The organism is Stenotrophomonas maltophilia (genome assembly GCF_002799245.1).
GTDB classification, from domain to species: domain Bacteria; phylum Pseudomonadota; class Gammaproteobacteria; order Xanthomonadales; family Xanthomonadaceae; genus Stenotrophomonas; species Stenotrophomonas maltophilia_S.
Genome location: NZ_NEQV01000005.1, coordinates 1 through 57,671, shown reverse-complemented (window position 1 = coordinate 57,671; position 57,671 = coordinate 1). Strand labels below are relative to the sequence as shown.

The window sequence follows — 57,671 nt, the reverse complement described above, 5'->3', positions numbered from 1 at the left end:
TCGACCTGGAATCCGGCGGCCTGCAGTGCGGCGGCCGCATCGGCCTCGATGCGCTCGCGCGCATGCCCGGCGACGTAGCCTTCGCGCATGCCCAGCAGGGTGCGATGGATGGTGGTCGCGACCGGGCGCTGTTCGGCGCTCAGGTACTGGTTGCGCGAGCTCTTGGCCAGGCCATCCTCGTCACGCACGATGTCCGCACCGACGATCTGGATCGGGAACGACAGCTCGGCCACCATCTGCCGGATGACCGCCAACTGCTGGTAATCCTTGCGACCGAATACCGCCACGTCCGGCTGCACCTGCAGGAACAGGCGCGCCACCACCGTACAGACACCATCGAAGTGCCCCGGACGGCTGGCGCCCTCCAGCACTTCACTGACACCCGGCGCGTGCATGCGCGTGGTCTTGTCCACGCCCAGTGGGTACATCGCTTCGACGCTGGGCAGCCACACCGCATCGCAACCGGCCTGCTCCAGCCCGGCCACGTCGGCCTCGGGCGTGCGCGGGTAGCGGCTGAAATCCTCGTTGGGACCGAACTGGGTCGGGTTGACGAAGATGCTTGCCACCACCTTGTCGGCGTACTGGCGGGCCAGGGTCACCAGCGAATGGTGGCCACCGTGCAGGTTGCCCATGGTTGGCACCAGCGCCACGCGCAGGCCCTCGCGCTTCCACTGGGCGATCTGCTCGCGCAGCGCGCCGAGCTCGTTGAAGGTCTGGATCATTGGGCGTAAGCGTGCTGTTCGTCGGGGAAGCTGCCGTCGCGCACGGCGTCGGCATAGGCGCGGGTGGCACCGGCCACCGAACCGCCTTCAGCAAGGAAATCCTTGACGAACTTGGGACGGCGATGGCCACTGTCCAGGCCAAGGAAATCGTGCAGCACCAGCACCTGGCCGTCGCACTGCGGGCCAGCCCCGATGCCGATGGTCGGCACCTGCACTGCGGCGGTGACGTCGGCGGCGACCGGGCTCGGCATGCACTCCAGCACCAGCAGGCTGGCGCCCGCCGCAGCCACGGCCTTGGCATCCTCCACCAGCTGGCGTGCAGCATCGCCGCGGCCCTGGATCTTGAAGCCGCCCAGGCGCAGCACCGATTGCGGGGTCAGGCCCAGGTGCGAGCAGACCGGAATCTCGCGCTCCACCAGGTAGCGGATGATGTCGACCTTGAAGCCGGCACCTTCGATCTTGACCATCTCGGCACCGGCCTGCAGCAGCTGCAGCGATGCATCCAGCGCGCGCTCCGGGGTGGCATCGGCGCCGAACGGCAGGTCGGCCACCAACAGCGCGCGCTGCAGCACGCGGGCCACCGCGCGGGTGTGGTAGACCATGTCGGCCACGGTCACCGGCAGGGTCGAATCATGGCCCTGCACGACCATGCCCAGCGAATCGCCGATCAGGATCAGATCAACGCCATTGGCGTCGAAAGTGCGGGCGAAGCCAGCGTCGTAGGCGGTCAACATGACCAGCTTCTGGCCATTGCGCTTGGCCTCGGCCAGGGCGGGAACGGTCCAGGGCTTGCTGTCTGCGTGGGTGCTCATGTGCTGATAACCGGGGGAGATAACCCGGGCATTATCACCCTATCGGCGCAATCCCGCAGGCATCCACCCGCACCACTGCATCCCGTACGCTGCCATGACCGGGAATGGCCAGATCCGGCGCGATTTCGGCCAGCGGCACCAACACGAAGGCGCGCTCGTGCAGGTAAGGATGCGGCACCTGCAGGCCCGGCTGATCAAGTACCTGCGCGCCATACAGCAGCAGGTCCAGGTCCAGCGCGCGCGGCCCCCAGTGCACAGCTGGATCGCGCACGCGGCCAAAGCCCTGCTCCAGCGCCAGCATCGCCTGCAGCAGCTCATCGGCCGGCAACGTGGTTTCGACCGCAGCCACCGCGTTGACGAACGGCGGCTGGTCTTCATTGCCCCAGGCCGGCGTTGCATAAAGCCGCGAGGCCTGGCGCAGGCGGGTCCCGGGCAAGCCGTCCAGCGCGGCAATCGCCGCGCCGACGGTGGCGGCCGCGTCGCCAAGGTTGGCGCCGAGGCCGATCCAGGCAAGGGTCATCGCTTACTCGCCCGCCGCACCAGCCGCAGCACCGGGACGGCGACGGCGACGCTTGCGCGGTGCCCCGCTCTCGTCATCGCCGTCTTCACTGTGCATCGCATCCAGCGACGACTCCAGCTCACGACCGGATTGCGCCTGCGCTTCACGCCAGAACTCGACGTCGGCTGCGTGCTCGGACGAAGCCACCTGACGCAGGCTGAGGAAATCGAACGCGGCGCGGAAGCGCGGATGGGTCAGGGTGCGGAACACGCGCTTGCGCTGGCGCGAGCTGAAACGTGCCTGCAGCAGCCAGATTTCCTGCATCGGCAACGAGAAGCGGCGCGGCAGCGCGATGGTGCTGAGCTGCTGCACGGTAACGCGGTCGGCGGCACGGCGCTGTGCCTCTTCCGGTGCCACGCCCTGCTTGAGCAGGGTCGCCTGTGCGCGGCAGAACGCCGGCCACAGCAGCAGCGCGAACAGGAACGCGGGCGAGACCGGTTCGTCGTTGGCCACGCGTGCATCGGTATTGGCCAGGCCCTCGACCAGCATGCGGCGCAGCGCGCCGGTGCGGTTGGACTTCAGTGCCTTGGCGCTCTCCGGGAACAGCACGTCGAGCAGGCCGTAACGCTCAAGGCCTTCGAAGCTGGCCACGCCGTGCCCGGACAGGAACAGCTTGAGCACTTCCTCGAACAGGCGCGCGGGAGCGGCTTCATTAAGCAGGCCGGCCAGGTGCGGGATCGGCGCGGCGGTGCCCTCTTCGATCTGGAAGCCGAGCTTGGCCGCCAGGCGCACCGCACGCAGCATGCGCACCGGGTCTTCCCGGTAACGCTGCTCGGGATCGCCGATGAGCTTCATCAGGCGCGCCTGCACGTCTTCGAAGCCGCCGGTGTAGTCGCGCACCGAGAAGTCCTCGATGGCGTAGTACAGGGCGTTGCAGGTGAAGTCGCGGCGGACGGCGTCGTCTTCGATGGTGCCGTACACGTTGTCGCGCACGAGCATGCCGTTTTCCATCTCGCGGTCGCCGCTGCCGTCATCGCTGTTGGCACGGAAGGTGGCGACTTCGATGATTTCGCGGCCGAACACCACATGGGCGAGGCGGAACCGGCGACCGATCAGGCGGCAGTTGCGGAACAACTGCTTGACCTGTTCGGGCGTGGCGTCGGTGGCCACGTCGAAATCCTTGGGTTGGCCATTGACCAGCAGATCGCGCACCGCGCCGCCGACAAGGTAGGCGCCGAAGCCGGCATCGCGCAGGCGATAAAGCACGCGCAGGGCGTTCGGGCTGATGTCCTTGCGGGAGATCGTGTGCTGGTCGCGCGGGATGACGCGCAGGCTGAACGGTGATGTAGCAGGGGAAATGATGTTGGCGCTTCCGGTTGAAGTTTCGGGATTGCCCAATGGCATCGAGGTGCATATACTAGCGCTCCTGCCTCGGCAGCGACACAGTTACGCTCCCTTCGTCTAGTGGTTAGGACGTGGCCCTCTCAAGGCTAAAACAGGGGTTCGAGTCCCCTAGGGAGCGCCAGTCGCCGCAGCAGGAACCGAAAAAGCCCGCCCCGTGCGGGCTTTTCTGTTTTCCGGGGTTTGCAATGGCATCGATCGGCTTGGTCGCAGTAGCACCTGCCTGCAATCGGCTTGAGCCGGTGGGGTCACCCAGGGCAGGACACGCCGTGAACCCCGCTCCACGGTCCGGCCCAGCCGCTGGCGGCTGTGCGTTCGGGCGCTTGCGAAGCAGTGCTTCGCGAGCAAAGCGCCCTCACCCATGGGGCTCGATGGCGCCATCCTTGGCGCCATCGGTCCTGGAGAGGGCGGCCTGGCCCCTCACACTCTGCACAAGCAGGCGCCGACGGGATGCAACCGAAGCCAGTCGCCGTCAGCCTTCCATCTGCTCCAGCTCCTTGCCCTTGGTCTCGCGTACGTAGCGGACCACGAAGACGATCGAGAGGATCGCCGCGACCGCGTAGATCCCATAGGCGCCGGCCAGGCCGATGCCCGCCAGCAGCATCGGGAAGGTCACGGTGATCGCGAAGTTCGAGGTCCATTGCGCGGCGCCGGCCACCGCCAGCGCCGGGCCGCGGATCTGGTTGGGGAACATTTCGCCCAGCATCACCCACATCACCGGGCCCCAGGACATGTTGAAGAACACCACGTAGACGTTGGCCGCCACCAGTGCCAGCTTGCCCATGCCATCGGACAGCTGCAGGCGCCCATCGACCAGGCTGCCGCTGGCGAACGTCACCACCATCAGCACCAGCGCCACCGACATGCCGACCGAGCCGATCCACAGCAGCGGCTTGCGCCCGATGCGGTCGATCAGCAGGACCGTCAGCAGGCAGGCACCGATGCTCAGGGCGCCGGACAACACATTGATCAGCAGCGCGTCGCTTTCCGAGAAGCCCACCGCCTGCCACAGCACCGCGCCGTAGTAGAACACCACGTTGATGCCGACCAGCTGCTGGAACATGGCCAGACCGATGCCCACCCAGAGGATCGGGCGCAGCTTGCCGGTGACCTTGTCGCGCAGGTCGCCGAAACGCGGCTTGTGCTGGTCCTGGGCCAGGCTGGCCTCGATCTCGGCGTGCTTGGCCGTGGCTGCGGCCTCACCGTACAGCCGCGCCAGCACCGCCCTCGCCTGCCCCTGGCGCCCCTTCAACACCAGGAACCGCGGGCTTTCCGGGATCACCAGCAACAGCAGGAGGAACAGCCCCGATGGCAGCACCTGCATCCAGAACATCCAGCGCCAGGCCTCATGGCCCAGCCACAGGGGCTCGGTCGAGGCGCCGGCAGCACGGGCCAGCAGGTAGTTGCTGAGGAAGGCCGCAAACAATCCGCAGATGATCGCCATCTGCTGCACCGTGGCCAGCCGGCCGCGATAGCGCGCCGAGGCGACTTCGGCGATGTAGGCCGGCGACATCACGCTGGCCGCCCCCACCGCAAAGCCGCCCAGCACGCGGGCCGCGATGAACAACCAGGAAGCGTGGGCCGCGCCGGCGCCCAGCGCCGAGACCAGGAACATCAGCGCGGACACGATCAGGACACCGCGGCGTCCCAGCCGGTCGCCCAGCCAGCCGGCCAGGAACGCACCGATCGCGCAGCCCAGCAGCATCGAGGCGACTTCGAAACCGAGCGCCGCCTCACTGGAGTTGAAAGCCTGGCGAAGGCCATCGACCGTGCCATTGATGACACCACTGTCGAAGCCGAACAGGAACCCACCGAGGGTGGCCACGCAGCTGATCAGAACGATGAACGCCGTGTTTTCACCGCTGTGGGAAGCGGTGCCGGGCTGGGCTTGGGACATGGACGATCCTGCTGTGAAGGGAGTCCGGCCATTGGGACCGGTTGCCCCGCAGCGTCGCACAGGCCTTGCCGTGCCGCCAATGACCGCCACGGCCGCGCCTGCCAGGCGCCCGTTTTCCGTCCTGCGCCGACACCGGGGGCCAACCTGTTCTAGAATTGGCGGGTTCAGGAATCGATTCGCCCCCAGCCCATGCCCTTTGTCGTCACCGAAAACTGCATCAAGTGCAAACACACCGATTGCGTGGAAGTGTGCCCCGTGGATTGCTTCCACGAAGGCCCGAACTTCCTGGTGATCGACCCGGATGAGTGCATCGACTGCACCCTCTGCGAGCCGGAGTGCCCGGTCAATGCGATCTTCCCGGAGGACGATGTCCCCGCCGGCCAGGAAGGCTTCGTCGCCCTCAACGCCGAGCTGGCGAAGGAATGGCCGGTGCTGACCGTGCGCAAGGACCCGCCCGCAGATGCCGGCGAATGGGACGGCAAGCCGGACAAGCTGAAGCTGCTGGAGCGCTGAGAAGCGCCAGGTGCGGCAACGGGAAAGGGCGCCAACGGCGCCCTTTTCCATTTCCGGTAGCACAGAAGCGCCGACCAAGGTCGGCCTCTACCAAGCCACCTCATCCGGTAGGTGCCAACCTTGGTTGGCACAGAAGCGCCGACCAGGGCCGGCCTCTACCCGGTGGGCGCGGACCCGTGTCCGCGCCCACCGGGCCGGCCCTTACTGGGCCAGCTTCGCCTTCAGCGCGGCAATCAGCTTCACCGGCGCTTCGGCGGTGGCCGGCAGGCCGCGCGGGTCGACCGCAGAGATGTAGGCGCCGGCATCGACGGCCACCACGCGAACCAGGAAGTTGCTGCCTTCGTAGGCCACGTCGTACGAGCCCAGCAGCTGCGCGCGGCTGGCGATGGTCACGCCTTCGACGCCTTCCAGTGCGGTGCCGACCTTGGCGAAGGCTTCATCCTTGCCACCTGCAATGGTGAAACCGGTATTGCCCACCGCCGGAGCCGCGGCAACCGGCGCTGCCGGCTTGGTGGCCGACGCCAGCGTCGGCACCTTGTTGTCGGTGGTGGCATTGGGCAGGTTCAGGTCCGGCGGCACTTCCAGCGGACGCATTTCCGGGGCCAGGGCGTAGTCGCCCTTGACGCCACGCTTGAAGCAGCCGGTGGTACCGGCGGCAACGGCCACGGCAAGCAGGGCGTAGGACAGCACGCGGACGGTGGAAACGGATTGACGCATGTGAATCTCCTGGGTCAGACCAAGACGGAAGGTCAGTGGCTGGAAAGGGCTTCGAGGGCGGCGATGTCGCCGGCGAGATGGTCGGCAGCCGGATGATGCGCTGCCGACAGCGGCAGCAGCGGCAGGCGCAGGTCGTGACCGATGCCGATGCGGCGCAGCAGCGCCTTGACCGGGATCGGGTTCGGTTCGACACCACAGAAATCATGGAACGGATGCAGGCGCGCATCCCACGACGCGGTGGCTTCGTGATCGTGCGCGGCGGCCAGCTCGCACATCCGGCGGTAGGCGCCCGGAAGCACATTGGAGCCCACCGAGATCAGGCCGTCGATACCGGCCTGGATCGAACGCGCCGCCGTGCCGTCGTCGCCGCTGAGCACGGCAAACTGCGGGCTGCGCAGTGCGAGCAGCGCCTGCACCCGGCCGGTGTCACCCACCGCCTCCTTGATGCCGACGATGTTGGGGTGGCTGGCCAGCGCGGCCACGGTCTCCGGCTGCATATCGCAACCGGTACGGCCTGGCACGTTGTACAACACGACCGGCAGCCCGCCCTGGTCGGCCACCGCGCGGTAGTGCGCGATCAGGCCGGCCTGGGTCGGCCGCACGTAAGGCGGGGTGACCACCAGCGCATGGCTGGCGCCGAGCGCGGCGGCACGGCGGGTCTGTTCGATGGTCTTGGCGGTGCCCGAAAGGCCGGTACCGGCCATGACCGGGATGCGGCCGCCGATGCGCTCGACCGCACTGGCCAGCAGCAGGTCGTACTCGGCATCGGTGAGGGTTGCTGCTTCACCGGTCGAACCGGCTACGACAACGCCATGGACGCCACCTTCCAGTTGCAGATGCAGCAGGCGCTGCCAACCGTCGGGATCGAGGGCGCCGTCGGCCCGGAACGGGGTCGCCAGCGCGGTGATGAGGCCGGAAAGGGACAAGGACGTGCTGCTCTTGGCTGGGAAGGGAAAACGCCCGCCACGAAAGGCCGGGGGCGACTTGAATGTTACTTGCGGCGCGAAAGCACGGGCAAGTATGCTGGACACCGGTGGATCCCCGCCTCTGGCGGGCATTCAGACTAACGCATGCATTACCCGGAATCGCCTTGACCGACACCACCCCGCGCCCCGCGCCGAGCGAAAACCACCTCCTGATCAACGCCTATACGACGCATCCGGAGTCCCCCCTGCTGTCCGTCACCCGCCGCATCGCCGACAGCGGCTGCAATCTGGTGGACGCGCGCCTGGCCACGGTCGGCCGCGATGTCTCGGTCACCGCCCTGGCCACCGGCTCCTGGGACTCGGTGGCCAAGCTGGAGGCGATGCTGACCCGGCTGGAGCGCGAGGAAGGCCTGAAACTGGTCTGGTACCGCACCGCCGCCAAGCAGGCGCAGTCCAACCTGCTGCCGTACATCGTCGAAGTGATCGCCGCCGACAAGCCGGGCATCCTGTTCCAGCTGGCCGATTTCTTCGACCGCCAGGGCATCACCATCGAGAACCTGCAGAGCACGCGTTACCGCGCCATGCAGACCGGTGCGGAAATGTTCAGTGCACAGGTCACCATCGGCGTGCCGGCCAACATGCACATCGCCGCGCTGCGCGACGATTTCCTTGAATTCTGCGACCACCTGAACCTGGACGCGATCATGGACCCGATGAAGTTCTGATTTTTCGCGCGCCTCTCACAGGCGCGTGGCGTTTCATGCAATTGTCTTGGAAAGAACCCAGGCTCGACAGAAGGACCTCATGAACAACGGCGATACCCTGGACAGCACCACCCTCTCCCTGCCACTGGCCCTGTCCGGCGGCAACCAGGCCACCCTCGGCGACTACGCCGGCAACTGGCTGGTGCTGTACTTCTACCCCAAGGACAGCACCCCGGGCTGCACCACCGAAGGCATCGACTTCAACGCGCTGCTGCCGAAGTTCAAGAAGGCAGGTGCGGTCGTGCTGGGCGTCTCGCGCGATTCGGTGAAGTCGCACGACAACTTCTGTGCCAAGCAGGGCTTCAGCTTCCCGCTGGTCAGCGATGGCGACGAAGCGCTGTGCACCGCCTTCGACGTGATCAAGATGAAGAACATGTACGGCAAGCAGGTACGTGGCATCGAACGCAGCACCTTCCTGATTTCCCCCGACAGCCGCATCGTGCAGTCCTGGCGCAAGGTCAAGGTTGCCGGCCATGCCGATGCCGTTCTCGCCGAACTGAAGGCCTCCCAGTCCAAGTGAGTCCCACTGCTTACTGTGCCTGCCATCACCCTGCCCTGCAGCAGGCCGTGGTGGTTTTTCCCTGTCCGTAACCAGGAATCGACGATGACCCGAGGCAAGCGCATCTACGTGCTGGATACCAACGTGCTGATGCACGATCCCACCGCGCTGTTCAAATTCGAGGAGCACGACGTCTACCTGCCCATGCAGGTGATCGAGGAGCTGGACAACGGCAAGAAGGGCACCTCCGAAGCGAGCCGCAACGCCCGCCAGGTGAGCCGCTTCCTCAACGAGCTGGTGCAGGAATCCGGCCTGGACAACCTGGCCGACGGCATTCCGCTGCAGCGACCCAATGGCCTGCAGCTGCGCGGCAAGCAGAGCGCCGGCAAGCTGCGCTTCCAGACCAGCCATTTCGACGCAGGCAAGAGCTTCGGCAAGGTCATTCCGGACAATGCCATCCTCGGCGCGATCCTGGCCCTGAAGGAAGAAACCCCCGACCTGCCGGTGGTGTTCGTTTCCAAGGACATCAACCTGCGGATCAAGGCTGCCATCGCCGGCATCGTGTCCGAGGACTACGAGAACGACCGCGCGCTGGACGATTTCAGCCTGCTCTACACCGGCGCCACCGAGCTGCCGGAAGACTTCTGGAAGCGCCACGGCGACGACCTGCGCAGCTGGAGCGACAAGGGCCGCACGCATTACGAAATCCAGGCGCTGGACGGCGAGGAGTGGTACCCGAACCAGTACGTGTACCTCCCGGGCGAGGATGAAGTCGAGCTGCGCGTCAGCCGCGTGGTCGGCGACGGCAAGGTGGTGCTGTCGCTGGTCGATGATTTCCGCCACGGCAGCCACGCCGTGTGGGGCATCAGCGCACGCAACCGCGAGCAGAACTTCGCCCTCAACGCACTGATGGACCCGGAGATCGACTTCGTCACGCTGCTGGGCACCGCCGGCACCGGCAAGACCCTGCTGGCGCTGGCCGCCGGCCTGGCGCAGACGATGGACCAGCAGCGCTACCGCGAGATCATCATGACCCGCGCCACGGTCAGCGTCGGCGAAGACATCGGTTTCCTGCCGGGCACCGAGGAAGAGAAGATGACGCCGTGGATGGGCGCATTGACCGACAACCTGGAAGTGCTCACGCACAACCAGGAAGGCGGCACCTGGGGCCGCCAGGCCACCAACGACCTGCTGGCCAGCCGTATCAAGATCCGCTCGATGAACTTCATGCGCGGCCGCACCTTCCTGTCGCGCTACCTGATCCTGGATGAGGCGCAGAACCTCACCCCGAAGCAGATGAAAACGCTGATCACCCGCGCCGGCCCCGGCACCAAGATCGTCTGCCTGGGCAACGTCGAACAGATCGACACGCCGTACCTGACCGAGACCACCTCGGGCCTGACCTACGCGGTGGACCGCTTCAAGAACTGGCCGCATAGTGCACACATCACCCTGCGCCGTGGCGAGCGTTCGCGCCTGGCCGATTACGCTTCGGAGGTGTTGTGAACCGCTGCACCCGTCTGTTGCTGCCCACGGCTGCGATCACCCTCGCAGCCGTGCTCGGTGCCTGTACCACCACACGCGGCCCGGCAAGCGTGCCGACCGCCGAGCGCACCGGCCAGTCCTGGGTGGTCACCCGCCCGATCATCGCCGCGCAGGTGCTCGACACCTGCTCGCGACCCAGCCCCGGCCGCGAGGCCGGGCGGGTCAGTGGTTACTGGGCGCCCAGCCGGCAGCAGGTCGACCAGCTGGAAGCGAAACTGCCTTCGCTGGAGGCCCAGGTGCCCAAGGTGCTGGACTTTGACCGCCAGTACGTCGGCATCGAAAGCGCGGGCCAGCGGCTGATCTACATCAACGCCTTCCACCTGCCCGACGGCAGCGGCGTCAATCCGGCCCGCGAAGCGATCCGCGTCTGCGATGGCGGCTCACAGTTCTGGGGCGCGGTGTTCGACCCGGCCAGCAACACCTTCAGCGAGCTGCAGTTCAACGGCGGCCTCGGCGGGCCCTGAGGGCCCCGCCGATGGGGATACGCCTGCCCACCTGGGTCTGGATCGGCGCGGTCGCACTCTCATGCGTGTCCGGCATGGTCAATGTGGTCGGTTTCCTCGGTTTCGAGCACCAGGCGGTCAGCCACATGACCGGCAGTACCAGCCAGCTTGGCATGGCACTGGCCCAGGGTGACTGGCGCGCGGTCGGCCACCTGTGGGGGCTGCTGATCGCGTTCTCGCTGGGCGCGATGCTCAGCGGCCTGCTGATCCAGGACAGCACCCTGCAGCTGGGCCGGCGCTACGGCGTGGCGCTGGCACTGGAATCGGCACTGCTGCTGGTGGCCATTCCGCTGTTCGAACAACACCAGATCTGGGGCGCACTGGCCGCTGCCATGGCCTGCGGCCTGCAGAATGCAATGGCCACCACCTTCAGCGGCGCGGTGGTGCGCACCACCCATCTCAGCGGCATGTTCACCGACCTCGGCATCGGCCTGGGCCACCTGCTGCGCGGACTGCCGCTGCAGGTGCGGCGACTGACCCTCAGCGGCCTGATCATCAGCGGCTTCCTCGCCGGCGGTGTCATCGGCGCCTGGCTGTTCATGCACTGGCAATACGATGCCCTGCTCGCCCCCGCCCTGCTGACCGGCCTGACCGGGATGGGTTATGTGCTGTACCAGCAATGGGCACGCTGGCGGCATTGAGGGCCGCGCTCCGGGGGTCAGATCCCTTTTCCGCAGGACAGGAAAAGGGATCTGACCCCATCTTCCGCGGCAACGCTACCGCCTTTACGGTGACCACGGCACAATCGCCGGATGAGCCCGACCACTCCCGTATCCGCCCTGACCATCGCCGGCTCCGACTCTGGCGGTGGCGCAGGCATCCAGGCCGACCTGAAAGCCTTCGCCGCGCACCGCGTGCATGGCCTCTCCGCGATTGCGGCACTGACCGCGCAGAACACCCGTGGCGTCATCGCCGTGCATGTACCGCCGATCGATTTCCTGCGCGCACAACTGGATGCCTGCTTCGACGACTTCGACATCCATGCGGTGAAGCTCGGCATGCTGGCCAACGCCGAGGTGATCAATGCCGTCGCCGATGCACTGGAGCGCCATCGCACGCCCCACGTGGTGCTGGATCCGGTGATGGTTGCCACCAGTGGTGCGCGCCTGCTGGAAGACAGCGCCCTGCAGGCAATGCGTGAACGGTTGATCCCGCTGGCCACGCTGATCACCCCGAACACGCCGGAAGCGGAGCTGCTGGTCGGGCGGAAGATCGGCAACGGCGATGACGCCGAACGGGCGGCCTCCGCCCTGCTCGACCTGGGTGCCGGTGCAGTGCTGCTGAAAGGTGGCCACCTGCAGGAAGGCAACCGCGTGATCGACCGTTACTTCGACGGCGTCAGCAGCGAGGAATTCATCCACGCCCGCCTGCCACTGGATGCACACGGCACCGGCTGCACGCTGGCCTCGGCCATCGCCGCGCAGCTGTGCAACGGCCTGAGCCTGGCCAACGCCTGCGAAGCCGGCATCGACTACGTTGCGCGCGGCCTGCAGCAGGGGTATGCCCCCGGCCGCAGCGAAGTACGGGTACTCGACCACTTCGGCGCAGCACCGCACGCATGAACCTGACGCCGACCCTCCTTGCGGTGCAGTGCGCCGACAGCCATCGCTACGAAGTGATTGCCTGCGTGCCTGCACAGCCCATCGCGCGCCTGCTGTGGTTGCCGGCGCTGGGCGTGGCCGCGCGCCACTATCTGCCGCTGGCGCAGGCGCTGGCCGCGAAGGGCGTAGCGGTCTACCTGCATGAGTGGCGCGGCAACGGCAGCAGCTCACTGCGCCCGTCGCGCACGCAGGACTGGGGCTATCGCGAGGTACTCGAGCAGGATCTGCCGGCCAGCCAAGCGGCCCTGTCTGCTGCAGACGAGGAAGCTGGCACCCTGCCCTGGATCATCGGCGGCCACAGCCTGGGCGGGCAGCTGGCCTGCGTGCATGCCGGCCGCAACCCCCAGCACTTCCACCGCTTGTGGCTGGCGGCCAGCGGCTCACCGTTCTGGCGCGGCTTCCCGCCACCGCGGGGCTGGCTGCTGCCACTGGTCTACCGTTTCCTGCCGTGGATCGCGCAGCGCCAGGGCGTGCTGCATGGCCGGCGCCTCGGCTTCGGTGGCACCGAAGCACGCGGACTGATTGCCGACTGGGCGCGCGTCGGCCTGAACAACCACTACGCTGCCGTCGGCATGGATGAAGACCTCGACGCGCAGATGGCGCGCGTGCACGGCAGCGCACAGGCCGTGCTGATGGAGCACGACTGGTTGGCACCGACCGGATCGATGCAGGCGTTGCTGGCGAAGCTGCCGAATGTGGACGCGCAGCTGCGCGTGCTGTCCGCGCAGGAACTGGGCACGCGTGCCGATCATTTCGCCTGGCTGAAGGCCCCTGACGCCGTGGCTGACAGCTTTTTCATTCAGTTGGATGAAAATTTTCACAAAACTGTTGACGGTGCGCGCCGACATCCGCATAATTCCGCTCCTGTCGCAGGGCGCCCGTAGCTCAGTTGGATAGAGTACCTGGCTACGAACCAGGCGGTCGGGAGTTCGAATCTCTCCGGGCGCACCACTCGACAGGTTTCCAGCATCCGCCGCTGGAAATGCAGTAAAATTTGATTGTGTACCGCGCGCCCGTAGCTCAGTTGGATAGAGTACCTGGCTACGAACCAGGCGGTCGGGAGTTCGAATCTCTCCGGGCGCACCATACACAGTCAACACAACAAGTTTATGTAATTGGCGCCCGTAGCTCAGTTGGATAGAGTACCTGGCTACGAACCAGGCGGTCGGGAGTTCGAATCTCTCCGGGCGCACCATTACACCGAAACAGCAGGCCTCGGCCTGCTGTTTTTTTATGCGTGTTTTCCGGCACGGCTGCGCCCTGCACCCCTGGTAGTGCCGGCCGCTGGCCGGCAACGGAAACGGCAACGGCAAAAGCCGGCATTCCGTAGGTTGGCGGGGCGGTGTCGGATTTCCGCGATCGGGTAGATCCACGCCATGCGTGGATGGATTTCCATCGGAATCGAATATTTCGACAATTGATCGAAGAGCATCCACGCATGGCGTGGATCCAACGTGTCGACCAAGGTCGACACCTACCAATGGCCGCAGGCTTGCAGCGTCTCCCGCAACCGGGCCCACCCCGCCATCCCTCAGCAAACCAGCTTCTGCTGTTGCTGTTGCTGTTGCTGTTGATCCAGCCCCTAGCGGGTGCAGGGCGCAGCCCTGCCGTACACCTACCCCCTGGCCATGGCCTGCCACCACTGCGACAGCAGCTCCGGCCTGCGCAGGCGCTCGCGCCACCAGCGCAATGCCGCCCCATCCTCACCGGTGCGCCAGGCCAGCCAGAAGGTTTCCTCCGGCTTGTGCTCCTCCACTTCGCGGATCACCAGCTGGCCGCGCGCCACCGCAGCGCGCGCACACGGCTCGGGCAGGAAACCGAAGCCCACGCCTTCGCACTGCAGCTTCAGTTTGCTGGCCATGTCGGGCACCGTCAGCATCTCCTGTCCCATCAACAGGCCCACCGTGCGCGGCAGCAACCTGCGCGCCGAATCGGAAACGGCGATCGCGCAATGCTCGACCAGCTGCTCGCGGCCCAGTACGCCCGGCACGCCGGCCAGCGGATGACCGGGTGCGACCGCGAACACGAACTCCACCGTGCCCAGCGGCTCGACCACATAGCCACCGCCACTGGGCCCCTCGCCCGGCGCACCGACCAGCAGGTCGGCACGGCGGTCCAGCAGGGCCTCCCAGGTCCCGGACAGGGCCTCTCCGATCAGCCGCAGCCGGGTCGGCGCCTCCGCCTCACGAAACGCGGCAATGTCCGGCCCGAGCAGCCAGGTCGGGAACACCGAGTCCACCGCCAGGGTCAGCTCGGTCTCCCAGCCCGACGCCACCCGGCGCACCCGCAGCTCCAGCTCGCGGGCCGCGCGCAACAGATGCCGCCCCTCGTCCAGCAGGGCGCGCCCGGCCTCGGTCGGCTCGGCGCGCGGGCCGACCCGGTCGAACAGCTGAACGCCCAGGTCCTCCTCCAGCTTGGCCACGGTGTAGGAGATGGTCGAGGGCACCTTGTGCAGGGCCTTGCCGGCGCCGGCAAACGAGCCGCGGCGGTCGATGGCATCCAGGATCTGCAGGGCATCGAGGCTGAGCTTGAGCATTCGAATTTTTCGATGATGGCTGTCAAAACTATCCGTTTTTCAAACCCCGGGCGCAAGCGGATACTTCTCTCCAACGGGGAAACACAGCGGCCACTGGCCCACCCCGCCCCATCGAAACCATCGAACAAGGAGATTCCATCATGCTGCAGATCCGCAAGAGCGCTACCCGTGGCCTGGCCGAGCATGGCTGGCTGTCCTCGCGCCATACCTTCTCCTTCGCCAACTACTACGACCCCCGCTACGTCAGCTTCGGCCCGCTGCGGGTGATCAACGAAGACAAGGTGATCGGCGGCCAGGGCTTCGGCACGCACGGCCACAGCAACATGGAAATCATCTCCTACGTGCTGGGTGGTGCGCTGGAGCACAAGGACTCGATGGGCACCGGCTCGGTGCTGCGCTACGGCGACGTGCAACGCATGAGCGCCGGCAGCGGCGTCACCCACAGCGAGTTCAACCATTCGGCCGACGAGACCGTGCATTTCCTGCAGATCTGGATCTTCCCGGACGCGGAGAACATCACCCCGTCGTACGAGGAGACCCACTTCGCGCCGGAGACCAAGCGCGGCCAGCTGCGCCTGATCGCCTCGCCCGACGGTGCCGACGGTTCGCTGCGCATCCACCAGGATGCCCGCATCTTCGCCACCATCCTCGATGGCGGCCAGAAGCTGCACCATGCGCTCGGCAACGGTCGTGGCGCCTATGTGCAGGTGGCCCGTGGGCAGCTGCAGGTCAATGGCATCACCCTGGAAGCCGGTGATGCGCTGCAGGTCAGCGACGAAGCCCAGCTGACCCTGGAAAACGGCAACGATGCCGAAGTGCTGGTATTCGATCTGCCGCTGTAACGACAACGCCCGCGATGCCATCAAGCCTCGCGGGCGCCTTTGTAGAGCCGAGCCCACGCTCGGCTGCGGTTTGACAGCCAGCCGAGCATAGGCTCGGCTCTACAACACCTGCATCAGAACCTGTAGTTCAAGGTCAGCCGCACATTGCGCGGCTCGCCCCAGGTGTAGGTGCTGTACCAGCTGAAGATCGTGTAGTAGCGCTTGTCGAGCAGGTTGTTGACGTTGAGCGTGGCCGACAGGCGATCATTGAATTCATAGCGCGCCATCGCATCCAGCAGCCAGTACGGCTGGGTGCGGTGGATCACCTTGGCCTGCGTGGCCGGATGGGTGATCTCGCCGAAGGTGGAATCCTGCCAGCGCGCGCCACCACCCAGCGCCAGGCCCTGCCACGCGCCACGCAGGCGGTAGCGGGTGTGCAGGCTGAACTGGTTTTCCGGCTCCAGCGTCGTCACCTTGGTACCAGCCTGGCGGGCGATCTTGTGGGAGAACCCACCCTGCACCTGCCAGCCCTCAGCCAACTGGCCGGACATTTCAAGCTCGTAGCCCTTGGTGCGCACGCCCATCAAGGCGCGATAGGCATCCTGGCCATCGGGCGTCTTGCCGCCGGTGGGCTGGGCAAAGTTGTCCTGATCAAGCTGGAACAGCGCCGCACTGGCATTGAGGCGTCCATCGAAGAACTCAGCCTTCAGGCCTACCTCGTAGCTGCGGCCTTCCAGCGGATCCAGTGCCTTGCCCTGCTCGTCACGCTGTCCCTGCGGCTTGAAGATGGTGCTGTAGCTGGCGTACACCGAATAATGCTCACCGAGGTCGTAGACCACACCGGCATACGGCACATAGACGCCGGTCTCGCGCGTGTCCGGCGAGCGGTAGCTGGCCAGCCGGCTGCCGACGATCAGCTTCAACGGATCGGCCACGTCGAAACGGCCGACCACGTACAGGCCGTTCTCACGGGTCACTTCGTTGTTGTCGTAGCTGCGCTGCCACTGCGGCTCGGCAATGTCACCCCGCCAAGCGCGGTAATCCGGCACCTCGGTCGGGTAGCCGGGCTGCGGCGAATAGCCGGTGTTGGTCCAGCGCTTGCGCGAGGCGCTGCCGCCCACCACCAGCTCATGCTCTCGACCGAACAGGCCGAAATGACCGCTCAGGTAAAAGTCGGCCGCGTTGCTCACGGTCTTGCCAACGTACTTGCCCAGCCACAGCGACACGCCTTCGCCGGTGACCGGATCGGGATTGCCGCCGGCGGCACCCGCCAGTGCGGCGTCATAGCCGTTGACCTGGTGGTTGAGCTGCAGCTTGGCCACCCAATCGTTGGCAAAGGTGTGCTCCAGCGTGGCAAAGCCGGTGCGCACATACTGGCGCCACCCACTCCAACGGGTGCCGTTGTTGAACGAACGCGGCATGTCATTGAAGTTGCCGGCGCTGTCCAGCAGCGGAATGCCGCCCCACGTCGAGCCCTTCGGGTCGCTGTCCATCGCGTCGCCACCGATCGACAGCAGCGTGCGCTCTCCCAGATCGGCTTCCAGCACGGCATAGCCAACCTTGCTGGTGCGCTGGTAGTGGTCGAGGTTGGAGTGCTTGTCTTCCCAGGCGCCCACCGCGCGACCACGCACGCGGCCATCGGCGGTGAGCGGGCCACCGACATCGAGCTCGGCGCGGTAGTCGTCCCAGCGGCCGACACCCAGCGAGGCACTGCCTGCGAAATCCTTGCCGGGTTTCTTGCGCACCAGGTTGATGGTCGCGCCCGGATCACCCATGCCGGTCAGCAGGCCGGTGGCACCCTTGAGCACTTCGATGCGGTCGTAGATCGCCGTATCGCTGAGCGTGTTGCCCGCCGAGTAGGCCGAGTCACGCGACATCGGGATACCGTCGTACTGGAAGTTCTGCACGGCAAAGCCACGCGCGTAGTACTCGGTGCGCTCACTGTCGTAGGTGACGATGCTGATACCCGGGGTCACCCGCATGACGTCGTCGATGCCGTGCAGTCCGAAGTCGTCCATCTGTGCGCGGGTAATGACACTGATGGTCTGTGGCGTTTGCCTCGGCGTCAGCACCAGGCGGGTGGCGGTGGCGATGGTGCCGGGTGTGTACGCGCCGCTGCCCTCGGTGACGGTACCAAGCAGGTTGGCGGTGACCTGTACCGTCTGCAGGGTCTGCGATGCCGGTGTCCGGGGATCCGTGCCCGGATCCGTGGTGGACTGCGCGGCAGCGATACCACTGCTGGCCAGCATGGCGATCAGCAGGCCCTGGGCGAGCGCCTGCGACAGCACGCGGCGAGGTGGCAATAAGGACGGAACACGGACAACGGGCACAGGCAGCACGGCGGGACCTCCACGAAGGTGGGATCCTCTGGCGGCGGCTGGAGGCAGGATGGGGACACGGCCGGACGGCCGCAGGCGCAGGAGTGTACTCCCCTGCGCCCCGGCTGTCGTGCAACGCGCCGTCGTGCAGCGTGCTGCGTCGGGCTCAGCCGCCGATGGCGGCGCAGGCCTCCAGGATCAGCGTGGTCACTTCCTTCGGCTTCGAAGCCAATGAAGCGTGGCTGGCGTCCAGCTCCAGCAAGCGCTTCGGCTGCATCCGTGCGGCCATGGCCTTCTGGTTCTCCGGCGCGATCATGCGGTCATGGCGGGACAGCTGGTACCAGCTCGGCCTGTGCTTCCACGCCGGGTCACTCACGGCATCTCCGAAGGTGCTGGCCAACGGTGCCTTCTGGGTCACCGCCATCACCCGGCCTTCGTCCTCGCTCAGGTCCTGGCAGAAACTCTCATGGAACTTGTCCGCACGCAGCCACAGGTAGCCGTCGCTGTCCGGTGCCAGGTTCGGCGCCGCCTCCGGCAGGTGCTGCTGGGTGATGCCTCCGGGGCTTTCACCGGCATCAGGTGCGAAGGCTGCGATGTAGACCAGGCCCTTCACGTTGTCTTCGTTGCCCGCCTGGCTGATCACTGCGCCACCGTAGGAATGGCCGACCAGCAGCACCGGTCCATCGATCTGGCGGATCATTTTCTGGGTGCGTCCTGCGTCGTCAGCCAGCGAGGTGAGTGGCAGTTCCACCGCCTGCACGCGGTCGTGGCCATTGCGATGCAGCTCCAGGATCACCTTGGCCCAATGTGCGGCCCCGCCCCAGAATCCATGGACGAGGAGGATGGTCGGTGTCGTGCTCATGTACAGGTCTCCGGCAGCGACCGGCAGGATGCCGACCGTGCAGCCACTGTCCGTGTGCGGCGTTAATCGCTGGTGACGCACTCGGGTCACTGCAATCGTATGCGCCGTCCGATGACCTGCATGGCACTTGCCGATCAGGCCTGAAAACGTTTTCATGGCGATTCCCTGGAGCTTCGCACCGCGCATGACGCCTTCTTCTCCCCATGCCCAGCAACACGCCACCCGTGCTGCCTTCTTCATCCCCGGATTCGCCACCGCCGCATGGGCACCGATGGTGCCCTACGCAAAGGCCAATGCAGGGCTTTCCGATGCCAGCCTCGGTGCAGTGCTGTTGTGCCTTGGCCTGGGCTCGCTGCTGGCGATGCCGCTGGCGGGCGCGCTGACCGGTCGGCTGGGCTGCCGCCGGGTGATGGTCATCACCTGCGCGCTGATGCTGTGCGCCCTGCCCTTGCTGGTGCTGGCGCCCTCACCGGTGGCGCTGGGCGCGGCGCTGTTCGTGTTCGGCGCCGGTGTCGGTGCGCTGGACTGTGCGATGAACATGCAGGCGGTGGCAGTCGAGCGCGATGCCGGACGACCGATGATGTCGGGCTTCCACGCCTTCTACAGCATCGGTGGATTCGCCGGTGCAGGCTGCATGACCGGGCTGCTGATCCTCGGTACGCCGCTGTGGCTGGCTGCGCTGGTTTCGGTTGCCGCTCTGCTGCTGGTGGCAGCGCTGTCGGCACCGCACTGGCGGGCACAGCGCATCCTGCACGAGGGTCCCCTGCTGGCACTGCCGCATGGCCTGGTGCTGTTCATCGGCGTGCTGGCGTTCGTGGTGTTCCTTGCCGAGGGCTCGATGCTGGACTGGAGCGCGGTGTTCCTGGCCGAAGTGCGGCAGGTGCCGCGCGATCAGGCCGGCGCCGGCTTTGCGGTGTTCACCCTGGCGATGACCGCGATGCGCCTGTTCGGTGACGGCATCGTCGGGCGCCTGGGCCGTACCCGCACGATCGTCATCGGCGGCATTACCGCAGCGGCCGGTTTCAGCCTGGCCACGCTGGTGCCGTCTTTCGCGGTGGCACTGGCTGGCTACGTGCTGGTCGGGCTGGGCTGCGCCAACATCGTGCCGGCCCTGTTCTCGATGGCGGGCCAGCAGCGGGTGATGCCGGAGAGCATCGCCATCACCGCGGTCACCACGCTGGGCTATGCCGGCATCCTCGCCGGGCCCGCAGCGATCGGCGCACTGGCGCACGCCACCAGCCTCGGTTCTGCCTTCCTGTGCGTGGCCGCACTGCTGCTCGGCGTGGCCGCCTCCGCCCGCTCACTGGCACGCCGCCTGCCCTGACAGAAAAAGGGGACGGAGGGGATTAAGTCGTTTTCAGCACACTCGGGCCGGATGCGACTTAATCCCCTCCGTCCCCTTTTCTCAGGTGTGGGCCAGCCATTCGGCCTGGGCGGGCAGCTGCGGTGCGGGGCACGCGCTGTGCGGGTGGTGCTCGTCGCGTGCCATCCAGTCGTCGACCACGCCGGCCAGCAGGTCCAGCCGCAGCGGCAGGGTGATGTGGTCTTCACCGCGCATTTCGATGTAGTGCGCGCGCGGATTGGCCTGCGCGAGCTCGCGACCCTGGCTGACCGGAATGTGCTGGTCGCCCTGCCCGTGCAGCAGCAGCACGCAGGCGCGGGTGTCGGCCAGCGCACGCGCAACGTCGACGCGGTCTAGATCGACGTCGATGCGGCGGCTGGCCGCAGCGATCACCTGGTTGATGTCCTGGCCGCCGTAGCGCCAGCGCGCGTACGACGCCACCGCCTGCGCCTTCAAGCCTTCCGGCTGCAGCCCCATCAGGTGCGGGATCATCGTGCGGATCGCCACACCAGCATTGGCGAACGACTCCATCGCCACCACGCCGGCCACCTGGTCGCCGAGCTTGTCGGCGGTGAACACCGCCGTGGCCGCACCATAGGACACACCAAACAGGTACAGCGGCCCGGTCACTTCGCCGCGCGCGCGCAGCTCGCCGATCACATCGACCACGTCATCCGATTCATAGGTGCCATAACCGGACGGGCCGGCGCCGGACTGGCCATGGTTGCGCAGGTCGAGAGTGACCACGCGGTAGCCGGATTCGGCCAGCTGCAGCGACCATGGCAGCATCGAATCACCGTTCATCATCCACCCATGCAGCAGCACCACGGTGCCGCGCGGTGCCTGCGCGCGGAATGGCTGCGGCACGGCCAGGCTCAGCCCGGTATCCAGAGGCAGGCCGTTCTCGTGGCGCTGCGGCAGATAGCGGTAGCGCGCACCGTAGTCGCCCGGGTCGAACACGCGCCAGAAGATCGGCACGCCATCGCGGCCCGCTGCGAAGCCATGGCGGTTGGGCAACTCCGCAATGGCCGCGGCGATGCGCGGACGATCGAGCAGGGTCGATACGCCACCTGGCGCGATCAGCCGATCGGCGAGCGAGGTGGACGAGGCGTTGATCGAGGAAGAGCATGCAGCCAGCCACAGGCCGGCGCACGCCAGCAACAACAGCAGCAGGCGCTTCATGGGCAATCAGGGGAAAGGTGCGACAGCGTGGCAGGTTAGCGATGCGGCGGCGGGCCATCTATCGCGCAGGGATGACGGCTTGATGACAGCGCAGGAACGATTCAGCTTCGTGTGCAAGCTGTACGCGTTCAGTCATTGATCGGGATCAATGAACGCGTGCGCGCGATTGCCCAGAGTGCGCCCATGCGCACCTCGATCAAGCTCGCCCTCGCTCTGGCCGCCACGGTGGCTGCGGCCTACGGCATCGCCCGCAGCACGCCCTACTGGTTCGCACCGCGGCAGGTGGCGCAGGTCGACATTCACGATCCGGCACTGATCGCGCAGGGGCAGTACCTGTCGCGCGCCGCCGATTGCGCGGCCTGCCACACCGCGCCCGCCGGCAAGCCGTTCGCCGGTGGCCTCGGCATGCAGACGCCGATGGGCACGATCTACTCGACCAACATCACGCCCGATCCGGACACCGGCATCGGTGCCTACGATTACGCCTACTTCGAGCGTGCGGTACGCCGGGGCATCCGCCACGATGGCCAGCCGTTGTATCCGGCAATGCCGTACGCCTCGTACGTGATCGCCCCCGATGCCGAGATCAAGGCGCTGTACGCCTACTTCATGGGCTCGGTGCAGCCGGTGAAGCAGGACAACGCAGACAGCACGATTCCGTGGCCGGCCAACATGCGCTGGCCTCTGGCGTGGTGGCAACTGCTGTTCGCACGCCCGCGCAGCTTCAGCCCGGATCCATCGCTGGATGCCGGCCAGCAGCGGGGTGCCGAACTGGTTGAAGGCCTGGCCCATTGCGGCGCCTGCCACACGCCGCGCGGCCTGGCGTTCCAGGAAAAGGCGATGGCCGATGATGACAGCCGCCAGTTCCTGTCCGGTTCGGTGCTGGAAGGCTGGTACGCGAAGAACCTGCGCGACGAATCGACCGGCCTGGCCAGCTGGAGCGAAAGTGAGATCGTCGATTTCCTGCGCACTGGCCGCACCGATCGCTCTGCAGCCTTCGGCGGCATGGCCGACGTGGTCGAGCACAGCACGCAGTACCTTTCCGACGCCGACCTGCTGGCGATGGCACGCTACCTGAAGCAGCTGCCGGCGCGTGAGGGCCGCAGCGCGCAGTGGTCGCCCGGTACCGACACCACCACCGCCGCATTGCGCAGCGGCAACTACCGTGTTGCCGGTTCGCTGGCCTATGCCGAACACTGCCAGGCCTGCCACCGTGCCGATGGCCGCGGCATGCCCCGCGTCTATCCTGCGCTGGCCGGCAACTCGATCGTGTTCGCCGACGATCCCAGCTCGCTGGTGCAGGTGACCCTGATCGGTGGCCGCACGCCACATACCCCGCACGACCGCATGGCCTTCACCATGCCGGGCTTCGAGCAGCTGCCGAATGCTCAGCTGGCACAGATCCTGACCTTCATCCGCAGCAGCTGGGGCAACCAGGCCAGCGCGGTGAGCGACGTCGACGTGGCGCGCATGCGCCGGGTGGTGCGCGACAAGCCGGTGCACTACGTTCCGCAGGAGGCCGCACGATGAAGCGTTCGCGCACGCGTTCCCGCCTGCTGATCGGCAGCGCGATCACCCTCGCGGTGCTGGCTGGTGCCGGTACCCTCGCCTACCGTCATCTGTATCCGGACCTGGATGCTGCCGTAGCCGGCACGATCGATATTCTCGATGCACAGGGCAAGGTGGTCGGCCACTACCACGCGCCCAGTGCTGAAGAGATCGCCGGCCTGGGCAATGCCGAATCGGTGATGCTCGGCCGGCGCATCCTCAACGAGACCGCGCGGCTGCTGCCGGACAACGTCGGCAACGATCTGAACTGCAACTCGTGCCACATGGCCGAGGGCAAGCGCCCCTTCGGAAACCACTACTTCAACACCGGTGGCGGCGCCTATCCGCGCTACATGCCGCGTCCGGGCAAGGTGATCGGGCTGACCGAGCGCATCAATGGCTGCCTGCAGCGTTCGATGAACGGCAAGCCGCTGCCGAAGGACGCGCCGCAGATGCGCGCGATGCTCGACTACATGGCGTGGCTGAGCAGCCCGGTGCCGAGCGGTGCAAAAGTCGCCGCTGCCAGTGAGGGACCGATCGACAACACACTGACCGCAGACCCGATCCGTGGCCAGGCGCTGTACGCCGTGCAGTGCGCTGCCTGCCACGGCGACAACGGCGAAGGCCGGCGTGACGCGAGTGGTGACATCGCGTTCCCGCCGCTGTGGGGCGACCACAGCTTCAACATCGGCGCCGGCATGGCGCGCCTGTACAAGGCGGCCGGCTTCATCAAGCACAACATGCCACCGGCAGTGACCCGTGAACCGCCACTGGGCCAGCAGGTGATGCCCGACCAGGATGCGGTGGATATCGCCAGCTACTTCATCAACCAGCCGCGGCCAGACTTCGCCAACAAGGGCAAGGACTGGCCGCGCGACCCGAAACCCAAGGACGCGCGGTACTGAAGCAGGCAGCGGGTGCCGCCCGTCGCATAACACGATTCCTGCATCGTCACGTCATGCCCATGTCATTGGCGCTGCCGACACTCCGGGGCTTCCCTCCTCTGAAGGTCCGGTCTCGATGCGAACGTTTGCGCGCTTTCCCCGTGTCTCGCTGCTTGCCCTGCTGATCGCCCCTGCACTGGACGCCCTGGCCGAAGCACCGCAGGGCGACGCGGCCGAAACGCGCAGCAGCGATGCGCGTACCCTCGACCAGGTGCAGGTGATCGGCCAGGCCACCAGCTACGCCAAGACCTCGGTACGCGCGGAAACGCTGAACCGGCAGACCGTGATGAGCAGCGTCAACGACGCGCTCAACGAGGTACCTGGCGTGGTGGTCAGCGAAGCCGATGCCACCGGTTCATCGGTGTGGGGTACGCAGATCAGCATGCGTGGCTTCGTCACCAACCGCGACACCCAGCAGATCGGCACCACCATCGACGGCCTGCCCAACGGCGGCTCGGGTTACGGCGGCGGCTCGCTGGCCAACCGCTACATCGACACCCTCGACCTGGAAACGGTGGAAGTCAGCCAGGGCACCGCAGACATCTCCTCGCGCTCGAATGAAGCGCTGGGTGGCACGCTCAACTTCCTCACCAGCGATCCGCTGCAGGACAGCCGCCTGCGCTTCGTGGTCGGCGCCGGTGACAACGAGGCGCGCAAGTACTACGTGCGCTACGACACCGGCCTGCTCGGCGGCCACACCCGCGCCTGGGTCAGCGCCTCGTCGGCGCGCGTGCATGACTGGATCGATGGCAGCGGCAAGACCAGCAACGACCACATTGCCGGCAAGTTCATCACCGAACTGGACCGCTGGACGCTGACCGGCTACCTGTCCTACAACGATGCCGACGAGCCCGAGTACACCAGCGTTTCACCGAAGGGCTTCGCCACCAATCCGGACCGCGACAACCTGGTCGGCACCCTCACCGGCATTCCCTACCTGGACCAGAACTACCGTTCCGGCTCGCGTGCACTGCGCGAGAACACCTTCGGCTACCTGCGTGCGGCCTTCGACGGCGGCAACGGCTTCAAGGCCTCGGTGGCGGCCTATGGGCACCGCATGGAAGGCCGCGGCGACTGGTTGCCGCCCTACCTGGCACAGGTCAGCGACGATGGCGCTGGCCGTCCCGAGTCGGAATACATCGGCGGCAAGACCATCTATGGCGGCAGCAACCGCGGCCAGATCTACTTCGTCAATCCCGATGGCAGTGCCGCGCAGCGCCTGGCCAGCTGCACCCCGCGGCTGGGCTTCACCGCCGAGTACGATCCGAACTGCTACGCCGGCAACGTGCTGGGCGCGCAGTCGTATCGCCACACCCACTACGACAACGACCGCATGGGCGTGACCGCCGATGTCGAGTGGCGCCAGACCTTCGGCGCGGTCGACAACACGATCCGCGGCGGCCTGTGGGTGGAGAAGCTGGACCGCTCGGCGCGCCGCGACTGGCACCGCCTGCTCAACGTCGGCCAGGACATCGCCTTCGACCACCAGCCGTACTGGGTACAGTTCGAGGACAAGTACAAGGTCGACGAACAGATGTACTACGTCGAGGACGTGGCCCGCTTCGGGCCGTTCAGTGCACGCCTGGGCGTGAAGCAGTTCTTCGTCGACCAGTCGCGTCGCCGCGTGATCGGCGCCAGCGAGCATGTGACGTCCGATTCCAAGTCCGACCCGCTGATCTCCACCGGCTTCACCTGGGCACCGGGCGTGGAAGGCATGGAGCTGTTCGCTGGCTTCTCGCAGAACTTCGCCGCCATTCCCTCCGGCGTGCTCGGCGAGACCGATCCGCAGCGCTTCCGCAACGTCGAGCCGGAGACCGCCGACAACATCGAGGTGGGCATGCGCATCAGCCGCTGGCCGCTGACCGCCTCGGTGACCCTGTACAACATCAAGTTCGACAACCGCATCGTCTACCTACCGGCCGGTTTCGTCAGCGGCATCGACTATCTCGGCGAGACCGACGGCGTCTACGAGAACTTCGGTGGTGTGGAAAGCAACGGCCTGGAGGCGGCGTTCGGCTACGGTTGGGACAACGGCTGGCGGGTCAACGCCGCCTATACCTACAACCGCTCCAAGTACCTCGGCAGCGGCGATGCCGCGCGCGATACCCAACTGGGCATCGTCGATGGCGCCAAGGTGATCGGCCAGCCCGAACAGACCCTGGTGCTGTCGGCGGACTGGCAGGGCGAGAACTGGAACTTCGGCTTGTCCGGCCGTTACCTGGGCACGCGCTATCTCGACGCCGCCAACGTCAACAAGCTGCCGTCGGCCACCGTGTTCAACGCCAACATCGGCTTCGACCTGCAGGGCCTGTCGCCGCGCCTGAAGGGCATGGGCGCCAACCTGGTGGTGAGCAACCTCACCGACAAGCGGTATCTTGCAGGTGTTGACGGCCGCGACAACGCCTTCATCGGCGCCCCGCGCACCGTCGGCATCTCCTTCCGTGTGGACCTGTGAGTGAGCCCGTGACCGATATCGGCCGACGCCGGTTGTTGCAGGCCGGCGTTGCCGCCGGCCTTTCCCCGCTGCTGCCCAGCATCGCCCGGGCCGCAGCGATCGCCCCTGCCGCGCAGACGCGCAGCCTCGAAGACCTGCAGCACATCGTGGTGTTCATGCAGGAGAACCGCTCGTTCGACCACTACTTCGGCACGCTGCCGGGAGTACGTGGTTTCGGCGATCGCTTCGTGGCCCCCGCGCCGGCACTGCAGGCCGGCGGCCGCACCCGCAGCCTGTGGCTGCAGCCCGACGCCAGCGGTACGCGGGCGATAGCACCGTTCCCGCTGGATACCGCCGCGCACTTCGGCTACATGCGGGTGGAAGGCACGCCGCACACCTGGCCCGATGCCCACCGGGCGTGGGACCACGGGCGCATGGGGCAATGGCCGAAGGCCAAGCAGAACCACTCGATGGGTTACTACCAGCGCAGTGATCTGCCGTTCCAGTTCGCCCTGGCCGACGCCTTCACGCTCTGCGACGCCTACCACTGCGCGATGCAGGCCGGGACCAACCCGAACCGGGTGTTCCTGTGGACCGGCCACAACGATGGGCACGCGCGTGCCGGTGGCCCGGTGATCGCCAATTCGCACGACAATTTCCCCGAACAGGGCGGGCACCCGGCGTCGTATCGCTGGACCAGCTATGTCGAGCGCCTGCAGAAGGCGGGCGTGTCCTGGCAGATCTACCAGGACATGGCCGACAACTTCACCGACAACCCGCTGGCCGGCTTCGAGGCTTTCCGCCAGGCCCACCGTGCGGCGCCGGGGCATGACCCGCAACTGCGCGCGCGCGGGGTCAGCACGCGTGGCCTGGCGCAACTGCGCCAGGACGCGATCGACGGACGCCTGCCGCAGGTCAGCTTCATCATCGCCGACGCGGCCGGCAGTGAGCATCCCGGCCCCTCCAGCCCGGCCCAGGGCGCGGCCTATACCGCGCGCGTGCTGGATGCGCTGACCGCCGATCCGCAGGTGTGGAGCCGCACCGCCCTGCTGCTGATGTTCGACGAGAACGACGGGTTCTTCGACCACATGCCGCCACCTGCGCCGCCGTCCCCGCTGGACGGCGGCTGGGCGGGAGTGTCTTCGGTCAGCACCGAAGGCGAGTACCACCGTCACCCGGCGCCGGGTGACGAGAAGTACGACCTCGCCGAACTGCGCGGCCGTCCGTATGGGCTGGGTCCGCGCGTACCGCTGTACGTGATATCACCGTGGAGCCGGGGTGGCTGGGTCGATTCCCAGGTGTACGACCACACCTCGGTCATTCGGCTGATCGAACGCCGCTTCGGCGTGGCCGCACCGGACATCTCGCCGTGGCGCCGTGCGGTCTGCGGTGACCTCAGCAACGCCTTCGACTTCGCCCAGAGCGATACCCGTCCGTTCGTCCGCAGCCTGCCCGACGTCAGCGCGGTGGCGGCACGCGCTGCCGCCCTGCCCGGGCGTACCGTGCCCGCATTGCCGGAGGGGTTGAAACCCGCAAAGCAGGAAAGCGGCGTGCGCCCGGCGCGTGCCCTGCCCTATCGGCCGCAGGCATCGATCGCGGCGATCGACGCCTCGGGGCTGGACCTGACACTGTCCTGCGAAGGCGCGGCGGCGGTGCTGCATGTCTACGACCGGCTGCGGCTGGACGCGGTGCCGCGCCGCTACACGCTGCTGCCGGGTACACCGCTGCGCGAGCGCTGGCCGCTGGACGCCCAGGGCCGCTATGACCTGTGGCTGCTTGGCCCGAACGGCTTCCACCGCCACTTCCAGGGCAGTGCCAGGGCACCTGCCATTCAGACCGTGGTCGAGCGCGTGGATGGCCAGATGCGGTTGCACCTGCGCAACCTGGGCGATGGCGCGCAGCAGGTGCGCGTGCAGGCAGGCGCCTATACCGGGCACATGCCCGAGCAGACACTGGCGCTGCCGGCGCATGCCGAGACCACGGTGGCGTGGGACGCCGCACCTACAGCAGGCTGGTACGACCTGCAGCTCAGCGCCGGCGAAAGCGTGCTGCGCCTGGCCGGCCGCGCCGAGGATGGCCGCCCCGGCACCAGCGACCCGGCAATGGGCAGCGAGCCATTGCGGTTCGAGCACGACTGAAGACCCGCCTGCAGAGCCGAGCACGGCTCGGCTCTGCACAAGCGCAACAATGCTGGATTGGCGCAGACCCAAGCCGCGCCCGTCTACCCGCGATCCAGGCACGCACCTACGCTTGTCTCCTCGGTGGCCACCCAGGCCACCTCCCGCGTCACGGCCCCGCCGTTGCGACCCCGCTCCAGTGCTGTGCGCCCTGCCGGTGTTGTCGCCCAGGCAGAGGTCCGACCGGCGCCCTCTGGAGACAGCCATGAACCAAGCCCCCATCCCCTTCGATACCGACCCGCTGGAAACGCGGGAGTGGCGTGAATCGCTGGAGGCGGTGATGCAGGCCGGTGGCCGGCCACGCGCGCACTATCTGATCGATCAGCTGAGCGAGCTCGACGCACAACAGCACGGCGACCTGCATACCCGTGCCTGGACCGCCTACATCAACACCATTCCGCCGGAGCGCCAGCCGGCCTACCCCGGTGACCTGGCCATCGAGCATCGCCTGAACGCGATGATCCGCTGGAACGCGATGGTGATGGTGCTGCGCGCCGGCAAGCACTCCAATGTCGGTGGCCACATCGCCACCTACCAGTCGGCGGCGGTGCTCTACGACGTGGGCTTCGACCACTTCTTCCGTGGCCGCACCGACACCTTCGACGGCGACATGATCTACATCCAGGGCCATTCCGCGCCGGGCATCTATGGTCGCGCGTACGTGGAAGGGCGGATCGATCCGGCACGGATGGACAACTTCCGCCGCGAAGCAGGTCGCGAGGGCCTGTCCTCGTATCCACACCCGCGGCTGATGCCGGAGTTCTGGCAGTTCCCCACCGTGTCGATGGGCCTGGGCCCGCTCACCGCCGCCTATCAGGCGCGCTACATGCGCTACCTGGAGTACCGCGGCCTGAAGCAGCACCAGGGGCGCAAGGTCTGGGCATTCCTCGGCGACGGCGAGATGGACCAGCCCGAATCGCTGGCGGCCATCTCGCTGGCCGGCCGCGAGCGGCTGGACAACATCGTGTTCGTGGTCAACTGCAACCTGCAGCGCCTGGACGGTCCGGTACGCGGCAACGCCAAGGTCATCCAGGAACTGGAAGGCAGCTTCCGCGCAGCCGGCTGGAACGTGATCAAGCTGATCTGGGGCAGTGGCTGGGACGACCTGCTCGCACGCGACCACAGCGGCCTGCTGCGCCAGCGCATGATGGAATGCGTGGACGGCGACTACCAGACCTTCAAGTCGCAGAGCGGCGCTTACGTGCGCGAGCATTTCTTCGGGCGCTACCCCGAGCTGCTGGAGCTGGTCGCGCACATGAGCGACGACGATATCTGGGCGCTGGCACGCGGCGGCCATGATCCCCTGAAGGTCTTCGCCGCCTACCAGCAGGCGGTGAACACCCCTGGCCGGCCGACGGTGATCCTGGCCAAGACGGTCAAGGGCTTCGGCATGGGCGAAGCCGGCGAAGGCCAGAACATCAACCATCAGCTGAAGAAGATGAGCGCCGATGCGGTGCGTGCCTTCCGCGATCGCTTCAGCCTGCCGGTCAGTGACGAGCAGCTGGCGGAAATGCCGTACCTGCGTCCGGAGCCGGGCAGCGCCGAGGCCGCCTACTTCGCCGAGCGTCGCCGCATCCAGGGCGGCCAGTTGCCGGTGCGTGTGGCCAGGGTCGATCCGCTGCCGCTGCCGCCGCTGTCGATCTTCAACACCCAGCTGCAGGGCAGTGGCGACCGTAGCCAGTCCACCACCATGGGCTTCGTGCGCATCCTCACCAGCCTGCTGAAGGACCCGGAACTGGGCAAGCTGGTGATTCCGATCGTGCCCGATGAATCGCGCACCTTCGGCATGGAGGGCCTGTTCCGCCAGATCGGCATCCATTCGTACCTCGGCCAGCTGTACACCCCGCAGGACGCCGGCCAGCTGAGCTACTACAAGGAAGCCAAGGACGGCCAGATCCTGCAGGAAGGCATCAACGAATCCGGCGCGATCTGTTCATGGATCGCCGCCGGCACCGCCTACAGTAACCACGGCCTGGCCACGATTCCGTTCTACATCTTCTATTCGATGTTCGGCCTTCAGCGCGTCGGTGACCTGGCCTGGGCTGCAGCCGATGCACGTACGCGCGGCTTCCTGCTCGGCGCCACCTCGGGCCGCACCACGCTGATGGGCGAAGGCCTGCAGCACGATGACGGCCACAGCCACGTGCTGTCGTCGGTGATTCCGAGCTGCGTGTCGTACGACCCGACCTTCAACTACGAGCTGGCGGTGATCATCCACGACGGCCTGCGCCGCATGTATGTCGAGCAGGAAGACATCTACTACTACATCACCGTGCTCAACGAGAACTACCCGCAGCCGGCACTGCCCGAGGGCGCCGAGGCTGGCATCCTGAAGGGCCTGTACCTGCTGCATCCGGCACCCGCCGACAATGCCTCGCAGCCACGCGTGCAGCTGATGGGCAGCGGCGCGATCCTGCGCGAAGTGGAAGCCGCGGCCGAACTGCTGCTGCAGGACTTCGGCATCGCCAGCGATGTGTGGAGCGCGACCAGCCTGACCGAACTGCGCCGCGATGGCCTGGCCGCCGAGCGCTGGAACCTGCTGCATCCGGCCGGGAAACCGCGCGTGCCCTACGTGCAGCAGTGCCTGCAGGGCCATGAAGGCCCGGTGGTGGTAGCCACCGACTACATGAAGATCGTCGGCGACCAGATCCGTCCCTTCATCAACGACCGTCGCTTCACCGCGCTCGGCACCGATGGCTTCGGCCGCTCCGACACGCGCGAGTCGCTGCGCACGTTCTTCGAAGTGGATCGTCACTTCATCGTGCTGGCCGCATTGAAGTCGCTGGCCGACGAAGGCCGCATCGAGCGCTCGCGGATGCAGGAGGCCATCGACCGGTACGGCATCGACACCGGCAAGCGCGACCCGGCCGCGGTGTAGGGCAACCGCATGCACCACGCCCGTTCTGCGGGCGTGGTGCCGGCAGCATCGCTACGGTATCCGCTTGAACAGGTTCGTCTGCAGGATCGGCGTGCCGTCGTGACCATAGAACGCCTTGGTCTCGGTCATTGTCGCGTGGTCATCCGCCACCGTGTAGATGCGCGTGGAAGCCGGCGCACCATGGTCCACCAGCTGCATCACCAGCGTGTTCGGCGCCGGCAGCTTCAGGTTGGCCTTGTCCGCGCCATAGCTGCCGGACAAGGGCCCCGGCGTGCCGTCGAGGGCCAGCGTGCCATCGGACTTCATGGCCTTGCCATCGTGCAGGACGATATCCACATGCGAGCTCCAGCGTCCACCACCGGCATCCCTGAATTCCAGCACCACGTGCTTCGGGCGCTGCGCTTCGGGCAGTGCCGAGGTCGCGGTATCCAGCGACCAGCGTCCCAGCAGCGGTGAGGGCGAAGCTTCCACTGCCAGCGCCGGAACGGCGGAGAGCGAAAGCGCAGACAACAACACAGCGGACAACAGTTTCATACGTTGCTCCGTTCCAGTGAAGAAAGCGCTGCGTGACGCGTGATGGGGGGCAGCAGGGCGAATGCTGCGCGCCTGCGGCGGGAGGTGCAAGCCACTCGCTGAATGCCTGGCCACGCGCCATGTCAGGATCATGTCACACAGGGGTAGTAGAACGATCCAGCATCTCCGGCTCTTCTTCCCCAGCACACGGCGTTGAACGCGCAGCCCTCGCCACGGCACCTCTATGCTGCCGGCCACTTTGCCCGCACCCTGGTCTGGTCGTTCGTGGATCTGGTGCTGGGCTACTACCTGCACACCCGGCTGGGACTGTCGGCGGCCCACACCGGCCAGCTGCTGGCAATTTCATTGGCCTACAGCAGCCTGCTCGATCTGCTGCTGGCCGCCGTGTTCACCCGCCTGCGCAACCAGCAGCGCCTCGCCCTGCGACTGCAGCTCATCGGCGGGCTCGGCACGGCGGCCAGCGCCTGCCTGCTGTTCAGCCCGAGCAACGCAGCCGAGCCCGCCTTCCTGCCATTGCTGTTCGCATCGTTGCTGTTCCGTACCTGCTATGCAGTCTACGACGTGGCCCAGAACGCGCTGACGTCGTTGCTGCCCCGTGACGAGGACGAGGCCCTGCGCTATGTCTCCACCCGCGCCGTGGTGGTGCCGATCTCCAAGCTGTGCATTGCCTCGGCACTGTTCGGCGTGGTCGATGCGCCTGCGTCCCAGGGCAGTGGCAACGCGTTGCTGATCTGCATGATCATCGGCGTGCTGATCACCGCCGCCGCGCTTCCCCTGGCCTGCCTCGCAACGCCCCCAGGGCCCTCCGCAACCAGGATGCCCGCGGCTGTTGCCCTGCCCCTGCCGACGCTGCTGCCGGTTCTGCTGGCCGCGGCGGCGGAGACGGCGCTGGTTGGCCTGGCCGGCCGTCTGTTCCCCTTTGCTGAGCATGGGGCTGCACTGACCTTCGCGATGGTGGCGGGCATGGTGGTTGCCCCCTGGCTCTGCCTGCGCCTGCGTTCAACGCTCTACAGCGAGACCGGGATGCTCGCGCTGATGTCGGTGCTGGCCGTCTGCGCCGTCGGCGTGTACCTGGTCATTCCCTCCACTCCCATCGCGGTTGCATGCGCCGCCATCCACGGGACGGCGGTGGCCAGCGTCGGCCTGGTACTGTGGCGACGCACCGCGCTGATCGCCCGTCGCCATGCCATCCATAGCGGACGCGACGATGACCTCAGCTGTTTTGCACTGCTCACCGGAACCATGAAGCTATCCATCGCGGCCTCTTCGTTGCTGCTGGGCGAAGTGCTGCCCGGAATACAGGCGGGCGATCCGGGCACCTCGGCCGCCCTGGTCTCGCTGGTCGCCATCGGCAGCCTGCTCTCGCTGACCGCATTGGCCTGGCCCGTCCCGCCGGCACGCACCGAGGGCCTGCGCCCGTGAGCGTGGCCCCGACATCGCGGCTGCGCCGCAGGCCACTGATCGCGCTGGAGGCCGACCACAAACGCATCATCTGGCTGTTGCGCACGATGGGCGCGGTTCCCCGCATCACCATCGCCCACCAGCTGGGCATGCACAACGGCGCGTTGACCCGCCTCGCGCGTGAACTGCTGATGCTGGAAGTGATCGAGGAGCAGGGACAGCTGTCCGATGGTCAGCGTGGCCGTCCCTCGGTGCCACTGGCGCTGTCGGGGCGTGGTGGCTATGCCGCCGGTGCCACGGTGCATCCCGGTTGGCTGGAGATCGCGCTGGTGGATTTCGCCGGCCAGGTCATCGCCCGTGATGCCACCGCATTCGACAGCGCAGATCCCCGCGATTTCGTCCATTGCGTGGACCAGCGCCTGCGCAGCCTCACCAGCAGCACCGGACTGATGCGCGCGCGCTTCCTTGGCCTCGGCGTGGCCGTTCCGGGGCCCGTGGTCGAAACCGGTCCGGCACGCCGGCACGCGGTGGACTGGCTGCATGGCTGGCGCGATATCGACAACGACCAGTTCTTCGAAGACTACTTCGGCTTCCCGGTCTGGGTGGAGAACGATGCAACCCTGGCGGCGTTGGCGGAGTACTACGACAGCGGGCTGATCCGCGACTGCGCTTCGGCGCTGCTGCTGTATGTCGGCCACGGCGTGGGTGGCGGCGTGATCCACCGGCGTGATGTGATGCGCGGTGAGTTCGGCAATGCGGGCGACATCGGCCGCCTGTTCCGCATGGACGCACCGCGCCCCTCGGGCATCGACCTGCTGGCCACGTTGCGCGACGCCGGCGCCGGAATACCTTCGCTGTTCGAGCTGGAGGCCTGCCTGGAAACCCATGCCGGCATCATCAGTGCCTGGGCCGAACGCGCGGGAAACCAGCTGGGCGCAGCAGCCAATACGGGCGTGGCGTGGCTCGATCCCGGCGCCGTGATCCTGTCCGGCTCACTGCCCCGCCAGGTGCTGGAAGCGTTGGGACAGCACCTGCAGCAGCCGGCACGTTGGAGCAGCGCGCTGGACAGCCTGCGCCTGCCACAGGTGCATGTGTCACGGCTGGGAGGATCCGCGGTATCGGTGGGCGCGGCGCTGCTGCCGATCCACCAGCTGGGCGCCGATGCCATCGTTTAATTGTTTATTTCCGTCGAAGTAAACAATTCCGTCATCGCCCGGACCTACCGTGCAGCGGTCCCCCTTCCCTGCATGGCCGCCCTCCGATGAACATCCGTCCCCTGGTCCTGGGAGTCTCCCTGGCCTTGATATCCCTGCATGGCAACGCTTCTGCGCAGGACGCCCCCGTCCAGAACCAGGGCAGCGCCGACGCCGCAACGCTGGATGCGGTGGTGGTCACCGGTGCGGCACGCACGCAGCGTCGTTTCGATGCCTCCTTCGCGGTCAATTCACTGAGCCGCGAAGACGTGCAGAAGCTCGCACCGAAAAGCTACGCCGACCTGCTCGGGTCCGTGCCCGGCATCCATGTCGAGGCCACCGGAGGCGAGGTGCAGAACATCACCCGGCTGCGCGGCATTCCCACCGATCGTGGTTTCATCGCCTTCCAGCAGGACGGCCTGCCGCTCTACCAGGAACTGGATGGCCACTTCTTCAATTCCGGTGACGGCATGAACCGGTTCGACGTGATGAACCAGCGGGTGGAGATCGTACGTGGTGGCCCGGCGCCGATCTATGCGAGCAGTGGCGGTGCCATCGTCAACAACATCCTGGCCGAAGGCTCGGAAGAGACCCACGGCAAGGCCCAGCTGACCGTGGGTGACACCGGGCTGTACCGCGGCGAGATGTACCAGTCCGGGGCCCTCGGCAAGGACACCTTCTACGCAGTCGGTGGATTCCTGCGCCAGCACGATGGCTACCGCGACAACGGCTTCCCGAACGACAAGGGCGGGCAGATCAGGGGCAACATCAAGCACTACATCGACGACACCAGCTGGTTCAAGGTCAGCGGAACCTTCGTCGATGACCACAATACGTTCTACCTGCCGATCCCGGTCGCCGATCCGCGCAATCCCAGCGTTCCGCTGGACCCGTACATCGACTACTTCGACGGTACGCTGAACTCGCCGTCGCTGCGCAGTGTCAACCTGAAGTACCTCGATGGCGGCGGCGTCCTGCAGGGCATGAACCGCGACCTGGCTGATGGCCGGCACATGCGCTTCGGCAACATCGGCTTCCAGTACGAGAATACCGCCAGCGATTGGACGATCTCGCTGAAAACCGGCTACACCAAGGGTCGCAACACCTTCGACGCACTGTACTCGACCACCAACCCGGTCGACGCACGCACGTTCGCCAACGGCTATCTGGGCGCGGCCCGTACCGCTTTCGGTGCCGGCGTCGCGCGGATGGGCTACGCCCTGGCCGGCAGCAACGGGGCAAGCGCCTACGACCCCTATGCCGACTCCGGCCTGGTGATCTCGGCCCAGTACCGGGCCGCAGATTCGGACTTCTACTCCGGCCAGGCCGACGTCAGTGCGACGCGGTTGTTTGAAACAGCCTGGGGCAGCCACGATCTGAACATCGGCGCATACACGGCCTTCTTCGGCACCACGGCCTTCAGCCTGTACCAGGACATGCTGATGGAGATGCGCGGCAAGCCACGCCTGCTGGATCTGGTGGCCTACGGCAACGATGGCGTCCCCTTGGGATATGTCACCGATAAGGGCACGCTGCGTTACACCACCACCCTGAATCGTGGCAAGGTCGACGCCCGCATGTTCGCGGTGTACGCCAATGACACGTGGGCACTGACGGACCGCTTCAAGCTCGACGCCGGTATCCGCCATGAACGCTACCGCTATGAAGGCTATGCAGAGCAGACCGCCCAGGTTGACCTTGGCGACCGCAACACACTGGCCGACAACACCACGCGCCGGTTCACCGGCGTCATCCAGAACCATCGCCTGGATCCATCCGCGACCAACTGGACCGTAGGTGCGAACTTCGACTTTACCCCCTCGGTCGGTGCCTACGCCCGCGTCTCGCACATGGAGATCGTTCCCAACTCGTCAGTGGCACGCTCGATCGATCCCACCATCGTGCAGACCCAGCTGGACCAGTACGAGCTGGGCCTGAAGGCCGGATTCGGCCGGTCCTACCTGTACCTGACCGCGTTCTACACGAAGTTCGACCCGCTCAACGCCTCGTTCGTAGCGTTCAACCCGACGACCGGCCGCAATGACCAGTCGGTGCCGTTCATCGGTACCGCCGTCTCCAAGGGCATCGAACTGGATGGACTGTTCCGGCCGCTGGACTGGTTCAGCATCGCCGGCTTGATCACGATCAGCGATCCGCAGTACGACAGCCTGCAGAACGATTCCGGCGCCGATCCGGCCGCCGTCAACGGCAAGCAGATCGTTCGCGAGCCGAAGCTCTACGGCAACCTCCGCCCGACCTTCAGCTTCCAGCACGGCCAGGACCAGTTCGAGACCTGGCTGCGCTATGACGTGGTCGGCAAATCCTATGTTGACCTGTTCAACCAGACCGCGCTGCCCGCCTACCAGACCCTGGGCCTGGGCATTTCATGGAAGCGCGGCAACTGGGGCGCACAGCTGGTGGGCGACAATCTGACCAATGAAAAGGGCCTCACCGAGGGCAACACCCGCACCGATGCACTGGCCGGACAGGGTTCGGCCGAGGCAATCTATGGACGGCCGCTGTTCGGCCGCAACGTCCGCCTGATGGTCAGCAGGAGCTGGTGATGCATCGACGACTTGCCTTGTCCCTTGCCCTGCTTGCCACGGCAGCGCTGCCGCTTGCGGCGGCGGCCGACGACCGCGACAGCGCCGCGCTGGCCGCACGCTTGTTCCCGACCCTCATGCAGTTGAAGCCCGATACGCTGCCCGCTGATGCACGTGCCCTCCTGGCCGCACGCACGCAGCAGCTGGCCGACTGCCGGACCGCCACCTGCACGCTCGCATCCGCACGCTGGACGCCCGCGCAGGCAGGCCTGTTGACCGCCGCGGCTCCCGCGCACGCCGATGCCATCGAACGGGAGCTGGCGGGTCTCAACAACATTCTCTCCGTCTATGGCCAGGGCCAGCCGCCCCGCTACGACGCCATCGACGGCCCGGTCGGCGCGGCAGGCAGCACGCGGCTGGCCGGCGACGTCGCCATTGCCATACAGATGAGCGAGGTGGACGCCAGCGCGGCCTACACTGCCTTCGATCGCAGCATCGCGGTGGCGGTAGGCCTGCTCGATGCCAATGACCGCCTCGATGCGATCCGTTTCGAGCCCATCAGCGCGGGAATGAACGCCGCGCCGTTTGCGCGTGCGCGGCAGCTCGATTGGAATGCGCATCCGTACACAGCGATCATCGTGCTGGGCCAGGGACCGGACGAACTGACCACCCCGCTCAGCGCCGGCAGCAAGCTGCGCCTGAAGGTGGCCGCGCAGCGCTACGCGGCAGGTGATGCGCCCTTCCTCATCGTCTCTGGTGGTGCGGTACATCCACGCGGCACCCGCAGCGTCGAAGCGGTGCAGATGCGCGAAGCGCTGATGGCGCGCTTCGGCATTCCCGCTGATGCGATCATCATCGAGCCGTATGCCCGCCACACCACCACCAACCTGCGCAATGCAGCCCGGTTGCTGGCGGCCCTGCGGGCACCGGCGCGGCAACCGGCACTGGTGGTCAGCAGTCCATCGCATATCGATGCAGTCGCCAGCAGCGCCTTCAGCGAGCGCAACCGCCAAGAACTGGGTTACGTCCCAGGCAAGGTCGGTCCACGCGTTTCGCCCTGCGCGATCCCGTTCGTGCCGGCTCCCGAATCGCTGCGCATCGATCCGATGGATCCGCTGGACCCCTGAACCGCGCGACGGCATCCTCAGTAGCCGACCTTCACGGTGAACATCACGTTTCGTGGTGCCCCGTACCAGCCCTGGTTGTAGAAGCCGATCTGCGAGTAGTAGTGGCGGTCGAACAGGTTGTTGATGTTGACCGCCGCCGACACATGGGAACTGAACTGGTAGCGCGCCATCAGGTTCACCAGTGCGTAGCCGGACTGCTGCACCGGCACCCGGCGGTTTCCGGGCGCGGTGGCGGTCTGGTACATGCGGTTCTGCCAGTCCACACCACCGCCGATGGTCAGCCGGTCCCAGGTGCCCGGCAACCGCCAGGTGGTGAACAGCTTGAACAGGCTGCGCGGCTTGGCGGTGTTGATCGCACGCCCCTGCGCGTCCTGCGCGATGAAGGTGGTGAAGCTGGTGCCCAGGCTCCAGCCCGGCAGCGGCTCGCCGGCCAGCTCCAGCTCCAGGCCGTCCACCGTTGCGCCCTTCACCGCACGATACGCCGCCAGTGTGCTGCCCTCGACCAGCCCACCGGTAGCTTCGGCGAGGTTGTCCTGCTGGGTGCGGAACAGTGCCGCCGAGGCATTCAGGCGCTCCTGCAGCCAGCTGCCCTTGAGGCCCAGTTCATAGCTGCGGCCGCTGACCGGGTCGAGGATCTGCCCGGATTCATCGCGGTTGTTCTGCGGCTTGAAGATGCCGGTGTAGCTGGCATACACGCTGCTGTAACCGTTGAGATCCCAGACCACGCCGGCATACGGTACGAACTCGTTGCGGTAGCGGTACTTCCGCTTGCTGCCGAAGTAGACCTGGTCGGTCTCCCAGTGGCTCAGGCGGCCACCGACGATCACGTGCAGCGGATCGGCCAGCGACAACCGGGCCACTGCATAGGCACCGCTCTGGTGGTTGTCCAGATCATCGGCCTGGGTCTTGCTGCTGGCCCACACCGGCTCTGGCGTGCCCGGTCCGTGCCAGTCCAGATAGCTGGCCAGCGGCGGCAACGGCGCCAACGCGCGGTACTGCCCCAGCGCGATCTCATCCCGCGAGCGCGACCAACCGACCGAGGCAGTGTGCTGGCGGCCGAACAGCTGGAACGGACCGGCCAGGCTGGCACTGATCGCCTCGCGGCGCACCGGGCCGTCGTAGTGGGTGAAGCTGTTGCCGCCGGGCATCGCCCCGGTCACCGGGTCAGGATAGCCGCCGCGGTAGAGGTGCTTCATTTCCATGTCGGTATGCGAGCGGCTGTAGGACACGCGGGCCTGCCAGTCGTTGCCGAAGCGGTGGTTGAAATCGAAGAAGCCGTTGCGGGTATCGGTGGTCATCCGCGCCCACGGCGCGGTGGCCGATACCGAGCGATCGAAGCGGGTACGCGTGCCATCCGCGCTGAACAGCGCAAAGCCACTGCCGAAGCCGTGGTTGTCGTTGCCCTGGTAGGAAAGCCCGGCGATCAGCCCTGTGTCCTCACCCAGGTCCACGCTGACCACGCCGTAGAGTGTCTTCGCCGTACTGTCCAGGCCCGCCGTATAGCTGTCGCCCTCAGCCTGCGCAGCGACCACCCGGCCACGCACACGCCCTTCCCGGCTCAACGGGCTGGACACATCCACCCACGCGCGCCGCGCGTCCCAGCTGCCGAGGCTGATGCCACCACTGGCAGCAAAATCACTCATCGGACGCTTGCGCACATAATTCACGGCCGCCGAAGGATTGCCGGCGCCGGTCATCAAACCGTTGGCGCCGCGCACGATCTCGATGCGGTCGTACACCACCATGTCCAGATTGTTCTCGCCGAAGTTCCACGGCGACAGCACCGGCATGACCACGCCATCGAACTGGTAGTTGTCGATATCGAAGCCGCGTGCCGAGAACGAGTAGCGGTTGGCATCACTGCGCGTGACCGAGATGCCCGGAGCGGTGGCCAGTGCGTCGGCGGTGCTGAGCAGACCGCGGTCCTCGATCTGCTGGCGGGTGATGACACTGACCGACTGTGGCGTCTGCCGCGAAGTCAGCGACAGGCCGGTCGCCGTGCCCATGGAATCGGTGGTGTAGGAACGCGACGTCTCGGTGCTGCCATCAAGGTCGGCAGTGACCTGGACGGTCGGCAGCTGCGAGGTCGTCGCGGAGGGAAGACGCTCGGCGGCGTGGGCGGCGTTGAACAGCGCCAGGGTCGTGCCGATGGCAGTTGCCAGGGCGCGCGGGCGGGAACAGGCAGGCATGGGAGATCCAGCAGGGGAGAAAGGCTGGATGAGAATTATTGTCATCTGAACGTGAGCGCAGGTATGCGCGGACGCAGCAGGTGTATGCGCGCTGCCGGCGATGATCCGGGCTCAGCGGAACTGGCTGGGCGCGATGCCGTAACGTGCGCGGAACGCGGTGGCGAAGTTCGTGGCGTGTCGATAGCCGACGAGATGCGCGGCCTGCTGCACGCTGCAGCCCTGCCGCAGCTGCTCGCAGGCCAGTTGCAGACGCCGCTCGCGCAGCCAGCCAAACACCGAGCATTGGTGCACCTGCTGGAACTTCAGGCGCAGGCTGCTCGGGCTCATGCAGGCCAGGCGTGCCAGATCTTCCAGGCAATGGTCGGCCGCGGGCGCCGCCTGCAGGCAATCGATCACCCGCTGCAGCATGCGGCGGTCACGCGCTGAAACGCGCAGGTCCGGCAAGGCATCCCCTGCCGGTGCGCCCAGCGCCAGTGCCAGCATCTGCAGGCCGATGCCCTCGCACAGCAGCGCATGCATCGCGCCGTGCCAGGTGCCCGACAGTACCTGATCGGCGGCGTGCTCCAGATGCCCGGGTACCTGCCAGCTGCGCAACCGATGGTGTTCACTGCGGCGGGCGCCGCACAGCAGTTCGGCAATCACCGGGTCGTCGAGGTCTGCCGCCGCATCCAGCGAGACATTGAGGCTGCGCATCCGCTGCCGCGCCGGGTGCAGCGCGGTCATCGGCGCCGCGCCGGCCAGCAGCATGCCGCCCGTTCCGGGGCGCAGGCCGACCGGCGCCTGCCCGCTCAGCTGCAGCCCGGCGCGCCCCTCCAGCATGACAATCGCCGAAAAGGCAGGCGGCGCCTCCGAAGTCGCCTCGAATGGCTGGTGTGCGATCACGTCCGACAGTGCCAGCGTCATTCCCGGGCGCAGACGCTGCTGCTGCACCCTGCCCTCCACCACGCATGACTCACCCGGCAAGGCGGCGGCCGGCGCCGGCAGGCGATAGCGGAAGCCACTGCTGCGGCCCAGGCGGTCCAGATCGACGAGGGTAAGGGTGTCCATGGCGCGCCCGCGGGGAAATGCTCCGCCATTCTCATATGAGAACGGCTCTCATCTCCAGTCCATTGGCAAGGGCCAATCCGCCCTTGTCGATACAAATAGTTACGTTATAACATTTCACGCCATTTTCACGGAACGTGCCATGCGCCGCCATCTGCTTGCTGCCGCCATCCTGTTCGCCGTCCAGTCCGCCCATGCGGCCGACGAACCCACCCTTCCCACCCTCCGCGTCGAGGCGTCCCAGCTCTCACGCATCGACAGCCGCGTCACCGTCGACAACCCACAGGCGCAGAACCGTACCCTCGGCAACCTGCTTGAGCACGTCTCCGGCGTGCAGAGCAGTGCCTTCGGGCCGAATGCGGGCGCGCCGGTCATCCGCAGCCTCAGCGGCAATCGGGTGCAGATCCTGCAGGACGGCCAGTCCATCCTCGGCATGAACGCGATCAGCGGCGACATCAATATTCCGTTCGATCCGCTGTTCGTGCGCAGCGTCACCGTCAACAAGTCATCGGACACCGTGCGCTACGGCGGCAACGCGATCGGCGGCAGCGTGGAGATCGACTCCGGCCTGATCTCGCGCAGCATGGAAGACAAGGACCAGTCGATGGAACTGATCCTGCGCAAGGGCTTCAACGCGGCCGACGCGCAGGGCTTCCGCATGAACTTCAACAACCAGCGCAATCTGTCCACCAACCTGCAGGTCTCGCGCCAGCGCATCTCGCACTACGACATCCCCGGCAACAGCAAGGCCAGCGTCTGCAACACCCGCCTGTTCCCCGCCACCGGCGGCGTCAACTCGGCGCTGGCCGACAGCTGCCAGAAGGAGGCGCGTGTCCAGCAGATCTACAACAAGGCCTCGCAGCCCTACATCGACCAGTTCATGACCGAAAACCCGGACTGGGCCGATGGCGATTTCTCGTTCTACACCAACAGCCCAACCTCGGTCTGGCAGCGCCGCACCTATATCAACCCGGCCAACCCGGCCTATGTCGCCGGCACCCCGTCGTACGTGCAGAAGCAGATCAACAATGATGTGACACCCGACTACCATCACCGGCTGGGCAACAGCTACGCGCGCAACTCGCAGGTGGCGTTCGGTTCGACCCTGTTCTTCGACCGCGGCTACGTCGGTGTCAGCATCGATGCCAAGGACAGCGAGTACGGCGTGCCCGGCTTCTCGATGCAGAACCTGTCGTTCGGTTCCAACTACAAGGACGGCCTGCCGGTGGGTGTGGTGATCAAGCAGCAGCGCTACGCACTGGAAGCCCTGCTGCGTGATCCGCTGCCTGGGTTCGAGCGTGCCGAACTGCGCGCTTCCAGGCTCGACAACACTTCCGGCGAACGGCTGGGTGCCTCCAAAGCCAACGACTACGATTTCGAAAGTACCCAGGCCGAGCTGCTGCTCAGCCATCAGCGGGTCGGGCCACTCAGCGGCCTGCTCGGTTTCAGCCACCAGTCGCGCGATGTTACTGGCAGCGGCTCGCTGCGCTATCTGCCCGATGTGGACTCCCGCAGCAACGCGGTATTCCTGAAGGAAACGCTGGACTTCGGCTGGGCCACCTTCGACGCCGGAGCACGCCACGAGCGCGTCGAGCATGCGCTGCAGCCCAGCCGCTTCAAGACCGCACGCAACGCCGCCAATACGAAACTGCAGGATCGTTCCTACCGGCTCAACAGCTTCAGCCTGGGCTCCTATGTCGAGCTCGGTCCGTTGTTCGCGGCCAAGGTACGTTACGCGTCCTCGCAGCGTGCGCCGGAGATCAACGAGCTGTATGCCAGCAACGCACACTATTCGGTGATGACCCAGGAAGAAGGCAACCAGGACCTCAAGCCTGAGCGCGCAAAGAACCTGGAGCTGACCGGCCTGTTCCACATCGGCGGTTTCGAACTGTCGGCCACCGCCTACCGGATGAAGTACGAGAACTATCTCTACCTTGGCCATTCCGGCGTGCAGACCGCCAACCGCCTTCCGTTGAAGTACTGGAAGCAGACCGATACCACGGTGAAGGGTTTCGAGATTGACGCATCGCAGGCACTGGATCTGGGCCGATACGGCACATTGAACGTCGCGGCCTTCGCCGATCTGGTGAAGAACAAGGCCGATCACCCCGATTCGCTGCGCGCCCACAACGATGGCGAGTACCTGCCGAACATGCCGACCAACCGCTACGGCGCCAACCTGCAGTGGCAGCGCCAGGGCTGGAAGGCACAGCTGTCCAGCACCTACTACGACACGCAGAAGTACCTTGGCCGCAACGTCAGCGAAGAAATCCCGCTGGACGCCTTCAACCTGGTCGACCTGCAGGTCAGCCGCGAACTGCCGGTGCGCAACAGCTACATCGCCGGCATGGAAGTGTTCGTCAACGGCAGCAACCTGCTCAATGAGGAAGCGCGTCCGCACAACTCGCCGCTGAAGTACATCGCGCCGCTGCCGGGGCGGGGCTTCCAGGTGGGTGTGACCGTGAGGCTCTGACTCACCGCGTGATTTGCATCAGTCCATGTAACCACTTAATGTGGTTACATGGATTCAGGTCACCCACACGCCTTCATCGCCGGCACTCCGGCACTGGATTTCGTCGATACCTACGGCTCGCGCGCCGGGGCCGGACGGGAGCGACTGCCAGATCCTGCAGCCCTTGCCGCCTGGTTGACCGAAGCCGGTTTGTGGGCCGCCAATGCCCCCGGTACGGTCTCGCCGGCCCAGTTGCTGGCCGCGCATTCGCTGCGAGAGGCCATCCATCGTTGTGCCCTTTCCGCCATCGTCGGCACACCGTATGCCGGCGACGACCTTGCACAGCTCAATGAAGCTGCCCAGCACCCGCCTCCGCGCCCCTGTTTCCGCGACAACCAGCTCGTGCACCTGTCGGCGTCTCCCGTCGAAGCCGCCCTGTCCAGCCTCGCCGAGGACGCGCTTGTACTGCTGGCCTCGCCACGCCGCGCGCGCATTCGGCAGTGCCCCGGTTGCGCCATGGTGTTCGAGGACACCTCCCGACCCGGCAGCCGCCAGTGGTGTTCGTCCAGCAAGGGTTGCGGCAACCGCGCAAAGGTCCGCGCCCACCGGGCGCGGCGTACACAGGACACAACGGCAGGATGACCGGCAATGCAGAAACGTGCGTGCTTTGATTTCGAAGTGGCCTTCAGCAACGGCGGAGGCATCCAGGGCCAGGGCTTCCGTCTGGATATCGCGGGCAGCGACATCGACGACGATGCACTGGCGGCCTACATCATCCGCGACATGCGGCTGCTGATGGTCAAGCACGTGCGCATCCTCAACAAGCAGATCATCGAGGAAGCACACAAGCGTGCGGCGCCCACGCACACCACTGCACCAGCGCTGGAACACGCGCCCACCTACGTCGATCTGAGCCATTCGATCGAGAGCGGCATGTTCACCTGCAAGGGACTGCCTGCATCGCTCATCTGCGACCATCTCTCACGTCACGATCCGCAACAACATTGCGGTGAAGGAACAGCGCTCCAGATCGGCCGCATCGACATGGTCGCCAACATCGGCACCTGTATCCACACCCCTTGCCACCGTCATGCCGCCGGTGACGATCTGGCCGGCCTGGATCTTGCGCGTGTGTCGGGCGCGCCGGGCGTGCTGGTGCGGGTCGCCGGCGCACTGGAACAGCCCATCGATTGGCATGCTTTCGCGGCCGTGCAATGTGGCGGACGCGCCGTGCTGATCCATACCGGTTGGGATCGCCACTGGGGCACGCCGCGCTATTTTGAAAGGCATCCGTTCCTGACCAAAAAAGCAGCGCTCCATCTGCGTGACCAAGGCGCCCTGCTCGTCGGCATCGACTCGTTCAACATCGACGACACCCGCACGGCAACCCGACCGGTGCATTCGGTTCTGCTTGACGCGGGCATTCCGATCATCGAGCACATGACCCACCTCGATGCATTGCCATTGCAGGGCTTCCATCTGCACGCCACGCCACCGCGGATCGTGGGCATGGGGACCTTCCCGGTTCGTGCACACGCGACCCTGGAACCCGGCATCCCCGCCTCGCCCCACTGATCGCATGCATGGATTCCGCACAAAGAAAAACGCCTGCAGATCGAGGATCTGCAGGCGCTTCTTTGTATCTGGCGGAGTGAGAGGGATTCGAACCCTCGATAGAGCTTTTGACCCTATACTCCCTTAGCAGGGGAGCCCCTTCGGCCACTCGGGCATCACTCCGGGGTTTTCACCGCGTCTGGTGCGTTGCACCTCAGCGGGGCGTGAATCATAACGTTAATCGAGTGCGAAGGTAAAGCGTTATTCGGCAGAATTTTCGCTACCGGTGCCACCGGCTTCATCACCACGCTGGATGCGCTGATAGATCTCTTCGCGATGCACAGCGACGTCCTTCGGCGCAGTGATGCCGATACGCACCTGGTTACCCTTGACGCCAAGCACGGTGACGCTCACCGAGTCTCCGATCATCAGGGTTTCGCCGACGCGGCGAGTCAGGATCAACATTTTTGTAAGTCTCCATGGAACCGTGTGGAAGGGTATCCCCCACCGGCTTGACGCTCCGTCAAGAAGCGCTACCACGACAAAGGGAAAAGATTCGCAATGGTACCGCCAGCCGTCCCGCTCCTACAAGGAGGGGGACGGCGGGGTTCATCACAGGCGGGGGCTGACCCATTCGACGACTGCAGCCAGCGCAGTGGCAAGGGCGGGCCCGTCCTCGCCACCACCCTGGGCGAGGTCCGGGCGTCCGCCGCCCTTGCCCCCGATCTGACCGGCGATATGGGACAACAGTTCCCCGGCCTTGACCTTGCCCATTGCGCTGCCGTTCACACCCGCGACCAAAGCGGCCTTGCCGTCCTGGGCGCCGGCCAGCACGATCACCGCGTCGCCCAGCTGCTGCTTCAGGCGATCCATGGCGTCACGCAGGGCCTTGGCGTCGAAGCCCTCAAGACGGGCAGCCAGCACCTTCACGCCGGCAACCTCGACAGCCTGGCCGGACAGGTCGGCCGTGGCACCGGCGGCGACCTTGGCCTTCACGGCTTCCAGTTCGCGCTCCAGCTGCTTCTGGCGCTGGCCGAGGGCACGGATCTTCTCGACCACGTCCGTGGCGCTGCCGCCGAGCAGCTCGGCGGCTTCGGCCAGGCGGGCCTCTTCCGCATCCACATAATCCAGGGCGCCCTGACCGGTGACGGCCTCGATGCGGCGCACGCCGGCAGAGACGCCGCCCTCGGAGGTGATCTTGAACAGGCCGATGTCGCCGGTACGGTTGACGTGGGTACCACCGCACAGCTCGGTGGAGTAGTCACCCATCTTCAGCACGCGCACATGCTCGCCGTACTTCTCGCCGAACAGGGCCATGGCGCCGAAGTCCAGCGCTTCCTGCATGCCCATGTTGTGGACTTCGGCAGCGTTGTTGGCGCGCACCTGCTGGTTGACCTTGCGCTCGATCACCGCCAGCTCTTCCGCACTGATCGGCTGGAAGTGCGAGAAGTCGAAACGCAGGCGGTCCGGAGCGACCAGCGAGCCCTTCTGCTGCACATGGGTGCCCAGCACTTCGCGCAGGGCGGCGTGCAGCAGGTGGGTCGCCGAGTGGTTGAGGATGGTGGCGCCACGGCGCTCGCCATCCACCTGGCCGGAGAGCACGTCGCCGACCTTCAGGCCGCCTTCGGAGAGGGTACCGACATGGCCATGGAACTGGCCGGCGAACTTCTGGGTGTCGTCCACTGCCAGGCGCACGCCATTGCCGGTCAGCACGCCGGTGTCGCCGACCTGGCCGCCGGATTCGGCGTAGAACGGGGTCTGGTTGGTGATCACGATGACCGAATCACCGGCATCGGCCGACTGCACCGGACGACCGTCCTTGAGCAGTGCCAGCACGCTCAGGCCGTCAGCCTGCAGGCGCTCATAACCCAGGAACAGGGTCGGGCTGAGGGTCGCCACCAGCTCGGCCGGCAGGGTCACGCCGCCGCCGAACTTGCCGGCCGCACGTGCGGTCTCGCGCTGCTGCTCCATCGCGGCATCGAAGCCGGCGATGTCCACGGTCAGGTCGCGCTCGCGGGCAATGTCCTGGGTCAGGTCAAGCGGGAAGCCGTAGGTGTCGTACAGGCGGAACGCGTCGACGCCCGGAATCACACCGTTGCTGGCCTTGCCGGCCACGTCCTCGAAGATCTTCATGCCGGCATCGAGGGTTTCAGCGAAACGCTCTTCCTCGGCCTGCAGCGCACGGGTGACGGTGTCCACCGCCGCCGGCAGTTCCGGATAGGCCTCGCCCATCTGCTCGACCAGGGTCGGCACCAGCTTGCTGAAGAACGGCTGGCGCACGCCCAGCATCCAGCCATGGCGCAGGGCGCGGCGAATGATACGGCGCAGCACGTAACCGCGGCCTTCGTTGGACGGCAGCACGCCGTCGACGATCAGGAACGAACAGGCACGGATGTGATCGGCGATCACGCGCAGCGACTTGTTCTCCAGATCGGCGGTACCGGTCAGCTCGGAGGCCTTGCGGATCAGCGCCTGGAACAGGTCGATCTCGTAGTTGGTGTGCACGTGCTGCAGGATCGCCGCCAGGCGCTCCAGGCCCATGCCGGTATCCACGCACGGCGCCGGCAGCGGCACCAGGGTGCCGTCCGGCTGGCGGTCGAACTGCATGAACACCAGGTTCCAGATTTCGATGAAGCGATCGCCGTCTTCATCCGGGGAACCCGGGGGGCCGCCAGCGATATGGTCACCGTGGTCGTAGAAGATCTCGGTGCACGGGCCGCACGGGCCGGTGTCGGCCATCTGCCAGAAGTTGTCCGAGGCGAACGGTGCACCCTTGTTGTCGCCGATGCGCACGATGCGCTCTTCCGGCACGCCGACCATGTCGCGCCACAGCGCGTAGGCTTCGTCGTCGGTCTGGTAGACGGTGACCAGCAGGCGCTCGGCCGGCAGCTTCCAGACCTGGGTCAGCAGTTCCCAGGCCCAGGCAATCGCGTCCTTCTTGAAGTAGTCGCCGAACGACCAGTTGCCCAGCATTTCGAAGAAGGTGTGGTGGCGTGCGGTGTAGCCGACCTGGTCGAGGTCGTTGTGCTTGCCGCCCGCGCGCAGGCAGCGCTGCACGTCGGCCGCGCGCACGTAGCTGCGCTTCTCCGCGCCAAGGAACACGTCCTTGAACTGCACCATGCCGGAGTTGGTGAACAGCAGGGTCGGATCATTGCCCGGCACCAGCGGCGCCGACGGCACGATGGTGTGGCCTTTGCCCTTGAAGAATTCAAGGAAGTCGCTGCGGATCTGGGAAGTCGTGAATTTGGCGGATGCGTTCATTGGGGGCTGGCAGTCTGCGGGCCGGCGGACCCGGACCACCGGCCGCGTTGGCCAGGGTCGCGAGGGACCGCCGAAAACCTAAAGGGTATCAGGCCCAGCGCCGCCAGTCTCAGTCGTCCGGGTCGTAGCGGGTCGCGCGACGGATGCTGTCGCCGTCGAAGCCCCGCCGGGCCAGCAGATCGGCGGCTTTGCGCCGCTGTGTCAGGTCCTGGGGGCCGGCCTCGCCAAAGCGTCGACGAACCAGATCACGGGCGTTTTCCTGCCAGTCGCCTTCGTAACTGTCCATCGCCGCCGCAATCGCGGCACTGTCCAGGCCATGGGTCCCCAGCTCGGCACGGACATGGATCGGGCCATAGCCGGTATTGGCGCGCATCCGCACCAGGTTCTCGGCAAAACGGGTGTCGTCCTGCCAGCCCGCCTCGGTCAGCTTGGCGACGGCAGCCTGCGCGGCTTCGTCTTCGATGCCACGGGCCGTCAGCTTGCGGGTGAGTTCCTTGCGCGAGTGCTCGCGGCGGACCAGCAGGCCCAGCGCGCGTTGCACGGGTGTCTGCTCACGCGGCCGGCGCTTGCGGCCGGTGGGAATGTCGTCGGCGTCGGACATCGGTACTCCAAGGGTGGCGCCATCCGTGGCGCCCTGCCCATCCCTGGGCGATTCGAACCTGCGGGACAGGGCGACGTCACTGACGGCGCCGCCCTGCCCCACAGCAAGCCTTACTCGTCGTCGCCTTCGTCGTCGCCTTCCTCGCGGGCGGCTTCGGTCGGCTGGAACTTCTCGCGCAGCTCGGCTTCAAGCTTGGCAGCGACAGTCGGGTTGTCGCGCAGGTAGCCGCGGGCGTTGTCCTTGCCCTGGCCGATGCGTTCTTCGCCATAGCTGTACCAGGCACCCGCCTTCTCGACCAGCTTCGCGTCCACACCCATGTCAATCAGCTCGCCTTCGCGACTGATGCCCTCGCCGTACAGGATCTCGGTGATGACCTGCTTGAACGGAGGCGCCAGCTTGTTCTTGACGACCTTGATCTTGGTCTGGTTGCCGATGATCTCGTCGCCCTTCTTGATCGCGCCGATGCGGCGGATGTCCAGGCGGACCGAGGCGTAGAACTTCAGCGCGTTGCCGCCGGTGGTGGTTTCCGGGCTCTGGCCCGGCATCATCACACCGATCTTCATGCGCAGCTGGTTGATGAAGACCACCAGGGTGTTGGAACGCTTGATGTTGCCGGTCAGCTTGCGCAGCGCCTGGCTCATCAGGCGGGCCTGCAGACCCGGCAGCTGGTCGCCCATCTCGCCTTCGATTTCGGCCTTCGGGGTCAACGCGGCGACCGAGTCGATCACCAGGATGTCCACCGAACCCGAACGGACCAGCATGTCGGCAATTTCCAGCGCCTGCTCACCGGTGTCCGGCTGCGACAGCAGCAGGTCGTCCACGTTCACGCCCAGCTTGGCGGCGTAGATCGGGTCCAGCGCATGCTCGGCATCGATGAAGGCCGCGGTGCCGCCCAGCTTCTGGCATTCGGCGATGGCCTGCAGGGTCAGGGTGGTCTTGCCCGAGGATTCCGGCCCGTAGATCTCGACGACACGGCCCTTCGGCAGACCGCCAATGCCCAGTGCGATGTCGAGCATCAGCGAACCGGTCGGGATGGCTTCGACGGGCTCGACCACGCGGTCGCCCATGCGCATCACCGAGCCCTTGCCGAACTGCTTCTCGATCTGGCCCAGAGCAGCAGCCAAGGCGCGCTTCTTGTTCTCGTCCATCGTATTGGTCCTTGCAGAGGTCATGTCGTTGGGGGTGCTGTCTTTGGGGGTCTTCTTTGCCATGGGTTCACTTTAAGTCGGACGTATCGCACAGGCTGAGATTCTGCCCGGCGCTCTGAAAAGAATTATCGGACATCCGTACCAACCTCAGTGGAACCAGAGAATCGCCACAAAAGACCGCGGGGTAATGCGCCATGGAACGGGTCAACGGTTGGGCCGGAGCAGGCCGCAATAGAGGCCCTCGATCGCGAAGTCCTGATCCGGCAGCACCTCGATCGGCTTGTAATCGGGGTTGCGCGGCAGCAGGCGGATGCGGTCCTTGGCGATCTTCAGCAGCTTGACCGTGATCTCATCATCGATGCGGGCCACCACGATCTGCCCGGAGTGGGCGTCGCGGGTGCGGTGCACGCCGATCAGGTCACCATCGAAGATGCCCTCGTCGATCATCGAGTCGCCCTGCACCTTCAGCAGGTAATCCGGCGCCGGTGAGAAGAACACCCGGTCCAGCACCACGAAGTCGTCCGAGCCGATATCGGCACCGATCGGCAGGCCGGCCGCAACCCGGCCGAGAACCGGCAGCCGCAGCACGCTGTCGGGCAGGCCCGGCTCGGCCAGCTTTTCGACGGGCGGCGCCTGCACCAGGCGGATGCCGCGGGCTTGGCCCGGAATGCGACGGATCGCACCGGCCTGCTCCAGGGCTTCCAGGTGGTACTGGGCCGCGCGCACGCCCTTGAAGCCGAACGCACGTGCGATTTCAGTCTGCGACGGCGGTGCGCCTTCGCTCTCTATACGCTCGGCGATCAACTGCAGGATCGCCTGCTGGGTGTCGGTCAGGTCCATGATTAGTAGTATTACTACTAACATGCAGGACTGCAAGTGCCGGAAACGACAGGCAGACCAGGGAGCCGCCCGCAGGGCCGAGCCGTGCCCGGCAAGCGCACATGCGCGCGGTTGGCAAATGCAAAGGCGAAAGCAGCCGACCAACGGTCGGCTCTACAGGAATCGCTGCGGCAAGCACACTACGTGTGCTTGCCGCTTCGCCAGATCGAAAACAGGATCCACACGCCGCAGAAACCGGCGCCAATGAAGCCACACACGCCCAGCGCCAGCAGCCAACGGCTGGAAACCCCGCCAACGCTGTGCATCACGATCGACGAGCCGATGATCAGTGCGGCCGTCACGATCCCCATCACCAGCCGGTTCGCCGCGCGGTTGACCTGTTCGCCGAAGCCCTCAAGCGCACTGGTTTCCACCTTCAGCTGCAGGCGCCCGCGGCGCGCCGCCTGGACCAGCTTGCGCAGGTCGCGCGGCAGCTCACCGGCAAAATCGACCAGGCCCAACAGGCTGCGGCGGCCACGCTTGAGCAGGGCCCCCGGCGCATAGCGCTGCAGCACCACGCGCTCCAGGAACGGGCGGGCGGCGCTGGCCATGTCGAAATCGGGATCCAGCTGACGGCCCATGCCTTCCAGGGTCAGGAAGGCCTTGATCATCAACGCCAGATCGGCCGGCAGGGTCAGGCTGTAGCTGCGCAGCAGCTGGGTGATGTCACCCAGCATCAGGCCGATGCGCAGGTCCTTCAGCGGCACGCCACGGTACTGGTCGACGAACTGGCTGATGTCGTGCTGCAACCGGTTCTCGTCCACTTCCACGCCGCCGGCCCAGTCCAGCAGCACGTCGGCCACCCCCTGCGGGTCCTGCTCGACCAGCCCGTGCAGCAGTTGCGCGACCTGGAAGCGGCGCACTTCGGACAATGCGCCGACCATGCCGAAGTCAATCACGCCGATGCGGCCGTCACGCAGATAGATGATGTTGCCGGGGTGCGGGTCGGCGTGGAAGCTGCCGTCCTCCAGCACCATCTTCAGCACGATGTCGGCGCCACGCCGTGCCAGCTCGCGCCGGTCCAGTCCTGCCGCATCGACGCCGGCCAGATCGCGACCGGGAATGCCGTCGACGAAGTCCTGCACGTTCAGGCTCTCGCAGGTCCATTGCCAGTGCACGTCGGGAATCAGGATGTCGTCACGGCCCTTGAAGTTGCGCGCGATGCGCTCGGCATTGCGGCATTCGGCGGCGAAATCCAGCTCGCGGCGCAGCGATACGGTGAACTGCTGCACGACCTCGGCAGGGCGATATCGGCGCAGGTCCGGCAGCCGGGCCTCGACGATTTCGGCCAAGCGGGCCAGCAGCCGCAGGTCGGCCTCGACCACATCGCGAATGCCGGGGCGCCGGACCTTCAGCACCACCTCACGGCCATCATGCAGCCGTGCGCGATGGGCCTGTGCCAGCGAGGCGGCGGCCATCGGGCTTTCATCGAGGAAGGCGAACACCTGCGTCGGCGGGGCGCCAAGATCGGCTTCGAGCTGCTCACGGATATCCGCGTATGGCAGTGCCGGTACCGCGTTCTGCAGTTCAGAGAGCTCGGCGATCCATTCCGGCGGCAACAGGTCAACGCGCGTCGCCAGCACCTGGCCAAGCTTGACGAAGGTGGGGCCGAGATCCTGCATCGCGCTGCGCACACGCACCGGCGCGGTCATCCGCAGCAGCTCCTGCCGCTCCTCGTTCCAGTGCAGAAGGCGCCCTGCCCGCTCCAGCGTACTGGCCAGGCCGATGCGCCGCACCACGTCGCCGAAGCCATAGCGGATCAGGACGACGGCGATTTCCTGCAGTCGGCCCAGGTCACGGACCGTGCCCAGCGTTTCCCACATCATGCGTGCTCCGGACGATTACCGGAGCAGCATGTCACAGCTGGGCGTCGATACCGCGCAATGCCGCCGCCACGGTTTGCCGGCGGATGGCTTCGCGGTCGCCATCGAACTGGAACAGCTCGGCGCGGGCATAGCCACCCCGGCGCTTCCAGCCAATCCAGACGCTGCCGACCGGCTTGTCCGGGCTGCCGCCGCCGGGACCGGCGATGCCGGTCACCGCAACGGCGATGCCTGCACCGGAATTGACCAGCGCACCGGACACCATTTCCAGCACGGTCTCGCGGCTGACCGCACCGAACTGCTCCAGGGTCTGGGCTCGCACGCCCAGCAGCCGCTGCTTGGCTTCATAGCTGTAGACCACCATGCCGCAGTCGAAGAACGCCGAGGAACCGGCGATGTCGGTCATGCACTTGGCGATCCAGCCGCCACTGCAGCTTTCGGCAGTCACCAGCTGCAGCGAGGCCTGCTGCAGGCGCTGCCCGAGCGCGGCGGACTGGGCGTTGAGATCGGCGTCGGTAGGAATGGACATCGGCATGACGGTGGGGTGAAGAACCTGCACGTTGTACCGCAGATGACAGCCGCATGTCGCGCGCCACGGCGTAGCAGCTGCCGGCCAGCGGCCGGCACTACCTGGTTGGACCGGGCCTGGCCCGGCGCTGCCTCACCACTCCGGCAGTTTTTCCGGCAGCAGCGCCCGGATCGGCGCGCCGTCGGCACTGGCGGCCAGCTTTTCGGCTTCGGCAATCGGCAGGTCGACCTGCAGCAGCCAGCCATCTTCATCGGCCTGCTCGCTGCGGATCACCTCCAGCTGGTGCAGGCGCGCACGCAGGCGGCCGGCGTCCGGCGGCAGGCGCAGTTCGCCGGTGACATGCTGCAGGCCCAGGCGCTTGCCCAGCACCGCCTGCAGCAGCTCCAGGCCCTGCCCGTCACGCGCGGAGATCCACACCCGTTCACGACGCGACTCGTCGGGCACGCCGTCCTGGCCGTCGTGGCGGACCTCGGCACCGTCGATGCGGTCGATCTTGTTGAACACCAGCAACTGCGGCAGGTCACCGGCACCGACTGCCGTCAGCACTTCGTCGACCTGGGCGATGCGCTCCTCGCGGTGCGGATCGGCAGCGTCGACCACGTGCAGCAGGAAATCGGCCTCGCGCGCCTCGGACAGGGTCGAGCGGAACGCAGCGACCAGGTCGTGCGGCAGATCGCGGACGAAGCCGACGGTGTCAGCCAGCACCACGTTGCCCCCCGGAACCGCGATGCGGCGCACGGTCGGATCCAGCGTTGCGAACAGCTGGTCGGCGGCATAGGCCTCAGCGCCGGTCATGGCGTTGAACAGGGTCGACTTGCCGGCGTTGGTGTAGCCCACCAGGGCCACGCGCGGCAGTTCGCTGCGCACACGCGCACGGCGCATCTGGGTGCGCTGCACTTCGACCTTTTCCAGGCGCTTCTGCAGCTGCTCCACCCGCTTCTGCAGCAGGCGGCGGTCGGTTTCCAGCTGGGTTTCACCCGGGCCGCGCAGGCCGATCGAACCGCCGCGCTGCCGCTCCAGATGGGTCCAGCCGCGCACCAGCCGCGTGGCCAGGTGGCGCAGCTGCGCCAGCTCAACCTGCAGCTTGCCTTCGTGGCTGTGCGCCCGCTGGGCGAAGATGTCCAGGATCAGGCCGGTACGGTCGATCACCCGGCGCTCGAGGAAGCGCTCCAGGTTGCGCTCCTGGCCCGGGCTCAACGCATGGTTGACCAGGATCAGGTCGGCGCCGCTGGCATCGGCCGCGGCCTTGATCTCGTCCAGCTTGCCACTGCCGATCAGGGTCGACGGGTTCGGCCGGTCCAGGCGCGCAGTGATCGTCGCGGCGATGCTGGCCCCAGCCGAGCGGGCCAGATCACCGAATTCTTCCAGCACATCGTCTTCCAGCTTGCCGAAATGGGGCTGGATCAGCAGGGCGTGTTCGCCCTTCTTCGAGCGGTCAAACATTCACCGCTCCGGTATTACTCGTCTGCTTCATCACCTGCCTGACCACCTTCACCCGACTGCACATAACCACCGCCCGGGCCGACCTTCACGTTGCGTGCCGGAACCACCGTGGAAATGGCGTGCTTGTAGACCATCTGACTGACCGTGTTGCGCAGCAGGACCACGAACTGGTCGAACGACTCGATCGTGCCCTGCAGCTTGATGCCGTTCACCAGGTACACCGAAACCGGCACGCGTTCGCGCCGCAGTGCGTTCAAGAAAGGATCCTGCAGCGATTGCCCCTTGGACATTGCACACTCCTGATTATTGTTCTTATTGGGTTGCCGACGGCTGCCACGGCCCCCGAGCCGCCCGCCGACCGATGATGTTACACGGCTGGCGGGGGTTCAGCGTGCGACGAAGGTCGACACCGCGCCGGCCAGGCGCTCATGGTCGATATGGGGGTCGAACCAGCGCGCATCAAGCTCGCCGCGCAGCCAGGTCAGCTGGCGCTTGGCCAGCTGCCGGGTGGCGAAGATCGCCTTGTCACGGAAACGGGCGGCATCGCCCTCGCCGTCCAGGTACTCCCATGCCTGGCGATAGCCGACTGCGCGCACCGCCGGCAGGTCCAGGGGCGCCTCCACGGCGGCCATTTCCGGCATCGCACGCAACGCCCGCACCTCATCGAGAAAGCCCTGCGCCAGCATGGCGTCGAAGCGCGCCTCGATGCGCTGGTGCAGTACCGCACGGTCACGCGGGGCCAGGATCAGCTTGAGAGTGCGCACCGGCAACGGCGCCACGCCCGGCCGGCGCTGCCATTCAGAGATGGGGATGCCGGTCAGGCGATAGACCTCCAGCGCCCGCTGGATGCGTTGCGGATCGGTGGCATGGATGCGTGCGGCTGCAGCCGGATCCACGTCGGCCAGCTCAGCGTGCAGTGCCGCCCAGCCGCGCTCGGCCGCCTCGGTGCTGAGCGCTTCGCGCGTTGCCGGATCGGCCTCCGGCATCGGCGACAGGCCCTGCAACAAGGCGCGGAAGTACAGCCCGGTGCCGCCGGCCAGAATCGGCATCTTGCCGCGCGCCACGATGTCGGCCACGATCCGGCCGGCATCGGCGGCGAATTCGGCCGCCGAGTAGGTCTGCCACGGATCGCGCAGGTCCAGCAGATGGTGCGGCGCCTGCGCACGCTCGGCCGCATCGGGCTTGGCCGAGCCGATGTCCAGGTGGCGGTACACCAGCGCCGAATCAACGCTGACAATCTCGCCGTCCAGCTGCCGTGCCAGGGCGATCGCGGTGGCGGTCTTGCCGCTGGCGGTCGGCCCCATCACGGCGATCGCCAGTGGCCGCCGGTCGATGCCCATCAGTCTTCGTCCGGCCAGCGGATCGTCGGCGTGGCGTCGGTGCGTGGCATCGGCACAGCTTCCACCGCCTGCCAGATCTTCAGCGCATCGACCGTGGCCGCCACGTCATGCACGCGCACGATGCGCGCGCCACGCTGGACCGCAATCAGGTGCGCAGCCACCGAAGCCGCCACTCGTTCGGAGGGCGTGCTGCGGCCAGTGAGCTCTCCCAGGCTGCGCTTGCGTGACAGGCCGGCCAGCATCGGCACACCCAGCTCCAGGAAGCGCTCCGAGCGCGCCAGCAAGGTCATGTTGTGGGCCGTCGTCTTGCCAAAGCCGAAACCGGGATCGATCAGCAGGTTCTTCTTCGCGATCCCCGCCATCTCGGCAGCAAACAGGCGCTGCACCAGGAAACCGTGCACCTCGGCGACCACGTCGCCGTAATTCGGATCGGCCTGCATGTGGCCCGGTTCGCCCTGCATGTGCATCAGCACCACCGGCACGCCGGCTTCAGCGGCGGCGTCCAGCGCCCCCGCCTGGCGCAGGCCGAAGATGTCGTTGATCATGCCGGCGCCCGCGGCCACCGCCGCGCGCATCACCTCCGGCTTGAAGGTGTCGATGCTGATCGGCACTTGGGTACGGGCCGCCAGCTGCTCGATGACCGGAATCACCCGGCGCAGCTCTTCCTCGACCGATACCGGCGCGGCGCCCGGACGGGTCGACTCGCCACCGATATCGAGCAGGTCGGCCCCCTCCTCCACCAGCTTCAGGCCATGGGCGACCGCGGCCGCGGTCGTGTCGTGCGCACCGCCGTCGGAAAACGAGTCCGGGGTGACGTTGACGATGCCCATGACCTGGGCACGGTCGAGGCGCAGGATGCGGCCGGCGCAATCGAGCTGGGGCGAGGTATCGATCATCGGTAATCCTGCTGGGACAACGGCGGGTAGTTTAGTTCGGCAGGGCGGCGCCCTGCACCCGCGGAGGCAGCGGCCACGGCAAGAGCCCAAGCGACACCAGAAGCTGATTTCCTGAGGGTAGCCGGGGTGGGTCCGGTTGCGGGAGTGGCGCGCTTCAGAATCAGCCTGCACGAGGCCCTGAAGCAGAAGCGAAAGGTGGCACTGCGCCTTGGTCATCTCGCGGACTCCAGTTCGTGGACAATCGATTCCCGAACGCTCGATGCACTTCTGAAA

General features: G+C 66.5%; 47 protein-coding genes and 5 tRNA genes (1 of these 52 running past the window's edge). 26 read left to right on the top strand and 26 right to left on the bottom strand.

Features of this window, described 5'->3' with window-relative positions:
* The 4 genes in view from panC to pcnB are tightly spaced (at most 34 nt apart) and all read right to left on the bottom strand, a layout consistent with a single transcriptional unit that may run on beyond the window.
* Window positions 1–722, bottom strand: the 5' portion of a protein-coding gene (gene panC, locus B9Y64_RS15065; RefSeq protein ID WP_100441412.1) for a pantoate--beta-alanine ligase. The gene continues 118 nt to the left of window position 1, outside the view; the window shows 722 of its 840 coding nt (coding positions 1–722); the start codon lies at window positions 720–722; the stop codon falls past the left edge of the window.
* Window positions 719–1,534 (bottom strand): 3-methyl-2-oxobutanoate hydroxymethyltransferase, encoded by an 816-nt coding sequence (panB, locus tag B9Y64_RS15060; RefSeq protein WP_100441411.1) that lies wholly within the window; start codon window positions 1,532–1,534, stop codon window positions 719–721. The genes panC and panB overlap by 4 nt, the downstream gene beginning before the upstream one ends.
* A 34-nt stretch (window positions 1,535–1,568) precedes the next feature.
* Complete coding sequence (folK, locus tag B9Y64_RS15055; protein ID WP_100441410.1) at window positions 1,569–2,054, bottom strand: 2-amino-4-hydroxy-6-hydroxymethyldihydropteridine diphosphokinase; 486 nt, start codon at window positions 2,052–2,054, stop codon at window positions 1,569–1,571.
* Between the two features lie 3 nt (window positions 2,055–2,057).
* Window positions 2,058–3,431, bottom strand: a complete 1,374-nt coding sequence (pcnB, locus tag B9Y64_RS15050) for a polynucleotide adenylyltransferase PcnB (protein ID WP_100441409.1) — start codon at window positions 3,429–3,431, stop codon at window positions 2,058–2,060.
* 52 nt (window positions 3,432–3,483) lie between these two features.
* On the opposite strand from pcnB, the gene B9Y64_RS15045 reads away from it, so the two are divergent.
* A tRNA-Glu gene (locus B9Y64_RS15045) sits at window positions 3,484–3,558 on the top strand.
* Window positions 3,559–3,906: 348 nt separating this feature from the next.
* Here B9Y64_RS15045 and B9Y64_RS15040 read toward each other — a convergent pair.
* Complete coding sequence (locus B9Y64_RS15040) at window positions 3,907–5,331, bottom strand: sugar porter family MFS transporter (protein WP_100441408.1); 1,425 nt, start codon at window positions 5,329–5,331, stop codon at window positions 3,907–3,909.
* A gap of 189 nt (window positions 5,332–5,520) precedes the next feature.
* On the opposite strand from B9Y64_RS15040, the gene fdxA reads away from it, so the two are divergent.
* Window positions 5,521–5,844, top strand: coding sequence for a ferredoxin FdxA (gene fdxA / locus B9Y64_RS15035; protein WP_005409054.1), 324 nt, complete (start codon window positions 5,521–5,523; stop codon window positions 5,842–5,844).
* Between the two features lie 201 nt (window positions 5,845–6,045).
* Here fdxA and B9Y64_RS15030 read toward each other — a convergent pair whose 3' ends face one another.
* Together B9Y64_RS15030 and dapA are read right to left on the bottom strand one after the other, a co-directional pair.
* A complete protein-coding gene (locus B9Y64_RS15030) occupies window positions 6,046–6,561 on the bottom strand; it encodes a hypothetical protein (protein ID WP_032960832.1) in 516 nt (171 codons plus the stop codon).
* Between the two features lie 32 nt (window positions 6,562–6,593).
* Window positions 6,594–7,487 carry a 4-hydroxy-tetrahydrodipicolinate synthase gene (gene dapA / locus B9Y64_RS15025; protein ID WP_100441407.1) on the bottom strand — a complete coding sequence of 298 codons (894 nt, stop codon included), beginning with the start codon at window positions 7,485–7,487 and terminating at the stop codon, window positions 6,594–6,596.
* Between the two features lie 164 nt (window positions 7,488–7,651).
* Between dapA and B9Y64_RS15020 the strand changes: the two genes are divergently transcribed.
* The 10 genes from B9Y64_RS15020 to B9Y64_RS14975 all read left to right on the top strand — a co-directional run bounded on the left by B9Y64_RS15020 (window position 7,652) and on the right by B9Y64_RS14975 (window position 13,594).
* Window positions 7,652–8,212 (top strand): glycine cleavage system protein R, encoded by a 561-nt coding sequence (locus tag B9Y64_RS15020; protein WP_005409051.1) that lies wholly within the window; start codon window positions 7,652–7,654, stop codon window positions 8,210–8,212.
* Window positions 8,213–8,291: 79 nt separating this feature from the next.
* Window positions 8,292–8,771, top strand: coding sequence for a peroxiredoxin (locus B9Y64_RS15015; RefSeq protein ID WP_100441406.1), 480 nt, complete (start codon window positions 8,292–8,294; stop codon window positions 8,769–8,771).
* Between the two features lie 84 nt (window positions 8,772–8,855).
* A complete protein-coding gene (locus tag B9Y64_RS15010; RefSeq protein WP_100441405.1) occupies window positions 8,856–10,256 on the top strand; it encodes a PhoH family protein in 1,401 nt (466 codons plus the stop codon).
* Window positions 10,253–10,759, top strand: coding sequence for a hypothetical protein (locus B9Y64_RS15005; RefSeq protein WP_100441404.1), 507 nt, complete (start codon window positions 10,253–10,255; stop codon window positions 10,757–10,759). The genes B9Y64_RS15010 and B9Y64_RS15005 overlap by 4 nt, the downstream gene beginning before the upstream one ends.
* An 11-nt stretch (window positions 10,760–10,770) precedes the next feature.
* On the top strand, window positions 10,771–11,439 hold the full coding sequence (locus B9Y64_RS15000; RefSeq protein ID WP_100441403.1) for a YoaK family protein: 669 nt from the start codon (window positions 10,771–10,773) through the stop codon (window positions 11,437–11,439).
* A gap of 111 nt (window positions 11,440–11,550) precedes the next feature.
* Window positions 11,551–12,360 (top strand): bifunctional hydroxymethylpyrimidine kinase/phosphomethylpyrimidine kinase, encoded by an 810-nt coding sequence (gene thiD, locus B9Y64_RS14995; RefSeq protein WP_100441402.1) that lies wholly within the window; start codon window positions 11,551–11,553, stop codon window positions 12,358–12,360.
* Complete coding sequence (locus B9Y64_RS14990; RefSeq protein ID WP_100441401.1) at window positions 12,357–13,283, top strand: alpha/beta hydrolase family protein; 927 nt, start codon at window positions 12,357–12,359, stop codon at window positions 13,281–13,283. The genes thiD and B9Y64_RS14990 overlap by 4 nt, the downstream gene beginning before the upstream one ends.
* A tRNA-Arg gene (locus B9Y64_RS14985) sits at window positions 13,274–13,350 on the top strand. The genes B9Y64_RS14990 and B9Y64_RS14985 overlap by 10 nt, the downstream gene beginning before the upstream one ends.
* 58 nt (window positions 13,351–13,408) lie before the next feature.
* Window positions 13,409–13,485: transfer RNA gene (locus B9Y64_RS14980), tRNA-Arg, on the top strand.
* Window positions 13,486–13,517: 32 nt separating this feature from the next.
* Window positions 13,518–13,594: transfer RNA gene (locus B9Y64_RS14975), tRNA-Arg, on the top strand.
* 420 nt (window positions 13,595–14,014) lie between these two features.
* Here B9Y64_RS14975 and B9Y64_RS14965 read toward each other — a convergent pair.
* Window positions 14,015–14,935, bottom strand: coding sequence for a LysR family transcriptional regulator (locus tag B9Y64_RS14965; protein ID WP_100441399.1), 921 nt, complete (start codon window positions 14,933–14,935; stop codon window positions 14,015–14,017).
* Between the two features lie 140 nt (window positions 14,936–15,075).
* Between B9Y64_RS14965 and B9Y64_RS14960 the strand changes: the two genes are divergently transcribed.
* On the top strand, window positions 15,076–15,777 hold the full coding sequence (locus tag B9Y64_RS14960; RefSeq protein WP_100441398.1) for a pirin family protein: 702 nt from the start codon (window positions 15,076–15,078) through the stop codon (window positions 15,775–15,777).
* A 113-nt stretch (window positions 15,778–15,890) separates the two neighbouring features.
* Here B9Y64_RS14960 and B9Y64_RS14955 read toward each other — a convergent pair whose 3' ends face one another.
* Together B9Y64_RS14955 and B9Y64_RS14950 are read right to left on the bottom strand one after the other, a co-directional pair.
* Window positions 15,891–18,095, bottom strand: coding sequence for a TonB-dependent siderophore receptor (locus tag B9Y64_RS14955; RefSeq protein WP_100441397.1), 2,205 nt, complete (start codon window positions 18,093–18,095; stop codon window positions 15,891–15,893).
* Window positions 18,096–18,240: 145 nt separating this feature from the next.
* Window positions 18,241–18,936, bottom strand: a complete 696-nt coding sequence (locus B9Y64_RS14950) for an alpha/beta hydrolase (RefSeq protein WP_100441396.1) — start codon at window positions 18,934–18,936, stop codon at window positions 18,241–18,243.
* Window positions 18,937–19,120: 184 nt separating this feature from the next.
* On the opposite strand from B9Y64_RS14950, the gene B9Y64_RS14945 reads away from it, so the two are divergent.
* Window positions 19,121–20,260, top strand: coding sequence for an MFS transporter (locus B9Y64_RS14945; RefSeq protein WP_100441750.1), 1,140 nt, complete (start codon window positions 19,121–19,123; stop codon window positions 20,258–20,260).
* An 81-nt stretch (window positions 20,261–20,341) separates the two neighbouring features.
* Here the strand turns inward: B9Y64_RS14945 and B9Y64_RS14940 are convergent, their stop codons facing one another.
* A complete protein-coding gene (locus B9Y64_RS14940; RefSeq protein WP_100441395.1) occupies window positions 20,342–21,460 on the bottom strand; it encodes an alpha/beta hydrolase in 1,119 nt (372 codons plus the stop codon).
* Between the two features lie 183 nt (window positions 21,461–21,643).
* Here B9Y64_RS14940 and B9Y64_RS14935 point away from each other — a divergent pair, with 183 nt between their 5' ends.
* The 5 genes from B9Y64_RS14935 (at window position 21,644) to aceE (ending at window position 31,441) form a co-directional block, all read left to right on the top strand.
* On the top strand, window positions 21,644–22,990 hold the full coding sequence (locus tag B9Y64_RS14935; protein ID WP_100441394.1) for a c-type cytochrome: 1,347 nt from the start codon (window positions 21,644–21,646) through the stop codon (window positions 22,988–22,990).
* Window positions 22,987–23,913 carry a c-type cytochrome gene (locus B9Y64_RS14930; RefSeq protein ID WP_100441393.1) on the top strand — a complete coding sequence of 309 codons (927 nt, stop codon included), beginning with the start codon at window positions 22,987–22,989 and terminating at the stop codon, window positions 23,911–23,913. Before B9Y64_RS14935 ends, B9Y64_RS14930 begins: the two co-directional genes overlap by 4 nt.
* A 115-nt stretch (window positions 23,914–24,028) precedes the next feature.
* Complete coding sequence (locus tag B9Y64_RS14925; protein WP_100441392.1) at window positions 24,029–26,407, top strand: TonB-dependent receptor; 2,379 nt, start codon at window positions 24,029–24,031, stop codon at window positions 26,405–26,407.
* Between the two features lie 8 nt (window positions 26,408–26,415).
* The gene (locus B9Y64_RS14920; protein ID WP_100441391.1) at window positions 26,416–28,524 is read left to right on the top strand and encodes a phosphocholine-specific phospholipase C; all 2,109 of its coding nucleotides are present in this window, start codon (window positions 26,416–26,418) and stop codon (window positions 28,522–28,524) included.
* A gap of 244 nt (window positions 28,525–28,768) precedes the next feature.
* Window positions 28,769–31,441: a pyruvate dehydrogenase (acetyl-transferring), homodimeric type gene (gene aceE / locus B9Y64_RS14915; protein WP_100441390.1), complete on the top strand. Its 2,673-nt coding sequence runs from the start codon at window positions 28,769–28,771 to the stop codon at window positions 31,439–31,441.
* A gap of 51 nt (window positions 31,442–31,492) precedes the next feature.
* Here aceE and B9Y64_RS14910 read toward each other — a convergent pair whose 3' ends face one another.
* On the bottom strand, window positions 31,493–31,975 hold the full coding sequence (locus B9Y64_RS14910) for a LuxR family transcriptional regulator (protein WP_100441389.1): 483 nt from the start codon (window positions 31,973–31,975) through the stop codon (window positions 31,493–31,495).
* A 192-nt stretch (window positions 31,976–32,167) separates the two neighbouring features.
* On the opposite strand from B9Y64_RS14910, the gene B9Y64_RS14905 reads away from it, so the two are divergent.
* The 4 genes from B9Y64_RS14905 (at window position 32,168) to B9Y64_RS14890 (ending at window position 38,239) form a co-directional block, all read left to right on the top strand.
* Window positions 32,168–33,397 carry an MFS transporter gene (locus B9Y64_RS14905; RefSeq protein ID WP_100441388.1) on the top strand — a complete coding sequence of 410 codons (1,230 nt, stop codon included), beginning with the start codon at window positions 32,168–32,170 and terminating at the stop codon, window positions 33,395–33,397.
* Window positions 33,394–34,551 (top strand): ROK family protein, encoded by a 1,158-nt coding sequence (locus tag B9Y64_RS14900; RefSeq protein WP_100441387.1) that lies wholly within the window; start codon window positions 33,394–33,396, stop codon window positions 34,549–34,551. Before B9Y64_RS14905 ends, B9Y64_RS14900 begins: the two co-directional genes overlap by 4 nt.
* 86 nt (window positions 34,552–34,637) lie before the next feature.
* Window positions 34,638–37,133 carry a TonB-dependent receptor gene (locus tag B9Y64_RS14895; RefSeq protein ID WP_100441386.1) on the top strand — a complete coding sequence of 832 codons (2,496 nt, stop codon included), beginning with the start codon at window positions 34,638–34,640 and terminating at the stop codon, window positions 37,131–37,133.
* On the top strand, window positions 37,133–38,239 hold the full coding sequence (locus B9Y64_RS14890; protein ID WP_100441385.1) for a YdcF family protein: 1,107 nt from the start codon (window positions 37,133–37,135) through the stop codon (window positions 38,237–38,239). The genes B9Y64_RS14895 and B9Y64_RS14890 overlap by 1 nt, the downstream gene beginning before the upstream one ends.
* 17 nt (window positions 38,240–38,256) lie before the next feature.
* Here the strand turns inward: B9Y64_RS14890 and fauA are convergent, their stop codons facing one another.
* Both fauA and B9Y64_RS14880 read right to left on the bottom strand, forming a co-directional pair.
* On the bottom strand, window positions 38,257–40,428 hold the full coding sequence (gene fauA, locus B9Y64_RS14885) for a TonB-dependent alcaligin siderophore receptor FauA (protein WP_100441384.1): 2,172 nt from the start codon (window positions 40,426–40,428) through the stop codon (window positions 38,257–38,259).
* Window positions 40,429–40,539: 111 nt separating this feature from the next.
* Complete coding sequence (locus tag B9Y64_RS14880; protein WP_100441383.1) at window positions 40,540–41,475, bottom strand: helix-turn-helix transcriptional regulator; 936 nt, start codon at window positions 41,473–41,475, stop codon at window positions 40,540–40,542.
* Window positions 41,476–41,614: 139 nt separating this feature from the next.
* Here B9Y64_RS14880 and B9Y64_RS14875 point away from each other — a divergent pair, with 139 nt between their 5' ends.
* From B9Y64_RS14875 to B9Y64_RS14865, 3 genes are read left to right on the top strand one after another with little or no spacing between them, the layout of a single operon-like run.
* Complete coding sequence (locus tag B9Y64_RS14875) at window positions 41,615–43,945, top strand: TonB-dependent receptor (RefSeq protein ID WP_100441382.1); 2,331 nt, start codon at window positions 41,615–41,617, stop codon at window positions 43,943–43,945.
* Between the two features lie 48 nt (window positions 43,946–43,993).
* Window positions 43,994–44,566 (top strand): CGNR zinc finger domain-containing protein, encoded by a 573-nt coding sequence (locus tag B9Y64_RS14870; protein ID WP_100441381.1) that lies wholly within the window; start codon window positions 43,994–43,996, stop codon window positions 44,564–44,566.
* A gap of 6 nt (window positions 44,567–44,572) precedes the next feature.
* Window positions 44,573–45,499, top strand: a complete 927-nt coding sequence (locus B9Y64_RS14865) for a cyclase family protein (RefSeq protein ID WP_100441380.1) — start codon at window positions 44,573–44,575, stop codon at window positions 45,497–45,499.
* 69 nt (window positions 45,500–45,568) lie between these two features.
* Here B9Y64_RS14865 and B9Y64_RS14860 read toward each other — a convergent pair.
* The 12 genes from B9Y64_RS14860 to folP all read right to left on the bottom strand — a co-directional run bounded on the left by B9Y64_RS14860 (window position 45,569) and on the right by folP (window position 57,398).
* A tRNA-Ser gene (locus B9Y64_RS14860) sits at window positions 45,569–45,661 on the bottom strand.
* A gap of 78 nt (window positions 45,662–45,739) precedes the next feature.
* Complete coding sequence (gene csrA, locus B9Y64_RS14855) at window positions 45,740–45,943, bottom strand: carbon storage regulator CsrA (protein WP_004152909.1); 204 nt, start codon at window positions 45,941–45,943, stop codon at window positions 45,740–45,742.
* 147 nt (window positions 45,944–46,090) lie between these two features.
* The gene (alaS, locus tag B9Y64_RS14850; RefSeq protein ID WP_100441379.1) at window positions 46,091–48,739 is read right to left on the bottom strand and encodes an alanine--tRNA ligase; all 2,649 of its coding nucleotides are present in this window, start codon (window positions 48,737–48,739) and stop codon (window positions 46,091–46,093) included.
* A 109-nt stretch (window positions 48,740–48,848) separates the two neighbouring features.
* A complete protein-coding gene (recX, locus tag B9Y64_RS14845; protein WP_014036760.1) occupies window positions 48,849–49,340 on the bottom strand; it encodes a recombination regulator RecX in 492 nt (163 codons plus the stop codon).
* A 110-nt stretch (window positions 49,341–49,450) separates the two neighbouring features.
* Window positions 49,451–50,488, bottom strand: a complete 1,038-nt coding sequence (gene recA / locus B9Y64_RS14840) for a recombinase RecA (protein WP_100441378.1) — start codon at window positions 50,486–50,488, stop codon at window positions 49,451–49,453.
* 204 nt (window positions 50,489–50,692) lie between these two features.
* Complete coding sequence (lexA, locus tag B9Y64_RS14835) at window positions 50,693–51,328, bottom strand: transcriptional repressor LexA (RefSeq protein WP_005412936.1); 636 nt, start codon at window positions 51,326–51,328, stop codon at window positions 50,693–50,695.
* A gap of 179 nt (window positions 51,329–51,507) precedes the next feature.
* Complete coding sequence (gene ubiB / locus B9Y64_RS14830; RefSeq protein ID WP_100441749.1) at window positions 51,508–53,190, bottom strand: 2-polyprenylphenol 6-hydroxylase; 1,683 nt, start codon at window positions 53,188–53,190, stop codon at window positions 51,508–51,510.
* Between the two features lie 34 nt (window positions 53,191–53,224).
* A complete protein-coding gene (locus tag B9Y64_RS14825; RefSeq protein WP_005409020.1) occupies window positions 53,225–53,719 on the bottom strand; it encodes a CinA family protein in 495 nt (164 codons plus the stop codon).
* A gap of 132 nt (window positions 53,720–53,851) precedes the next feature.
* Window positions 53,852–55,162, bottom strand: coding sequence for a ribosome rescue GTPase HflX (gene hflX / locus B9Y64_RS14820; RefSeq protein WP_100441377.1), 1,311 nt, complete (start codon window positions 55,160–55,162; stop codon window positions 53,852–53,854).
* Window positions 55,163–55,176: 14 nt separating this feature from the next.
* On the bottom strand, window positions 55,177–55,452 hold the full coding sequence (gene hfq, locus B9Y64_RS14815; RefSeq protein WP_004152891.1) for an RNA chaperone Hfq: 276 nt from the start codon (window positions 55,450–55,452) through the stop codon (window positions 55,177–55,179).
* Window positions 55,453–55,548: 96 nt separating this feature from the next.
* On the bottom strand, window positions 55,549–56,502 hold the full coding sequence (miaA, locus tag B9Y64_RS14810; RefSeq protein ID WP_100441376.1) for a tRNA (adenosine(37)-N6)-dimethylallyltransferase MiaA: 954 nt from the start codon (window positions 56,500–56,502) through the stop codon (window positions 55,549–55,551).
* Entirely contained in the window at window positions 56,502–57,398 is an 897-nt protein-coding gene (gene folP / locus B9Y64_RS14805) for a dihydropteroate synthase (protein WP_100441375.1), read from the bottom strand. The genes miaA and folP overlap by 1 nt, the downstream gene beginning before the upstream one ends.
* Between the last annotated feature and the right edge of the window lie 273 nt (window positions 57,399–57,671).

Bases quoted from the DNA above. Each gene is read 5' to 3' on its own strand.
- panB (WP_100441411.1), bottom strand. From the start codon at position 1,534: ATGAGCACCCACGCAGACAGCAAGCCCTGGACCGTTCCCGCCCTGGCC.
- folK (WP_100441410.1), bottom strand. From the start codon at position 2,054: ATGACCCTTGCCTGGATCGGCCTCGGCGCCAACCTTGGCGACGCGGCC.
- B9Y64_RS15040 (WP_100441408.1), bottom strand. From the start codon at position 5,331: ATGTCCCAAGCCCAGCCCGGCACCGCTTCCCACAGCGGTGAAAACACG.
- fdxA (WP_005409054.1), top strand. From the start codon at position 5,521: ATGCCCTTTGTCGTCACCGAAAACTGCATCAAGTGCAAACACACCGAT.
- B9Y64_RS15030 (WP_032960832.1), bottom strand. From the start codon at position 6,561: ATGCGTCAATCCGTTTCCACCGTCCGCGTGCTGTCCTACGCCCTGCTT.
- B9Y64_RS15015 (WP_100441406.1), top strand. From the start codon at position 8,292: ATGAACAACGGCGATACCCTGGACAGCACCACCCTCTCCCTGCCACTG.
- B9Y64_RS15010 (WP_100441405.1), top strand. From the start codon at position 8,856: ATGACCCGAGGCAAGCGCATCTACGTGCTGGATACCAACGTGCTGATG.
- B9Y64_RS15000 (WP_100441403.1), top strand. From the start codon at position 10,771: ATGGGGATACGCCTGCCCACCTGGGTCTGGATCGGCGCGGTCGCACTC.
- thiD (WP_100441402.1), top strand. From the start codon at position 11,551: ATGAGCCCGACCACTCCCGTATCCGCCCTGACCATCGCCGGCTCCGAC.
- B9Y64_RS14990 (WP_100441401.1), top strand. From the start codon at position 12,357: ATGAACCTGACGCCGACCCTCCTTGCGGTGCAGTGCGCCGACAGCCAT.
- B9Y64_RS14965 (WP_100441399.1), bottom strand. From the start codon at position 14,935: ATGCTCAAGCTCAGCCTCGATGCCCTGCAGATCCTGGATGCCATCGAC.
- B9Y64_RS14960 (WP_100441398.1), top strand. From the start codon at position 15,076: ATGCTGCAGATCCGCAAGAGCGCTACCCGTGGCCTGGCCGAGCATGGC.
- B9Y64_RS14950 (WP_100441396.1), bottom strand. From the start codon at position 18,936: ATGAGCACGACACCGACCATCCTCCTCGTCCATGGATTCTGGGGCGGG.
- B9Y64_RS14945 (WP_100441750.1), top strand. From the start codon at position 19,121: ATGACGCCTTCTTCTCCCCATGCCCAGCAACACGCCACCCGTGCTGCC.
- B9Y64_RS14940 (WP_100441395.1), bottom strand. From the start codon at position 21,460: ATGAAGCGCCTGCTGCTGTTGTTGCTGGCGTGCGCCGGCCTGTGGCTG.
- B9Y64_RS14935 (WP_100441394.1), top strand. From the start codon at position 21,644: ATGCGCACCTCGATCAAGCTCGCCCTCGCTCTGGCCGCCACGGTGGCT.
- B9Y64_RS14930 (WP_100441393.1), top strand. From the start codon at position 22,987: ATGAAGCGTTCGCGCACGCGTTCCCGCCTGCTGATCGGCAGCGCGATC.
- B9Y64_RS14925 (WP_100441392.1), top strand. From the start codon at position 24,029: ATGCGAACGTTTGCGCGCTTTCCCCGTGTCTCGCTGCTTGCCCTGCTG.
- aceE (WP_100441390.1), top strand. From the start codon at position 28,769: ATGAACCAAGCCCCCATCCCCTTCGATACCGACCCGCTGGAAACGCGG.
- B9Y64_RS14910 (WP_100441389.1), bottom strand. From the start codon at position 31,975: ATGAAACTGTTGTCCGCTGTGTTGTTGTCTGCGCTTTCGCTCTCCGCC.
- B9Y64_RS14895 (WP_100441386.1), top strand. From the start codon at position 34,638: ATGAACATCCGTCCCCTGGTCCTGGGAGTCTCCCTGGCCTTGATATCC.
- B9Y64_RS14890 (WP_100441385.1), top strand. From the start codon at position 37,133: ATGCATCGACGACTTGCCTTGTCCCTTGCCCTGCTTGCCACGGCAGCG.
- fauA (WP_100441384.1), bottom strand. From the start codon at position 40,428: ATGCCTGCCTGTTCCCGCCCGCGCGCCCTGGCAACTGCCATCGGCACG.
- B9Y64_RS14880 (WP_100441383.1), bottom strand. From the start codon at position 41,475: ATGGACACCCTTACCCTCGTCGATCTGGACCGCCTGGGCCGCAGCAGT.
- B9Y64_RS14875 (WP_100441382.1), top strand. From the start codon at position 41,615: ATGCGCCGCCATCTGCTTGCTGCCGCCATCCTGTTCGCCGTCCAGTCC.
- B9Y64_RS14870 (WP_100441381.1), top strand. From the start codon at position 43,994: ATGGATTCAGGTCACCCACACGCCTTCATCGCCGGCACTCCGGCACTG.
- B9Y64_RS14865 (WP_100441380.1), top strand. From the start codon at position 44,573: ATGCAGAAACGTGCGTGCTTTGATTTCGAAGTGGCCTTCAGCAACGGC.
- csrA (WP_004152909.1), bottom strand. From the start codon at position 45,943: ATGTTGATCCTGACTCGCCGCGTCGGCGAAACCCTGATGATCGGAGAC.
- alaS (WP_100441379.1), bottom strand. From the start codon at position 48,739: ATGAACGCATCCGCCAAATTCACGACTTCCCAGATCCGCAGCGACTTC.
- recX (WP_014036760.1), bottom strand. From the start codon at position 49,340: ATGTCCGACGCCGACGACATTCCCACCGGCCGCAAGCGCCGGCCGCGT.
- recA (WP_100441378.1), bottom strand. From the start codon at position 50,488: ATGGACGAGAACAAGAAGCGCGCCTTGGCTGCTGCTCTGGGCCAGATC.
- lexA (WP_005412936.1), bottom strand. From the start codon at position 51,328: ATGGACCTGACCGACACCCAGCAGGCGATCCTGCAGTTGATCGCCGAG.
- ubiB (WP_100441749.1), bottom strand. From the start codon at position 53,190: ATGTGGGAAACGCTGGGCACGGTCCGTGACCTGGGCCGACTGCAGGAA.
- B9Y64_RS14825 (WP_005409020.1), bottom strand. From the start codon at position 53,719: ATGTCCATTCCTACCGACGCCGATCTCAACGCCCAGTCCGCCGCGCTC.
- hflX (WP_100441377.1), bottom strand. From the start codon at position 55,162: ATGTTTGACCGCTCGAAGAAGGGCGAACACGCCCTGCTGATCCAGCCC.
- hfq (WP_004152891.1), bottom strand. From the start codon at position 55,452: ATGTCCAAGGGGCAATCGCTGCAGGATCCTTTCTTGAACGCACTGCGG.
- miaA (WP_100441376.1), bottom strand. From the start codon at position 56,502: ATGGGCATCGACCGGCGGCCACTGGCGATCGCCGTGATGGGGCCGACC.
- folP (WP_100441375.1), bottom strand. From the start codon at position 57,398: ATGATCGATACCTCGCCCCAGCTCGATTGCGCCGGCCGCATCCTGCGC.